Annotated in this window: 55 protein-coding genes and 2 tRNA genes; 27 read left to right on the top strand and 30 right to left on the bottom strand. The window is 64.3% G+C overall.

What is annotated here, in order from left to right; translation table 11 throughout:
* On the bottom strand, nt 1-344 hold a 344-nt coding region (locus tag AB7U46_RS11450), incomplete at its 3' end, for a glycine--tRNA ligase subunit alpha (protein WP_428337104.1).
* 191 nt (nt 345-535) lie between these two features.
* Here AB7U46_RS11450 and AB7U46_RS11445 point away from each other — a divergent pair.
* The 6 genes from AB7U46_RS11445 to AB7U46_RS11420 all read left to right on the top strand — a co-directional run bounded on the left by AB7U46_RS11445 (nt 536) and on the right by AB7U46_RS11420 (nt 7,295).
* On the top strand, nt 536-2,365 hold the full coding sequence (locus AB7U46_RS11445; protein ID WP_428337103.1) for a trypsin-like peptidase domain-containing protein: 1,830 nt from the start codon (nt 536-538) through the stop codon (nt 2,363-2,365).
* 125 nt (nt 2,366-2,490) lie between these two features.
* The gene (locus AB7U46_RS11440) at nt 2,491-5,925 is read left to right on the top strand and encodes a pyruvate carboxylase (RefSeq protein WP_428337102.1); all 3,435 of its coding nucleotides are present in this window, start codon (nt 2,491-2,493) and stop codon (nt 5,923-5,925) included.
* 68 nt (nt 5,926-5,993) lie between these two features.
* Entirely contained in the window at nt 5,994-6,509 is a 516-nt protein-coding gene (locus AB7U46_RS11435) for a DUF2314 domain-containing protein (protein ID WP_428337101.1), read from the top strand.
* Nucleotides 6,510-6,601: 92 nt separating this feature from the next.
* Entirely contained in the window at nt 6,602-6,979 is a 378-nt protein-coding gene (locus AB7U46_RS11430) for an MAPEG family protein (protein ID WP_428337100.1), read from the top strand.
* Between the two features lie 114 nt (nt 6,980-7,093).
* A tRNA-Gly gene (locus AB7U46_RS11425) sits at nt 7,094-7,168 on the top strand.
* Nucleotides 7,169-7,220: 52 nt separating this feature from the next.
* Nucleotides 7,221-7,295 (top strand) — tRNA-Gly (locus tag AB7U46_RS11420).
* 48 nt (nt 7,296-7,343) lie between these two features.
* Here AB7U46_RS11420 and AB7U46_RS11415 read toward each other — a convergent pair.
* Nucleotides 7,344-7,829, bottom strand: a complete 486-nt coding sequence (locus AB7U46_RS11415; protein WP_428337099.1) for a hypothetical protein — start codon at nt 7,827-7,829, stop codon at nt 7,344-7,346.
* Nucleotides 7,830-8,031: 202 nt separating this feature from the next.
* On the opposite strand from AB7U46_RS11415, the gene hisB reads away from it, so the two are divergent.
* Both hisB and hisH read left to right on the top strand, forming a co-directional pair.
* A complete protein-coding gene (gene hisB / locus AB7U46_RS11410; RefSeq protein WP_428337098.1) occupies nt 8,032-8,619 on the top strand; it encodes an imidazoleglycerol-phosphate dehydratase HisB in 588 nt (195 codons plus the stop codon).
* Nucleotides 8,619-9,260 carry an imidazole glycerol phosphate synthase subunit HisH gene (gene hisH / locus AB7U46_RS11405; protein WP_428337097.1) on the top strand — a complete coding sequence of 214 codons (642 nt, stop codon included), beginning with the start codon at nt 8,619-8,621 and terminating at the stop codon, nt 9,258-9,260. The genes hisB and hisH overlap by 1 nt, the downstream gene beginning before the upstream one ends.
* Before the next feature lie 37 nt (nt 9,261-9,297).
* On the opposite strand, the gene AB7U46_RS11400 is transcribed toward hisH, so the two are convergent.
* Complete coding sequence (locus tag AB7U46_RS11400) at nt 9,298-9,681, bottom strand: DUF2147 domain-containing protein (RefSeq protein WP_428337096.1); 384 nt, start codon at nt 9,679-9,681, stop codon at nt 9,298-9,300.
* Between the two features lie 132 nt (nt 9,682-9,813).
* Here AB7U46_RS11400 and hisA point away from each other — a divergent pair, with 132 nt between their 5' ends.
* From hisA to AB7U46_RS11345, 11 genes are all read left to right on the top strand, one after another.
* On the top strand, nt 9,814-10,533 hold the full coding sequence (gene hisA / locus AB7U46_RS11395; RefSeq protein ID WP_428337095.1) for a 1-(5-phosphoribosyl)-5-[(5-phosphoribosylamino)methylideneamino]imidazole-4-carboxamide isomerase: 720 nt from the start codon (nt 9,814-9,816) through the stop codon (nt 10,531-10,533).
* Nucleotides 10,534-10,702: 169 nt separating this feature from the next.
* The gene (hisF, locus tag AB7U46_RS11390) at nt 10,703-11,464 is read left to right on the top strand and encodes an imidazole glycerol phosphate synthase subunit HisF (protein ID WP_428337094.1); all 762 of its coding nucleotides are present in this window, start codon (nt 10,703-10,705) and stop codon (nt 11,462-11,464) included.
* Complete coding sequence (locus tag AB7U46_RS11385) at nt 11,461-11,772, top strand: phosphoribosyl-ATP diphosphatase (protein WP_428337093.1); 312 nt, start codon at nt 11,461-11,463, stop codon at nt 11,770-11,772. Before hisF ends, AB7U46_RS11385 begins: the two co-directional genes overlap by 4 nt.
* A 55-nt stretch (nt 11,773-11,827) precedes the next feature.
* Nucleotides 11,828-12,130: a DUF1330 domain-containing protein gene (locus AB7U46_RS11380; RefSeq protein WP_428337092.1), complete on the top strand. Its 303-nt coding sequence runs from the start codon at nt 11,828-11,830 to the stop codon at nt 12,128-12,130.
* A complete protein-coding gene (locus AB7U46_RS11375; protein ID WP_428337091.1) occupies nt 12,127-12,423 on the top strand; it encodes a DUF1330 domain-containing protein in 297 nt (98 codons plus the stop codon). The genes AB7U46_RS11380 and AB7U46_RS11375 overlap by 4 nt, the downstream gene beginning before the upstream one ends.
* A 42-nt stretch (nt 12,424-12,465) precedes the next feature.
* Complete coding sequence (locus AB7U46_RS11370; RefSeq protein ID WP_428337090.1) at nt 12,466-12,912, top strand: TerB family tellurite resistance protein; 447 nt, start codon at nt 12,466-12,468, stop codon at nt 12,910-12,912.
* 153 nt (nt 12,913-13,065) lie between these two features.
* Nucleotides 13,066-13,842, top strand: coding sequence for an ABC transporter ATP-binding protein (locus AB7U46_RS11365; protein ID WP_428337089.1), 777 nt, complete (start codon nt 13,066-13,068; stop codon nt 13,840-13,842).
* Between the two features lie 46 nt (nt 13,843-13,888).
* Nucleotides 13,889-14,608 (top strand): transporter substrate-binding domain-containing protein, encoded by a 720-nt coding sequence (locus AB7U46_RS11360; RefSeq protein WP_428337088.1) that lies wholly within the window; start codon nt 13,889-13,891, stop codon nt 14,606-14,608.
* Nucleotides 14,609-14,658: 50 nt separating this feature from the next.
* On the top strand, nt 14,659-15,540 hold the full coding sequence (locus AB7U46_RS11355; protein WP_428337087.1) for an ABC transporter permease: 882 nt from the start codon (nt 14,659-14,661) through the stop codon (nt 15,538-15,540).
* A 5-nt stretch (nt 15,541-15,545) separates the two neighbouring features.
* Nucleotides 15,546-16,373, top strand: coding sequence for an ABC transporter permease (locus tag AB7U46_RS11350; protein WP_428337105.1), 828 nt, complete (start codon nt 15,546-15,548; stop codon nt 16,371-16,373).
* A gap of 4 nt (nt 16,374-16,377) precedes the next feature.
* On the top strand, nt 16,378-17,709 hold the full coding sequence (locus tag AB7U46_RS11345) for a glutamine synthetase family protein (RefSeq protein WP_428337086.1): 1,332 nt from the start codon (nt 16,378-16,380) through the stop codon (nt 17,707-17,709).
* Between the two features lie 77 nt (nt 17,710-17,786).
* Here the strand turns inward: AB7U46_RS11345 and AB7U46_RS11340 are convergent, their stop codons facing one another.
* The 17 genes from AB7U46_RS11340 to AB7U46_RS11260 form a co-directional block, all read right to left on the bottom strand.
* On the bottom strand, nt 17,787-18,758 hold the full coding sequence (locus AB7U46_RS11340) for a contractile injection system protein, VgrG/Pvc8 family (protein ID WP_428337085.1): 972 nt from the start codon (nt 18,756-18,758) through the stop codon (nt 17,787-17,789).
* A gap of 3 nt (nt 18,759-18,761) precedes the next feature.
* Nucleotides 18,762-18,965, bottom strand: coding sequence for a tail protein X (locus tag AB7U46_RS11335; protein WP_428337084.1), 204 nt, complete (start codon nt 18,963-18,965; stop codon nt 18,762-18,764).
* Nucleotides 18,962-19,417, bottom strand: coding sequence for a phage tail protein (locus AB7U46_RS11330; RefSeq protein ID WP_428337083.1), 456 nt, complete (start codon nt 19,415-19,417; stop codon nt 18,962-18,964). Before AB7U46_RS11330 ends, AB7U46_RS11335 begins: the two co-directional genes overlap by 4 nt.
* Nucleotides 19,410-22,481, bottom strand: a complete 3,072-nt coding sequence (locus AB7U46_RS11325) for a phage tail tape measure protein (protein ID WP_428337082.1) — start codon at nt 22,479-22,481, stop codon at nt 19,410-19,412. The genes AB7U46_RS11330 and AB7U46_RS11325 overlap by 8 nt, the downstream gene beginning before the upstream one ends.
* Before the next feature lie 136 nt (nt 22,482-22,617).
* Nucleotides 22,618-22,875 carry a phage tail assembly protein gene (locus tag AB7U46_RS11320; RefSeq protein ID WP_428337081.1) on the bottom strand — a complete coding sequence of 86 codons (258 nt, stop codon included), beginning with the start codon at nt 22,873-22,875 and terminating at the stop codon, nt 22,618-22,620.
* 12 nt (nt 22,876-22,887) lie between these two features.
* The gene (locus AB7U46_RS11315; RefSeq protein WP_428337080.1) at nt 22,888-23,394 is read right to left on the bottom strand and encodes a phage major tail tube protein; all 507 of its coding nucleotides are present in this window, start codon (nt 23,392-23,394) and stop codon (nt 22,888-22,890) included.
* A gap of 13 nt (nt 23,395-23,407) precedes the next feature.
* The gene (locus AB7U46_RS11310) at nt 23,408-24,580 is read right to left on the bottom strand and encodes a phage tail sheath subtilisin-like domain-containing protein (RefSeq protein WP_428337079.1); all 1,173 of its coding nucleotides are present in this window, start codon (nt 24,578-24,580) and stop codon (nt 23,408-23,410) included.
* Between the two features lie 13 nt (nt 24,581-24,593).
* The gene (locus AB7U46_RS11305) at nt 24,594-25,157 is read right to left on the bottom strand and encodes a hypothetical protein (protein WP_428337078.1); all 564 of its coding nucleotides are present in this window, start codon (nt 25,155-25,157) and stop codon (nt 24,594-24,596) included.
* Between the two features lie 8 nt (nt 25,158-25,165).
* Nucleotides 25,166-26,200: a pyocin knob domain-containing protein gene (locus AB7U46_RS11300; protein ID WP_428337077.1), complete on the bottom strand. Its 1,035-nt coding sequence runs from the start codon at nt 26,198-26,200 to the stop codon at nt 25,166-25,168.
* On the bottom strand, nt 26,200-26,757 hold the full coding sequence (locus AB7U46_RS11295; protein ID WP_428337076.1) for a phage tail protein I: 558 nt from the start codon (nt 26,755-26,757) through the stop codon (nt 26,200-26,202). The genes AB7U46_RS11300 and AB7U46_RS11295 overlap by 1 nt, the downstream gene beginning before the upstream one ends.
* Nucleotides 26,754-27,641, bottom strand: coding sequence for a baseplate assembly protein (locus AB7U46_RS11290; RefSeq protein WP_428337075.1), 888 nt, complete (start codon nt 27,639-27,641; stop codon nt 26,754-26,756). The genes AB7U46_RS11295 and AB7U46_RS11290 overlap by 4 nt, the downstream gene beginning before the upstream one ends.
* Nucleotides 27,638-27,991 carry a GPW/gp25 family protein gene (locus tag AB7U46_RS11285; protein ID WP_428337074.1) on the bottom strand — a complete coding sequence of 118 codons (354 nt, stop codon included), beginning with the start codon at nt 27,989-27,991 and terminating at the stop codon, nt 27,638-27,640. The genes AB7U46_RS11290 and AB7U46_RS11285 overlap by 4 nt, the downstream gene beginning before the upstream one ends.
* On the bottom strand, nt 27,988-28,458 hold the full coding sequence (locus tag AB7U46_RS11280; RefSeq protein WP_428337073.1) for a phage baseplate assembly protein V: 471 nt from the start codon (nt 28,456-28,458) through the stop codon (nt 27,988-27,990). Before AB7U46_RS11280 ends, AB7U46_RS11285 begins: the two co-directional genes overlap by 4 nt.
* Nucleotides 28,455-28,976 (bottom strand): hypothetical protein, encoded by a 522-nt coding sequence (locus tag AB7U46_RS11275; protein ID WP_428337072.1) that lies wholly within the window; start codon nt 28,974-28,976, stop codon nt 28,455-28,457. The genes AB7U46_RS11280 and AB7U46_RS11275 overlap by 4 nt, the downstream gene beginning before the upstream one ends.
* Before the next feature lie 15 nt (nt 28,977-28,991).
* Complete coding sequence (locus tag AB7U46_RS11270; RefSeq protein WP_428337071.1) at nt 28,992-29,405, bottom strand: hypothetical protein; 414 nt, start codon at nt 29,403-29,405, stop codon at nt 28,992-28,994.
* Nucleotides 29,406-29,411: 6 nt separating this feature from the next.
* Nucleotides 29,412-30,362 (bottom strand): hypothetical protein, encoded by a 951-nt coding sequence (locus AB7U46_RS11265; RefSeq protein WP_428337070.1) that lies wholly within the window; start codon nt 30,360-30,362, stop codon nt 29,412-29,414.
* Nucleotides 30,359-31,204 (bottom strand): XkdF-like putative serine protease domain-containing protein, encoded by an 846-nt coding sequence (locus AB7U46_RS11260; RefSeq protein WP_428337069.1) that lies wholly within the window; start codon nt 31,202-31,204, stop codon nt 30,359-30,361. Before AB7U46_RS11260 ends, AB7U46_RS11265 begins: the two co-directional genes overlap by 4 nt.
* Nucleotides 31,205-31,355: 151 nt before the next feature.
* Between AB7U46_RS11260 and AB7U46_RS11255 the strand changes: the two genes are divergently transcribed.
* From AB7U46_RS11255 to AB7U46_RS11220, 8 genes are all read left to right on the top strand, one after another.
* Nucleotides 31,356-32,594 carry a phage portal protein gene (locus AB7U46_RS11255; RefSeq protein ID WP_428337068.1) on the top strand — a complete coding sequence of 413 codons (1,239 nt, stop codon included), beginning with the start codon at nt 31,356-31,358 and terminating at the stop codon, nt 32,592-32,594.
* 102 nt (nt 32,595-32,696) lie between these two features.
* Entirely contained in the window at nt 32,697-34,337 is a 1,641-nt protein-coding gene (locus AB7U46_RS11250; RefSeq protein ID WP_428337067.1) for a terminase large subunit domain-containing protein, read from the top strand.
* Complete coding sequence (locus AB7U46_RS11245) at nt 34,334-34,768, top strand: hypothetical protein (RefSeq protein WP_428337066.1); 435 nt, start codon at nt 34,334-34,336, stop codon at nt 34,766-34,768. The genes AB7U46_RS11250 and AB7U46_RS11245 overlap by 4 nt, the downstream gene beginning before the upstream one ends.
* 19 nt (nt 34,769-34,787) lie before the next feature.
* On the top strand, nt 34,788-35,360 hold the full coding sequence (locus AB7U46_RS11240) for a glycoside hydrolase family 108 protein (RefSeq protein ID WP_428337065.1): 573 nt from the start codon (nt 34,788-34,790) through the stop codon (nt 35,358-35,360).
* 2 nt (nt 35,361-35,362) lie between these two features.
* Complete coding sequence (locus AB7U46_RS11235) at nt 35,363-35,599, top strand: hypothetical protein (RefSeq protein WP_428337064.1); 237 nt, start codon at nt 35,363-35,365, stop codon at nt 35,597-35,599.
* Between the two features lie 83 nt (nt 35,600-35,682).
* Nucleotides 35,683-35,934: a hypothetical protein gene (locus tag AB7U46_RS11230; protein ID WP_428337063.1), complete on the top strand. Its 252-nt coding sequence runs from the start codon at nt 35,683-35,685 to the stop codon at nt 35,932-35,934.
* A gap of 10 nt (nt 35,935-35,944) precedes the next feature.
* On the top strand, nt 35,945-36,259 hold the full coding sequence (locus AB7U46_RS11225; protein ID WP_428337062.1) for a hypothetical protein: 315 nt from the start codon (nt 35,945-35,947) through the stop codon (nt 36,257-36,259).
* A complete protein-coding gene (locus AB7U46_RS11220; protein WP_428337061.1) occupies nt 36,247-36,846 on the top strand; it encodes a helix-turn-helix domain-containing protein in 600 nt (199 codons plus the stop codon). Before AB7U46_RS11225 ends, AB7U46_RS11220 begins: the two co-directional genes overlap by 13 nt.
* A gap of 122 nt (nt 36,847-36,968) precedes the next feature.
* Here AB7U46_RS11220 and AB7U46_RS11215 read toward each other — a convergent pair whose 3' ends face one another.
* The 10 genes from AB7U46_RS11215 to AB7U46_RS11170 all read right to left on the bottom strand — a co-directional run bounded on the left by AB7U46_RS11215 (nt 36,969) and on the right by AB7U46_RS11170 (nt 41,563).
* Complete coding sequence (locus AB7U46_RS11215) at nt 36,969-37,385, bottom strand: hypothetical protein (protein ID WP_428337060.1); 417 nt, start codon at nt 37,383-37,385, stop codon at nt 36,969-36,971.
* 32 nt (nt 37,386-37,417) lie between these two features.
* A complete protein-coding gene (locus AB7U46_RS11210) occupies nt 37,418-37,786 on the bottom strand; it encodes a hypothetical protein (protein ID WP_428337059.1) in 369 nt (122 codons plus the stop codon).
* Nucleotides 37,756-39,159: a hypothetical protein gene (locus AB7U46_RS11205; protein WP_428337058.1), complete on the bottom strand. Its 1,404-nt coding sequence runs from the start codon at nt 39,157-39,159 to the stop codon at nt 37,756-37,758. Before AB7U46_RS11205 ends, AB7U46_RS11210 begins: the two co-directional genes overlap by 31 nt.
* 14 nt (nt 39,160-39,173) lie before the next feature.
* Nucleotides 39,174-39,440 carry a hypothetical protein gene (locus tag AB7U46_RS11200; protein ID WP_428337057.1) on the bottom strand — a complete coding sequence of 89 codons (267 nt, stop codon included), beginning with the start codon at nt 39,438-39,440 and terminating at the stop codon, nt 39,174-39,176.
* On the bottom strand, nt 39,440-39,643 hold the full coding sequence (locus AB7U46_RS11195; RefSeq protein WP_428337056.1) for an ogr/Delta-like zinc finger family protein: 204 nt from the start codon (nt 39,641-39,643) through the stop codon (nt 39,440-39,442). The genes AB7U46_RS11200 and AB7U46_RS11195 overlap by 1 nt, the downstream gene beginning before the upstream one ends.
* The gene (locus tag AB7U46_RS11190; RefSeq protein WP_428337055.1) at nt 39,630-40,097 is read right to left on the bottom strand and encodes a phage protein GemA/Gp16 family protein; all 468 of its coding nucleotides are present in this window, start codon (nt 40,095-40,097) and stop codon (nt 39,630-39,632) included. Before AB7U46_RS11190 ends, AB7U46_RS11195 begins: the two co-directional genes overlap by 14 nt.
* A gap of 160 nt (nt 40,098-40,257) precedes the next feature.
* The gene (locus tag AB7U46_RS11185; protein ID WP_428337054.1) at nt 40,258-40,407 is read right to left on the bottom strand and encodes a hypothetical protein; all 150 of its coding nucleotides are present in this window, start codon (nt 40,405-40,407) and stop codon (nt 40,258-40,260) included.
* 101 nt (nt 40,408-40,508) lie between these two features.
* Nucleotides 40,509-40,796: an HU family DNA-binding protein gene (locus tag AB7U46_RS11180; RefSeq protein ID WP_428337053.1), complete on the bottom strand. Its 288-nt coding sequence runs from the start codon at nt 40,794-40,796 to the stop codon at nt 40,509-40,511.
* 3 nt (nt 40,797-40,799) lie between these two features.
* Nucleotides 40,800-41,036 (bottom strand): hypothetical protein, encoded by a 237-nt coding sequence (locus tag AB7U46_RS11175; protein ID WP_428337052.1) that lies wholly within the window; start codon nt 41,034-41,036, stop codon nt 40,800-40,802.
* Entirely contained in the window at nt 41,036-41,563 is a 528-nt protein-coding gene (locus tag AB7U46_RS11170) for a host-nuclease inhibitor Gam family protein (protein ID WP_428337051.1), read from the bottom strand. Before AB7U46_RS11170 ends, AB7U46_RS11175 begins: the two co-directional genes overlap by 1 nt.
* Nucleotides 41,564-41,750: the final 187 nt, after the last annotated feature.

Here is a 41,750-nt window from a genome sequence, read left to right as displayed (position 1 = left end):
TCGAGGCCGAGCCCGATCGCGGCGCGCGAGCCGAGATACAGCTCCTGCAGGTTCGCAGGCGAGGGTTTGATCAGCACCTGATATTGAGAGTCGTGCTGCAGCCGGTTCGGGTTCTCGCCGTAGCGGCCATCCGTCGGGCGGCGCGAGGGCTGCACATAGGCCGCGGCCCAGGGGGTCGAGCCAAGCGAGCGCAGCGTGGTCGCCGGGTGGAAGGTGCCGGCGCCCACTTCCATATCGTAGGGCTGCAGCACGGCGCAGCCCTTCGAGGCCCAGTAGGTCATCAGCCGCAGGATGATTTCCTGGAACGAACGCGGGGCGGTCTGGGGCGCGGTCTGGGTCGACATCTTTCCCTCTCGATGAAAGCGTCCCCTCTCTAGGCAAGCCCCGGCGCAGGGTCAACGGGGCTTGCGCGCGCGCCGGCCCCCTGCCCCGCCCGGGCGGCGAAAAACCGGGCCCGGGGGCTGCGGTTTTGGGGTGACGTCGCCGCTCAGGCTGCTAACGTGCCGCGAGTTTGCAAGCCGAAGGTGGGGTAAGGATGAAGCGGTTTTCGCGCGCGATCAGCATCACGGTGGGCGCGGTGCTCACCGGCATGGTCTGGACCGGGGCGGGCTGGGCGGAGCCGAGCTGGGTGCAGATCGAGGCGCAGCCCTCGCTGGCAAAGGCGCAGGAACGCGCGCGCGACTGGGGCACGACTTTCCCCGATCTGGCCGGTTTCGCGATGAATTCGGGCTGGTATGCGATCGCGATCGGCCCCTTCGACGACATCGCCACCGCCACGACCGAGCTGCGCCGGCTGCGCCGCGAGGGGCTGATCCCCGCCGACAGCTACGTCTCCGACGGCAACCGCTTCCGCGGCCAGTTCTGGCCGGTGGGCGCGGCGCTGACCGCCCCCGCAGATCCGGCCACGCCCGCCGCCCCGGAGGAAACGGTCGCCCCGGCCGAACCGCAGACCGCCCTGCCCAGCCCCGCGGCGCCCGAAACCATCGCGCCCGAAACCCCCGCACCCGAGACCACTGTGGCCGAGCCCGCGCCCGAACCGGTCGAGACGCTCGCCGACTCGCGCCGGCTCGAGGCGGCGCTGCCGCGCGAGACCCGGATCGAGATCCAGTCGGCGCTGCAATGGCAGGGCTTCTACGCTTCCGCGCTTGACGGCGCCTTCGGCCGCGGCACCCGCGCCTCGATCGCCGCCTGGCAGGCGGCGCAGGGCCATGAGCCGACCGGCGTCCTGTCCTCCGCTCAGCAGGGGGAACTGCTGAATGCCGTGGCGGCCGAACGCGCCGCGCTCGGCCTCACCCCGGTGACCGAGACCGAGGCGGGGATCGCGATCGACCTGCCGATGGGGCTGGTCGAATTCGACCATTACGACCCGCCCTTTGTTCATTATCGCGCGAAGGACGGCTCGGGCGTCTCGGTTCTGCTCATTTCCGAACCGGGCGACCAGAACACGCTCTTCGGTCTTTACGATGCGATGCAGACGCTCGAGATCGTGCCGATGCAGGGCGAACGGCATCGCGAGAAGACCTCCTTCACGCTGACCGGGCAGAACGACCGGATCCATTCGCAGACCGAGGTGCGGCTCAGCGCCGGGCTGATCAAGGGCTTCACCCTCGTCTGGCCCGCGGGCGAGGACGCGCGCATGAGCCGCGTTCTGGCCGCGATGCAGACCTCGTTCAAGCCGGTGGGCGACACCGCGCTCGACCCGACGCTCGGCAAGCCGATGGAGGTGCCGCGCGCCGATCTGATCTCGGGCCTCGACGTGCGCCACCCCGAATTCGCGCGCTCGGGCTTTTACATCACCGAAAAGGGCGCGGTGCTGACCGCCGCCGCGGGCCTTGACCAATGCGGCCGGATCACCGTCGAGGACGAACCGGCCGAGCTGAGCCTGATCGACGCGGGCCTCGGCATCGCCGTGCTCACGCCGAAGACGCCCGTCGCCCCCGCCGCCGTCGCCCCCTTCGAGATCGCGCAGATCGGGCCAGGCGCCGACATCACCGTCGCGGGCTTTTCCTATCCCGAGGCGCTTTCCGCCCCGGTGCTGAGCTTCGGCACGCTTTCCGATCTCACCGGCCTTGCGGGCGAGGCAAGCCACGCGCGCCTTGCCGTGCACACGCTGCCGGGCGATGCCGGCGGGCCGGTGCTCGACGGTGGCGGCGCGGTGATCGGCGTCGTGCTGCCGCGCGCGGCGGATGCGGCGAAGCTGCTGCCCGAGGATCTGACCGAGGCGGTGCAGGCCACGGCGATCGCGCCGGTGCTGGCGGAAAAGGGCTTTGCCCCCGCCGCGGCCGAGGGCACCGGCACGCTCGCCGCCGAGGATATCTCCGCGCTCGCGCAGAAATTCACGGTGCAGATCGCCTGCTGGAAATAGCGGCAGCGAACTTTGCAAACTCGGCGAAATTGGTCAGTTAATTTGCTCAGTTTCGCAGAATTGCCTTGCGCTGCATTGCGGCAACGCTAGTTTCGACCCAACATTCGGGTGTTGGGAGTGATGCCATGTTCAACAAGATCCTTGTTGCGAACCGGGGCGAGATCGCGATCCGCGTGATGCGGGCGGCGAACGAGCTCGGCAAGAAGACGGTCGCCGTCTACGCCGAGGAGGACAAGCTCTCGCTGCACCGGTTCAAGGCGGACGAGGCCTATCGCATCGGCGAGGGGCTGAGCCCGGTCGGCGCCTATCTGAGCATCCCCGAGATCATCCGCGTGGCGAAGGAATGCGGCGCCGACGCGATCCACCCGGGCTACGGGCTGCTTTCGGAAAACCCCGATTTCGTCGAGGCCTGCGACGCCGCCGGCATCACCTTCATCGGGCCGAAGGCGGCGACGATGCGCGCGCTTGGCGACAAGGCCTCGGCGCGACATGTCGCAATCAAGGCCGGCGTGCCGGTCATCCCGGCGACCGAGGTGCTCGGCGACGACTGGGACGCGATCAAGAAGGAAGCGGCCGAGATCGGCTATCCCTTGATGCTCAAGGCGAGCTGGGGCGGCGGCGGGCGCGGCATGCGCCCGATCAACGGCCCCGACGAGGTGATCGAGAAGGTCCGCGAGGGCCGGCGCGAGGCCGAGGCCGCCTTCGGCAATGGCGAGGGTTACCTCGAAAAGATGATCCTGCGTGCGCGCCACGTCGAGGTGCAGCTGCTCGGCGACACCCACGGGCATCTTTACCACCTCTTCGAGCGCGACTGCACCGTGCAGCGCCGCAACCAGAAGGTCGTCGAGCGCGCCCCGGCCCCCTACCTCACCCCCGAGCAGCGCGCCGAGGTCTGCGGCCTCGCGCTAAAAATCGGCAATGCGGTGGGCTACGAATGCGCCGGCACCGTCGAATTCCTGATGGATATGGACAGCGAGCGGTTCTACTTCATCGAGGTGAACCCGCGCGTGCAGGTCGAACATACGGTCACCGAGGAAGTGACCGGCATCGACATCGTGCAAAGCCAGATCAAGATCGCCGAGGGCGCGACGCTGGCCGAGGCGACCGGCGTCGCCTCCCAGGCCGAGGTCACGCTTTCGGGCCACGCGCTGCAATGCCGCGTCACCACCGAAGACCCGCAGAACAACTTCATCCCCGATTACGGCCGGATCACCGCCTATCGCACCGCGACCGGCATGGGGATCCGCCTCGACGGCGGCACCGCCTATGCGGGCGGCGTGATCACGCGCTATTATGACAGCCTGCTCGTCAAGGTCACCGCCTGGGCGCAGAACCCCGATCAGGCGATCCACCGGATGGACCGCGCGCTGCGCGAATTCCGCATCCGCGGCGTGAGCACGAACATCGACTTCGTCATCAACCTGCTCAAGCATCCGACCTTCCTCGACATGAGCTACACGACGAAGTTCATCGACACGACGCCGGAGCTGTTCCAGTTCAAGAAGCGGCGCGACCGCGGCACGAAGATCCTCACCTATATCGCCGACATCACGGTGAACGGGCATCCGGAGACGACGGGCCGCGCGAAGCCCCATGCCGAGGCGAAGCCGCCGCGGCTGCCGCCGCTTGCCGGTCCGGTCAAGCCCGGCACGCGCGACCTGCTCGACGAGAAGGGGCCGAAGGCCGTCGCCGACTGGATGCTGGCGCAGAAGAAGCTGCTGATCACCGACACCACGATGCGCGACGGCCATCAGTCGCTGCTGGCGACGCGCATGCGCTCGATCGACATGATCAAGGCGGCGCCGGCCTATGCGGCGAACCTCTCGGGGCTGTTCTCGGTCGAATGCTGGGGCGGCGCTACCTTCGACGTCGCCTATCGTTTCCTGCAGGAATGCCCCTGGCAGCGGCTGCGCGACATCCGCGCGCATATGCCGAACATCCTGACGCAGATGCTGCTGCGCGCCTCGAACGGCGTCGGCTACACCAACTACCCCGACAATGTCGTGCAGTTCTTCGTCGGTCAGGCGGCGAAGTCGGGCGTCGACGTGTTCCGCGTCTTCGACAGTCTGAACTGGGTCGAGAACATGCGCGTCGCGATGGATGCGGTGGTCGAGGCCGGGAAGATCTGCGAGGGCACGATCTGCTACACCGGTGACATCCTGAACCCCGATCGCGCGAAATACGACCTCAAGTATTACGTCGCAATGGCGAAGGAGCTGGAGGCCGCGGGCGCCCATGTGCTCGGCCTGAAGGACATGGCGGGCCTCTTGAAACCCGCCGCGGCGCGGGTGCTGGTGAGCGCGCTGAAGGAAGAGGTCGGCCTGCCGATCCATTTCCACACCCATGACACCTCCGGCATCGCCGGCGCCACCGTGCTTGCCGCGGCCGATGCCGGCGTCGATGCGGTCGATGCGGCGATGGACGCCTTCTCGGGCGGCACCTCGCAGCCCTGCCTCGGCTCGATCGTCGAGGCGATGCACCACACCGAGCGCGACACCGGCCTCGACATCGGCACGATCCGGCGGATGTCGAACTACTGGGAGGCGGTGCGCCACCAGTATCGCGCCTTCGAGAGCGGGCTCGAGGCGCCGGCCTCGGAGGTCTATCTGCACGAGATGCCCGGTGGCCAGTTCACCAACCTCAAGGCGCAGGCGCGCAGCCTCGGCCTCGAGGAACGCTGGCACGAGGTCGCGCAGGCCTATGCCGACGCGAACCAGATCTTCGGCGACATCGTGAAGGTCACCCCCTCGTCGAAGGTGGTGGGCGACATGGCGCTGATGATGGTGGCGCAGAACCTGACCAAGGCCGACGTGCTCGACCCGGAGAAGGACATGGCCTTCCCCGATTCGGTCGTCGACATGATGCGCGGCAATCTCGGCCAGCCCCCGGGCGGCTGGCCCGAGGGGATCGCGAAGAAGGTGCTCAAGGGCGAAACCGCCTCGACCGAGCGGCCGGGCAAGCATCTGCCCGCCGTCGACATCGAGGCGACGCGCGCGAAGCTTTCGGCCGAACTCAACGGCTATGTCGTCGATGACGAGGATCTCGCGGGCTATCTGATGTATCCGAAGGTCTTCCTCGACTACATGGGCCGCCATCGCCAATACGGGCCGGTGCGCACCCTGCCGACGCCCTGCTTCTTCTACGGGCTCGAACCGCAGACCGAGATTTCGGTCGAGATCGACCCCGGCAAGACGCTGGAAATCCGCTACGTCACCTCGGGCGAGACCGATGAGATGGGCGAGGTGAAGGTCTATTTCGAGCTGAACGGCCAGCCGCGCGCGGTGCGCGTGCCGAACCGTGCGGTGAAGGCGACGACCGCGGCCAAGCCGAAGGCCGATGCCGCGAACCCGAACCATGTCGGCGCGCCGATGCCGGGGGCGATCGCCTCGGTCGCGGTCTCGGTCGGGCAGAAGGTGCATCCGGGCGATCTGCTGCTCACCATCGAGGCGATGAAGATGGAGACCGGCCTGCACGCCGATCGCGACGCGGTGGTGAAGGCGCTGCACGTCACCGCCGGCAGCCAGATCGACGCGAAGGATCTGCTGATCGAATTCGAGTGAGCCTTTCGGCTTGATCTCGCGGAGGGGCGCGTCACACTGGGCGCGCCCTTTTCCATTGAGGTCTTTCGATGAAGTTTATGCCCGCTGCCGCGCTTTGCGCGCTTCTGCTTTCCCCTGCGCTCCCCGTCCGGGCCGAGGACAGCACGATCACCATCGCCCCGGAGGACCGCGCAATGGCCGCGGCGGTCGCGGCCGCGCGCGAAAGCCTGCCGCAGATGCTTGCCGCGCAGGTGCCGGAGACCGGCGAATCCTCCCCCTCCTTCTCGCTCAAGGTCTCCTTCCCGGTCAGCGGTCACGCCGCCGAGGCGGCCCAGGTGACCAGCGAAGCGATCTGGGTCGGCGGCATCGCCCGCGACGGCGGCGCCTTTGCCGCGCGGCTCGACAACGATCCCGAATTCATGCCCGGCTTGTCGCTGGGCAGCCCGGTTCGTTTCCGGGAGGAGCAGATCATCGACTGGTCGCTGACCGGGGATGACGACCGTATCTACGGCCATTACACCACGCGCGCCCTGCTGCCGCATATGGACCCGGCCGAGGCCGCCTGGATCTCGGGGCTGCTGGCCGAGGAGCCGATGCCACGCTGACGTGACGCCGCACCGCGGCAAAGATCGCCCCGCCCCCCTTTTGCCTGTCCGGAGGCGGCGCTAGGTTGCCCCGTCCGGCAAAGGAGACCCCGATGATCACCGCCCTCTATGCGCTGCCGCTTGCGGCGCTCTATCTCTTCCTGTCGATCTGGGTCGTCACCGGCCGGGTGAAGACCCGGGTCTCGCTGGGCGACGGCGGGGACGACGGCTTGCAGACCCGCATCCGCACCCATGCGAATTTCGCCGAATACACGCCTTTCGCGCTCGTGCTGATGCTGATCGCCGAACAGGGCGGCGCCGGTGCGCCCTGGCTGCATGCCGCGGGCGCGACGCTCGTGCTCGCGCGCTTCGCCCATGCCTGGGGGCTCGGCCTCGGCGGGCCGCAGGTGGCGCGCGGCATCGGCTATCTGCTCTCGCTCATCGCGATCGCGATCGCCGCGCTCGCCGTCGGGCTTACCCTGCGCGGCTGAGACGCGCGCCCGGGGGCACCGCGCCGGGTCGCGCAAGGAATTTCGCTCAGGCTGATTTTTCCTCTTGCGGCCCCGCGCGGTATCTCCTAAATCCCCCTCCACCGAACCGGTAGCGCGGGCGTAGCTCAGGGGTAGAGCATAACCTTGCCAAGGTTAGGGTCGTGAGTTCGAATCTCATCGCCCGCTCCAGTTCGGCAGGCCGCAAGGCCGAAAACCCGGGTCGCAAGACCAAAGCTCAGGTGCGGGCGTAGCTCAGGGGTAGAGCATAACCTTGCCAAGGTTAGGGTCGTGAGTTCGAATCTCATCGCCCGCTCCAAACAAAGACCCTCCCTTCGGGGAGGGTTTTGTTTTTTCAGCCGCCGCCTCAGGCGCAAAGCCGCTGCTGGCGCACCTCTTCGGCATGGGCGCAGACATCGGTCAGAAGGCAATGGTTGCAGACCGCCGCATTTTCCGAATCCCCCACGCAATCGACCGGGCCGGAATCGAGGAAATGCGTCGCGATCTGCAGCAGATCCTCGACCGGCGCCGGGCGCGGCAGCACGCAGCGCAGCGAGAACAGCATCTCGAACAGCTCGCCGCCCGAAAACAGCGCGCTATCCGAAAGCAGGATCGTCACCAGGTCCGGGTTGCGAAACTGCGCCGCGAGCGCGAGGTTCACCCCGTTCTCCTCCCCCGAGCCGGCGCCGCCCGGAAACAGCGTCGCAATCACCATGTCGACAGTGCCCAGGCGCACCAGCTGCAGCGCCTGAGCCGTCCGCGCGGTGTGCAGCACCTCGTGCCCCGCGGCGGACAATCGGTTCACCACATGCAACGCCCAGGGGCTGCGCTCCTCCAGAAAAATGATCCTCATACCCGGCTCCGCAATAACTTCCGCCGAAATGGCGCCTAAATGGTTAACGAAAGGTTAACGAAAGGTTAACGAATCCGGCATTTCGTTCACGTTTTGGTTCAGCCTCGCGGCGATGCAGCATCCCTGCCCGGCGTCGTGCCGAAACGCTTAACAACCGGGCGGTGCCGGCCTATAACACCCCCGAGCCAAAGAAGGAGCGCCCATGCGGACCGCCAAGATCTCCCGCAAGACCGCCGAGACCGAAATCACCGTCGAGATCAATCTCGACGGCACCGGTGCCTATGACAATGCGACCGGCGTCGGCTTCTTCGACCACATGCTCGACCAGCTCGCGCGGCATTCGCTGATCGACCTGACGATCCGGGCCAAGGGCGATCTGCACATCGACGACCACCACACCGTCGAGGACACCGGCATCGCGCTCGGCCAGGCGCTCACCGCCGCGCTCGGCGACAAGCGGGGCATCCGCCGCTACGGCCATTTCGCGCTTGCGATGGACGACACGCAGGTGGCTTGCGCCCTCGATCTTTCGGCGCGCCCCTTCCTTGTCTGGAACGTCGACTTCCCGACGGCGAAGATCGGCAGCTTCGACACCGAGCTCGTCCGCGAGTTCTTCCAGGCGCTTTCGACCAACGGCGGCATCACGCTGCATGTCGACAAGGTGCACGGCATCAACAGCCACCACATCGCCGAGGCGGCGTTCAAATCGGTCGCCCGCGCCCTGCGCATGGCGGTGGAGACCGACCCGCGCATGGTGGGCGTGCTGCCCTCGACCAAGGGGGCGCTCTGATGTCGCTGACGGTTCTCGTCGATTACGACTCGGGCAACCTGCATTCGGCGCAGAAGGCCTTCGAGCGGATGGCGCGCGAGACGGGCGGCGGCACGGTGGTGGTGACCTCTGAGCCCGATGTGGTGGCGCGCGCCGACCGGATCGTGCTTCCGGGCGACGGCGCCTTCCCGGCCTGCGGCGCGGCGCTGCACCGTTTCACCGGCCTCTTCGAGGCGATCGAGGAGGCGGTGATCCGCCGCGGCACGCCCTTCCTCGGCATCTGCATCGGCATGCAGATGCTGGCGACGCGCGGCCTCGAGTTCGAGCCCACCCCGGGCTTTGGCTGGATCCCGGGCGAGGTGGTGCGGATCGAGCCCGCCGATGCGACGCTGAAAGTGCCGCATATGGGCTGGAACGATCTCGTCATCGACCGGCCGCATGCGCTGCTCGAGGGGATTTCCACCGGAGATCACGCCTATTTCGTGCACAGCTACCATTTCAAGGTGGCCAAGCCCGAACATCTGCTCGCCCATGTCGATTACGCCGGGCCGATCACCGCGATCGTCGGGCGCGACAATATCGTCGGCACCCAGTTCCACCCGGAGAAATCGCAGCGCACCGGCTTGCGGCTGATCTCGAATTTCCTCGCCTGGAAGCCCTGAGAAAACGCCCCCGCGAGGGGGCGTTTCGTTTCGCGCCTTAGTCGAGCTTCGACCAGTTCTGCGCCTTGCACAGAAGCCCGCCCGCGACACAGCCCGAAAGCTTCATCGCCTTGCCCGAAAGCGCGATCTTGCCGATGTAGATCTTGTCGTTCGAGGGCCGCCAGACCTTGCCCTCATAGGCGCCCTCCCCCTTCGGCGCCATGTCGATCACGATCTCTCGGCCCAGGTTCTCGGACTTGTATTCGCCCTCCGCCTTGAAGGTGCGCGCGATCGTGCCGCAGAAATTCGCCCCGCAGGGCGCAATCTTCACATAGGCATAGGCGCCGTCGTCGGGCTGCGTCTTCCACATCCCCTCGATCGGATCGGCCATGGCGGCGGTGGCGGCCAGCCCGAACACGGCGGCCATCAGAATGGATTTCATCTTTTCCTCCCGGTTTCCCTGAACGTCAGAACGCCACAGCCCCCGATTCCCGGCAAGCCTGACGTGACGTTGCCGCAAGGCTTGGCAAGCGCGCGCGCGCGTGGCAAGACGCGCAAAACCAAGGAGAGACCGATGATCCTCTATCCCGCGATCGACCTCAAGGATGGCCAATGCGTCCGCCTGCTGCATGGCGAGATGGAAAAGGCCACGGTCTTCGGCGACGACCCGGCGGCGCAGGCGGCGAAATTCGAGGCGGCGGGCTGCGAATGGGTGCATCTCGTCGATCTGAACGGCGCCTTTGCCGGCCAGCCGGTGAATGCCGCGGCGGTCGAGGCGATCCTCGCGCGGATCACCGTGCCCGCGCAGCTCGGCGGCGGCATCCGCGACATGGCGACGATCGAAGGCTGGATTTCCAAGGGCCTCGCGCGCGTGATCCTCGGCACGGTGGCGGTGGAGAACCCGGCGCTGGTGCGCGAGGCGGCGAAGGAATTCCCGGGCAAGGTCGCCGTCGGCATCGACGCCCGCGGCGGGCGCGTGGCGACGAAGGGCTGGGCGGAGGAGACCGACGTGATGGTCACCGACCTCGCGAAAAGCTTCGAAGACGCCGGCGTTTCGGCGATCATCTACACCGACATCATGCGCGACGGCGCGATGACCGGCCCGAATATCGCCGCGACCGAGGCGCTGGCCCGCGCCGTCACGATCCCGGTGATCGCCTCCGGCGGCGTCTCCTCGCTACCCGACCTGATCGCGCTGCGCGACACCGGCGTGATCGCGGGCGCGATCTCGGGCCGGGCGATCTATGACGGCGCGCTTGATCTGACCGCGGCGCTCGCGGCGCTGAAGGCGTAAGGGGGCGCTGCCCCCGTCGCCTTGCGGCGACTCCCCCGAGGTATTTCGGGCAAGATGAAAGCCTCCTTCTTCTTGGTCCAAATACTCCGGGGGTGCGGGGGCGGCGCCCCCGCCCTTTCGCTTCCCATCCCGCGCCCGCGGCGTTATCAAGGCGCCAAAGGAGAGGCCCATGCTGAAGACGCGCATCATCCCCTGCCTCGACGTGGCCGAAGGCCGCGTGGTGAAGGGCGTCAATTTCGTCAATCTGATCGACGCGGGCGACCCGGTCGCCGCCGCCAAGGCCTATGACGCGGCGGGCGCCGACGAGCTTTGCTTTCTCGACATCAAGGCGACGCATGAGAACCGCGGCACGATGTATGACCTCGTGACCCGCACCGCCGAGCAATGTTTCATGCCGCTCACCGTGGGCGGCGGCGTGCGCAGCCATGAGGACGTGCGCAAGCTGCTTCTGGCCGGCGCCGACAAGGTCTCCTTCAACTCCGCCGCCGTCGCCAATCCCGATGTCGTGGCCGAGGCCGCCGATCGGTTTGGCAGCCAGTGCATCGTCGTCGCGATCGACGCGAAGACGGTCGCGCCCGGCCGCTGGGAGATCTTCACCCATGGCGGGCGGAAATCGACCGGCATCGACGCGGTGGAATTCGCGCGCACCGTCGAGGCAAAGGGCGCGGGGGAGATCCTGCTCACCTCGATGGACCGCGACGGCACGCGCGCGGGCTTCAACCTGCCGCTCACCCGCACCATCGCCGATGCGGTGAACATCCCGGTGATCGCCTCCGGTGGCGTCGGCACGCTCGACCACCTCGTCGAGGGCATCACCGAGGGCCACGCCTCGGCGGTGCTCGCCGCCTCGATCTTCCATTTCGGCGAATTCACCATCCGCGAGGCCAAGGAACACATGGCCGCCGCGGGCATCCCCGTGAGGCTTGCATGACCACGCTCGAGCGGCTCGCCGCCACCATCGAGGCGCGCAAGAGCGCCGATCCCGACAGTTCCTGGACGGCGAAGCTGCTGTCGAAGGGGGCGCAGAAATGCGCGCAGAAATTCGGCGAGGAGGCGATCGAGGCCTGCATGGCGGTCGCGAAGGGCGACCGCGAGAACCTCGTCTACGAGAGCGCCGACGTGCTTTACCACCTGCTCGTGATGCTCGCGGCCGAGGGTGTCGCGCTCGGCGAGGTGCTGGCCGAGCTCGAACGCCGCGAGGGCACCTCGGGGATTGCCGAAAAGGCCGCGCGGCGCTGAGTCCTCTTGAAAAATCCGTGTCTTGCCCTGACCTTGAGGTCAAGGAGGAGCGGACATGGACAAAAAACCGAAAGGATACTGGATCGGCCACGTCACCGTCGACGATCCGCAGGCCTATCAGGCCTATCGCGAGGCCAATGCGGTGGCCTTCGCGAAATACGAGGGGCGCTTTCTCGTGCGCGGCGGCGCGCAGGAGGTGGTCGAGGGCGATCTGCGCCCGCGCGCGGTGGTGATCGAATTCCCCACGATCGAGGCCGCCCGCGCCTGCTATCTCAGCCCCGAATACCAGCACGCGATGGCGCTGCGAACGCCGATCTCGGTGGCCGATCTCTGCATCGTCGAGGGCTGGGCGGAATGACGGTGCCCGCCTATTGGGTCGCCCATGTCAGCGTGAGCGACCCGGAGGGCTATGCCGCCTATCGCGCCGCCGCGGCCGGGCCGATCGCGGCGGGCGGCGGGCGCATCCTCGCGCTTGGCGGCGCGCAGGAGGTGGTCGCCGGCGCGATCCGCCCACATACCGTGATCGTCGCCTTCCCCTCGCTTGCCGCGGCGCATGCCTGCTATTTCGGCGAGGGCTATCAGGCGACGCTCGCCCGGCGCGACGCGGCGGCGCAGGTCGACCTCGCGATCGTGACCGGCCTGCCCGGCTGAGCGCATCTTGCCCTCCCGCGGGACGGCGCTAGACTGATCCCCATGTTCAAAGCGCTTCTCGACCTGCTCGCCGAACCCCGCCAACCCGCGCCGCTCACCGCGGATGACGCGGAGCTTGCGCTTGCCGCGCTGCTCGTGCGGCTCGCGCGCGCCGACAACAATTACGACGACAGCGAGCGGATCCGCATCGAGCGGGTGCTGGCCAATCGCCGCGGGCTCAGCCCCTGGGAGGCCGCCGATCTCCGCAGCCGTGCCGAGGTGGTCGAGGAAGGCGCGCCCGATACCGTGCGCTTCACCCGCGCGCTGAAGGAAAAGATCGCCTATGAGGACCGCGCCGGCGTGATCGAGGCGCTTTGGGACGTGGCGCTTGCCGACGAGGCGCGCAGCCCGGAGGAGGACGCGCTGATCCGGCTCGCCGCCTCGCTCCTTGGCGTGAACGACCGCGATTCGGCGCTCGCGCGGCAGCGGGTAGAGGCGCGCCGCCTCTGACTCGCCTTCCGCGCGAAGAGCCCCGCGCCAGCGCCCATTCGCACGGCATCTGCCTGTCATTTTGGCGGCTCCCCTGCGTCAGGCGTCACTCGCCCGTTGCATTCCCCCCCGAAATCGCGCCAACTTGACCGGATGGACAAAGAGAAGCCCCAAGTGACCGAAGCTGCGCCAGTCATCGAAATCCGCGATCTCCACAAGAGCTACGGCTCGCTCGAAGTGCTCAAGGGCGTGTCGATTCGCGCCGACCGGGGCAAGGTGATCTCGCTCATCGGCTCCTCCGGCTCGGGGAAGTCGACGCTCCTTCGCTGCTGCAACCTGCTCGAGGACAGCCAGCGCGGCGAGGTGCTGTTCTCCGGCGAGGCGGTGAAATGGGCGGGCGAGGGCCTGCGCCGCCACCCCTCCGACCGCGCGCAGGTGACGCGCTTTCGCACCAACCTGTCGATGGTGTTCCAGCAGTTCAATCTCTGGGCGCATATGAGCATCCTGCAAAACGTGATGGAGGCGCCGGTCACCGTGCTTGGCCGGTCGCGCGCCGAGGTCGAACCGCTCGCGCGCGAATATCTCGCCAAGGTCGGCATCGGCGACAAGGCCGACAACTGGCCCGCGCAGCTTTCGGGCGGGCAGCAGCAGCGCGCCGCGATCGCCCGTGCGCTCTGCATGCAGCCGCAGGCGCTTTTGTTCGACGAACCGACCTCCGCGCTCGATCCCGAGCTGCAGCAGGAGGTGGTGAAGGTGATCAAGGATCTCGCGAACGAACATCGCACGATGATCCTCGTCACCCATGACATGCGGCTCGCGGCCGATGTCTCCGATCACGTCGTCTTCCTGCATCAGGGCAAGATCGAGGAGGAGGGCCCGCCCGAGACCCTCTTCGGTGCGCCGAAATCGGAACGGCTACAGCAATTCCTGTCGGCGACGGCGCCGGCGTAAAACCAAGAAAAGTCAACATCAAGCAAGCTCAACAGTGGAGACTTCGATGAACAAGCTGATCCTCACCGCCGCGGCGCTGGCCCTTTCGGCCGGCACGGCATTTGCGCAGGACGTGGTGCGCATGGGCACCGAGGGCGCCTACCCTCCCTACAACTTCATCAACGACAAGGGTGAGGTCGACGGGTTCGAGCGCGAGCTGGGCGACATCCTGTGCGAGAAGGCCGAGGTGAAATGCACCTGGGTCACCAACGAATGGGACAGCATCATCCCGAACCTCGTTTCCGGCAACTATGACACGATCATGGCCGGCATGAGCATCACCGACGAGCGCAAGCAGGTGATCGACTTCACCGAAGCCTATTACCCGCCGGCGCCCTCCTCCTATGCCGCGCTGAAGCCCGACGCCGACCTCAAGGGCGTGGTCGCGGCGCAGGTCGGCACGATCCAGGCCGATTACGTCGCCAAATCGGGCGCGACGCTGCTCGAATTCGCCACGCTCGACGACACCGTCGCCGCGGTGAAGAACGGGGAGGCCGATGCGGTCTTCGCCGACAAGGATCCGCTCAAGGCCTTCGTCACCGAAGACAGCGGCCTGCAGTGGGTCGGCGCGGATGTCGCGCTGGGCGGCGGCGTCGGCATGGGCCTGCGCAAGTCGGACACCGAGCTGAAGGCGAAGTTCGACAAGGTGATCGAGGCGATGAAGGCCGATGGCTCGCTCAACGCGCTGATCCACAAGTGGTTCGGCGACGAAACCGCCGGTTTCTGATCTGAAAGGGAGCGGGCGGAGCGGGTTTCCCCCTCCGCCCGTGCCATGCCATGTTCGCATCCTGCGCCGATCCCTCACAACTCGACGGCCTAGCCTGGCTGCTGTGCTACCTGACCACGGGCAAGCAGTTCCTGTTCTATGGCTCCTTCCTGACCGTGATTGCGCTGATGGTGATCGTGGCGCCGGTGGCGCTCGCCTTCGGCTTTGCCGGAGCCATCGCGGCGCGGGCGCATTTCGCGCCGCTGCGCTGGCTCGGCAAGGGTTACACCGCGATGGTGCGCGGCGTGCCCGACATCATCTTCTTCCTCTTCGTGCCGGTCGCGATGGACCAGGGGCTCGAATATCTGCGCTCGAAGGTGCTCTGCCCCTCGACCGGCCAGTCGCCCTGGCATGACGGCGAGTTCACCGTCTGCGCCGCGGCGAAGCTGCCGCTCTCGACCACGCCGCAGATCTGGCATGAGGTCTATGGTTTCGTGCTCGCCGTCGTCGCCTTCGCGATCGTCTTCGGCGCCTTTGCCGCGAACGTGCTTTACGGCGCGATGAACGCGGTGCCGCGCGCCCAGCTCGAGACCGCCGAGGCCTATGGCATGACCCCCGCGCAGGTGCGCCGGCGCATCCTGATCCCGCAGATGTGGAGCTATGCGCTGCCCGGGCTGTCAAACCTCTGGCTGATCCTGGTGAAGGCGACGCCGCTCCTCTTCCTGCTCGGCATCGAGGATATCGTCTATTGGGCGCGCGAGCTTGGCGCTACGAAGTCGGGCTTCTATGCCTATCCGCACCCCGACTGGCGGGTGTGGTATTTCCTCGTGCTGCTGCTCTATTACCTCGGGATGACGAAGATTTCGGAATATTTCCTGGGCAAGCTCACCACGCGGCTCGCCCGCGGCCAGGCCACGATGGCCGGCGAAGCGATGCGGAAGGCCGGCGCATGACCGAGATGACCTGCCCCGAGATCGTCTCCGCCTATGCGTTCCGCTCGCTCGGCTTCGGCGAGCGGCTGCTGCCGCGCGGCGAGATCACGCTCTGCCACGAGTTCACGCTGATCGGCTCCGGTCTGATCTGGAACCTCTATTTCGGCGTGCTCGCGCTCGCCTTCGGCTTCTTCTTCGCCAATGCCCTCGCGCTGGCGAAGGCCGCGCCCAGCGCGCTGATCCGCAAGCCCGCGGAATGGTTCATCTTCGTGTTCCGCGGCTCGCCGCTCTTCATCCAGTTCTTCCTCGCCTATGAGGCGCTGGTGCTGCTGCCCAAAACCGGCTTCGACCTCTGGGGCCTGATCGTGCCGACCGACTGGACGACCTCGGCCTGGGCCGGCGCGCTCTTCGTGCTTTTCCTCAATACCTCGGCCTATGCCGCCGAGATCTTCTACGGCGCGCTGATGTCGGTGCCGAAGGGCGATATCGAGGCGGCCGACGCCTATGGCATGACCGGCTGGACGAAGTTCCGCCGGGTGCTCTGGCCCACCACGCTGCGCCTTGCCTGGCCCGCCTATACGAACGAGGCGATCTTCCTCGTGCATGCCACGACGCTCGTCTTCTTCTCGGGCTTCCCGGCGTTCCAGCAACGCGGCGACGCGCTTTATTACGCGAAATATTTCGCGGACAAGACCTTCAACCCATTCATCCCCTACCCGATCGCGGCCTTCTACTTCATCTGCCTGACGGTCACGCTCATCACGGTATTCGGGGTGATCAACCGCCGCCTGAACCGGCATCTTCCGGGCGCGATGCGCCCCAAACTCAAGGTCAGGCCGCAAATCATCAGGTGAGGAAATGGACTGGCTGAAGGAGCACCCCGAGGTGCGCACCATTCGCGTGGCTGCGGCGGACCTCAACGGGGTGGCACGGGGTAAGCGCATACCCGCAAGGTTCACGAGCAAGGTGTTCACCGACGGAACGCGATTCCCGTTCTCGGTGCTCAACCTCGACATCTGGGGCGAGGACATCGAGGACAGCCCCCTCGTCTTCGAGACCGGCGATTGCGACGGTCTCCTGATGCCCACCGAGCGCGGCTTCATGCCGATGCCCTGGCTTTCGGCGCCGACCGCGCTTTTGCCGATCTGGATGTTCCACATGGACGGCCGCCCCTATGCCGGCGATCCGCGCCAGGCGCTCGCGCGCGTCGTCGACCGCTACAAGGCGCGGGGGCTGACCGCGGTGGTCGCGACCGAGCTCGAATTCTTCCTGATCGACGACAGCGGCACCAAGCTGCGCGTGCCGCCCTCCCCCCGCTCGGGCAAGCGGCGCACCGGCGGCGAAACGCTGAGCCTGCGCGCGCTCGACGCGTTCGACGCCTTCTTCACCGCGCTCTACGAGGCCTGCGAGGAGATGGACATCCCCGCCGACACCGCGATTTCCGAGGCGGGGCCGGGCCAGTTCGAGATCAACATGATGCACCAGGCCGACCCGCTGAAGGCGGCGGACGACGCCTGGCTTTTCAAGATGCTGGTGAAGGGGCTGGCGCGCAGCCACGGTTTCGCCGCGTCGTTCATGGCGAAGCCCTATGACATCTGGTCGGGCAACGGGATGCACACGCATTTCTCGATCCTCGATGCGGCGGGGAAGAACATCTTCAACGACGGCTCGGAGAAGGGCTCGCCGGCGCTGCGCTCGGCGGTCGCCGGCTGTCTCGCCGCGCTGCCCGGCTCGACGCTGATCTTCGCGCCGCACGAGAACAGCTATGACCGGCTGGTGCCCAATGCCCATGCGCCCACCGGCATCGGCTGGGCCTATGAGAACCGCACCGCGGCGCTGCGCATCCCGGCCTCGGGCCCGGCGGCGCGGCGGATCGAGCATCGCGTGGCCGGGGGCGACGTGAACCCCTATCTGATGATCGCCGCGATCCTCGGCGCCGCGCTGATCGGGATCGAGGACGGCATGACCCCCGACGACCCGATCAAGGGCAACGCCTATGCGCAAAGCCTGCCGCAGCTGCCCGCGACCTGGAACCTCGCGATCAACCGCTTCGCCGAATGCCCGCTGGTGCGGCGCATCTTCGAGGCGGAGCTGGTCGAGAACTTCCTGATGACGAAGCGGCAGGAGATCCACTACATGGCCGAGCTCTCCGATCAGGAGCAGACCGAGCTTTATCTCGACACCGTCTGAGGGGGCGCCGCCCCCGCTGCTGGACGGGACCAAAATATTCTGGAACGCGGAACGCGCTTCGCTGGAATGGACGTTTCTCACGCCTTCGGCTTTTCAGCTTCAATACTGGTCACGAAACCGCCTGCGTCGATCTGGTGGCGGACGGACTTGATCGACCAGAGGCCAGAGACGCCCGGTCTGAACCCTACAGCCATGACGCGGCCTTCGGCGGCGATGAGAGGGTTCCCGACCAAGCTCACACTGAAGCTGTCGTTCCCGCGAGCGCAACGGCCAAGCTCTGCCTCTGCCGCGCGCTTCGCCTCAGCTTCGGTGCAGTATGGGTGGCGCAGCTTGCGCACTGGGCTTCCCTTACCGGCGACAACCTTCTCGCGCTTTCCGGTCTGCGCGTTGTGCCAATGAGCTTCGGCTGAGCTGTAGGCGCCCCGCGTCGCCAATGTAGCGGACCATCGCAAACTGCCACTCAGCGTGACCACCTGCGGAACCATGTCGATACCGCTTGCCGTTTTCCCCTCTCCTTTACCGATGAACAGGAGCGTCTGCCCTTTCACCGTCGCGAGCGCGTCGTGCTCCTCCCCAAGCCGCAGCAGGAAATTCATGTCACTCTCTTCGGTCTGGTCGATGTGCTCTATCAATATCGACTTGAAGGCATCGCTCACCTTGGCTTGCAGCTTGTGCTCTCCGGCGATCGTCGCGACGATCTGCCCGATCGTCTTCTTGTCCCAAGCCCGCGTTTTCTGATCCTTCAGGTCTCCACCAAGTGCGGCGGCCTTGCCGCGGATCACAATCTGATCCGGAGGGCCGCTCATCGTTACCTCGTCGGCAGTGAACGCGCCCATCGGAAACAGGAATGTCTCCTTGTAGCCCATCGCAACCACGAGCAGCGCACCGGGAACTGGCAGCTCTACAGCCCCACCACGATCGTCGAGCGTGATCTCGACCTGATCCGACTTCGTTCCGGCCTCGTCGCTCACTGAAAGAGAAAGCAGACGGCCCTTGATCTGAGAGGTGATGTTCACCCCGGCGGCGACGATCTTGAAATCCGGCGTCATCGATCAATCCCAGAGCCGCACGGTCGCGACGACATCGGTTGCGTCCTCGACGGCCGGAAGCTCGATGACGATGCCGGAAGGCATGACCGCCCCGAGCGCCGCCAATCCCCGGTTCGCCTCCAGAACGGCCGGGACATGAGCATTCGAGCCATAGTGCGCAAGGCAGATTGCGTCGAGGACGTCGCCATCCTTGGTTCGATACTTCATACCAGCCTCGCAAGCGCGGAGAGCGCGGCGAGCCCGGTCGAAAGCGCACCGAGCCCTCCATTGTCCGCGCCGTATTCCTTGAGTGTCACAGAGAAATTGATGAGCCGCGGGGCACCATCGGCCAGGAGCTCTGACTTCGTCTCGTCGATCTTTGTGATGACATACTGACCAAGCACCACGCCACCATAGCCTTCGAGCAGAATGAGCGGCTTGCCGATCGCACCTTGGGCACGCATCAGGGCAACCTGACTATAGCCACCCTTCCAGTGCGGTAGGATCTCGCCTTCAAGCGTGATTTCGTCAGATCCGGCCCCGACATATTGCTGAGCCGGCTTGCGCCCGATGCGCGCCTGCTCAGCCCACCTGTAGCTCGTCGAGCGGCGCAGCTGCTGATAGGCGGCCGTGTCCAGCATGAACGGATAAGGCCCGAGCATCATCATCACCTTAGTCATGCATCTGCCTCCTCAGATCAGACATGGCACGATCTTGCGCCGCCTGCAGCTCGCGCTGAACGAGGGCGCGGATCTTCTCCGCGTCGCTCCCAGAGCTGCCGTTGATCGTCATGCTCATGGAATATTGCGGTGCGAAACTGATCTGCCGCCCTGCATGCCCTGCCGAGGCTGTTGCCACGGTCGCGATGGACGGCACCTGGGCGCTGCTTGCCGGCGTAGGGGAGGAGATCGAGCGCACGACTGCGCGAGCACGCATTGCCAGATCAAGCATGCCCCTCAAGGCGCCATTGTGCGCGATGTAGCCGCCTTCTGTTGCGTATCGCAATTCCGGACCATTCTCACCGGTCAGAAGCCACCCCGGATTGAACGCACCACCAGAGGCGCGTGCCTGCACCTTCGCGGGTGCACTGGTCGCCGCTGCGCCGGCACCTGACACGGCGACATTGACCTTCGCGTTTCCGGGCAACGCCCCCCGGATCGTTGAGGCCACGGCCTCCGCAGCGGCCTTCACAACACCGAGCTGAGCGCGCATTCCGGCGGCGATCGAGGTGACAAGACGCGCGCCTTCAGCGGTAAAGTCCATGCCGGATAGTGATGCCGACATTTGGCCGAACACGCCCTGAACGGCCTTCAGAACTTCGTTCGCCGCTGTCGTGATCCGCGGGAATTCCGCCAGAAGCTGCTCGGCCGCCTTCGACGCCGCGAGCAGGGTTTCCGGGTTGTCGATCACTTGCGGGGCGGCCGCCTCTGTGCCCTTGATCTGATGAAGCAGATCCAACATCTCCCGGGCCTTGTCGACATCGCCGCCCGGGAAGAGCTGTCCCTCTCCGCTGGCGACCTCGGCCTCAAGCTCGGCCTGCACATCGGCGAGGCCGATTATCCCGGCGCGGTATTGCTCGACCAGCTCCACGCCGCGATCCCACTGCCCGAACATGCTCTTGGCGCGGTTTTCCAGACGCTGATCAAGCGCGTCGCCAGCATCGCCGAACAAGCCTCCCAGATCCGGCATATCCGGGATGATGTCTGACCAGTTCCAGCTCGGAAGGACATCCGACCACTTGAAATTGAACCAACGGCTGATGTCGAGCAGACCGATGACATCATGCCAACTGAAGCCGGGGATGAACTCCATCCAGCGCAGGGGAGAAAGGTAACTTGCCCAGTTGAGCACCTTCAGGACGTTCGCCCAGGTGAAGGCATGGATCACGCCGGACCAGCTGAAGCCGGGGATGAATTCCAGCCAGCGCAAGGGCGAAAGGTAGCTGACCCAGTTGAGCACCTTCAGGACGTTGTCCCAGGTGAACGCATGGATGACGACGGACCAGTCAAGCACAGGGATATCGGCGAACCATCCGATGACCCCCTGCACGAAGTTCACCACGGACGAGAGCGCGCCTCCGACGAAAGCCCCGACAGATGCCCCCCAGGAAACCCATTGCGCGGCGCTTGCGTCCAAGGGGCCGATCAGCCGCTTCACCCAGCCAAAGAGGCCGGAAATTGCCGTTCCGACCCCCTCCACAATGGGCCGTGCGGGGCCAAGCGCAGCCATGAAGGCCTGACCGAAGGCGCGGAAGAACGACGTGAGGCCAGCCCAGTTGTTGTAGATCCAGACACCGGCGAGAGCGATGCCCGCGATTGCCGCCCCAATACCTGTTGCCAACAGGGCGACACGCAGCAGGGTCAGCGCCCCCCGAACCAAGCCGATCGGATTGACAATCTGCACCATGGCGAGGCCAAATTTCAGAGCGCCAAAGCTCAGCGCGGACCATGTGCTCACCAGGGCGGAAAGGCCGAAGAGGATTGGCGCCGAAACTGCCGCGATTGCGCCCAGACCGGCAACCACAGCGCCGATGGCGGTGACAAGCCCAGGATTTGCGTCGATCCAGCGGAAGACCCGATCGAGAAAGGCGTCGATCACCGGTGCAATCCGCTCGACGACCGGTAGCAGGCGTTCACCGATTTTCTGGCGCAGGACATCCACCTTCTGCGCCATCAGCATCATCGCCGCATCCCAGTTGCTGTCGGCGGCCCGGGCCATCGTTTCAGTAAAGGCGTTCCCTTTGGCCGCAGCGTCTCCAAGCGCCTCCGCATTGGCGCGCACGGCCTCCTCCTGACCATACAGCGCCTTGATCAGCTTCATCGCCTCTTCGGTTCCGAACGCCTTCTGGATTTCCGCGCTTTCGAATGCGTTAAGCGTATCGCCATAGCGCGCCTTGAGATCAGAAAGGATGGCGGGCATCTCCCGCAGCTGGCCATTTTCGTCGAGGATACGCACCCTGACGGGGTGGTCCAACGTCACCTTCATCTTGCCGAATTCTTCGTGAGCCTTGGCCGCGTTCGTCGCGAATGCTCTCAAAGCGGTGCCCGCCTCGCCCGCCTGCATCTGCTGCTGCATCATCCCAAGCAGAGCCATTTCCTCGGTCATCTTCATGCCAAGCTGGACCGCACCGGCACCGGCGCTCTCGATCGCCTGCTGCATCTTGCCGCCGTCGGTCTTGAACTGCTGCACCGATGCGGCAAGGGACGCGCCGAACTGTTCACCGAATTGCGCGTCGGTCAGGTCGGACATCTGCTTCTTGAAGATCCCGTAAGACGTCGCAAACAGGCTCGTCATCTGTTCGGCCTGCCCCTTGGTGGCCTTGGCGACGATCATCGCCGAGGCGGTCATCTCTGCAACGCCCTCGTCGGTGAGCGACGCGATGCCGGACTTGATGTCGTAGGAGGCGCGCACGAAGGCGCCGGCGGTGATACCGGCCAACCTGGTCTGCATCTCCCGCCCCTTGCTCACGACTGCGTCGAGATCCTTGACGCCGAGTGTCGCGAGCTCGCCTTTTGCGCGCTCCACCTCCCTGATGCTGTCGGTAAACCCGGTGACGAGACGCTGCGCACCCCAGGCAATGCCCGAGGCTGCCGCACCTCCACCTGCGAGTTTCATCGAAAGCTGAAGGCGCTTGTTCATCCGCTCCGAAGCCGCCGCCACCGCCTTTTCGGCGTCGCGCAACGGCGCTGTGATCTTGTTGGCCAGCGAGATCAGGACATCGACGCCAACGGAAGTAGTGCTCATTGCGCGCGCGCCTCCAGCTCAAGATAATGCGTCGCTCTCTCGAAGGCTTCGAGCAGCTCCTCCACCGGCATGTCGTCGATTTCCGACGGCTGCCAGTGGAAGTGGCGCCCCATGAACAGGGCGATCGGCAGGAACCTTACGGGGTCTGATCCGCCGATGCGCCCATATACTCCCCCACCTTGTCGGAGAGCACCTTGAAGTCGTCGGGATCGAGTTCGCCGACGAATTTCGGATCCACCTCGGCGAGGTCGGCGATCAGCGTCATCGCCTTTTCCATCTCGTCCTTGATGCCCTGCATCTTCTTCAGATCGCGCATCTTCGGCCGCCGGATCGTGAGCGAAGTCACCTCTTCGCCTTGAAATTTCACGGGGTATTTCAGGGTAACCGTGTCCATGTCCGTTTCTCCTTAGCGGGAAATGTTGGCGCGGTGTTCTGCGAGCAGGTCTTTGCCCTTGACCTTGAACACCATGTTTTCCTGGTCGATCTCGTAGAGCTCGACGCCGTCGCGCTCGCGCTTGTAGTAGCGCAGGCTGATCTCGAGCTTGAGCGGCACGCCCTCGCCCTCTTTCCACTCGCCCTCGTCGATCACCTTCGCGAAGCCGCGCATGGTGATCTTGTGGGCATGCGTGGCGCCGTCGGCATCTTCCGCAGACCCCTTGACGGTGAGCGGGATCGACGCGCCTTCGCCGATGCTGAGGGTTTCATAGAGGTGCGGGTCGAAGCCCTCGAACGTCAGCTCGCAGCTCAAGACGTTGGCGAGCCGCGCCATGCGCACCTCGATCGGGCCGGACATGCCGGCCGCCTTGTATTCGCGCACGGCGATCTCGATCTTCGGCACCTTCGCCGAGGTTGCCAGCCCGGCATAGCCGTAGCCGTCGACGAAGACGCCGATGTATTTCAGGATGTCACGCATCTCTCAGCCCTCCTCAGGCGACGTTCGGCAGCACCTCGGTGAGGTAGCCGTTGTTGATCATGGAACGGAAAGTGATGTGCTCGGCGGTCGGCGTCTCCACCCAGTCATAGTCGAAGTAGACGCGCCCGGCTTCGAGCTCCTCTGCGGTGTTCAGATCCTGGTTGGCCCAGCACTTGAAATCCACCAGCGCCCCCACGGCGACGAGGTGCCGACCATAGGCGTTCACGCCTTCGACGACGTCTTCGAAATAGGTGCGGTCTGCGTTGCGGTCGACGGCCCAGAAGTGCGCCTGCATGATGCTCTCGTTGATCATGTCGGCGACGCGGCGGCGCTTGATGAAGGCCCATTTGGCATCGCTCGAACAGCTGCGGTTGCCCCACAGCCGATAGCCATCACGGTTGATGATCGTGGCCACTTCCTGCTCATTGAGCAGATTGGCGCGCGCGGTGGCATCTCCGAGCGAGAAGTCGATGGCGCGCGCGGTGCCGACGATACCGGTGATCTCGCGGTTCGACGGCGAGTGCCAGAAGCCGCGCTCGGCGTCCGACTTGGCGATCAGACCAGCGACCCTCCCCGACGCCGGGCGCACGATCTCTGCATCGGTAACGGTGTCCCATACCTTCACCCAGGGATCGACCAGATACACGCGATCCGACCCGAACTGGGTGCGATAGGTGATCGCGGCCGCGTCGGTCGTATTGGGGCCGTCCGCGATGATCACCGCGCGCAGCTTGGTGGCGATCGCGATCATCTCCGAAACCACCGCCTGCACCTGCGTGAATTCCGGCGCAATCAGAATGCGGGGCGTGACGCCCAGAACGCTTTCGGCAGCGACAAACGCCTGCACGCCCTCGGGCTGCCCGGTCAGGTCATCGATACCGCCGATGATGTTGCTGATCGTTTCGGCTTCGTCGGCCCCCTCGGCCACACGGACCAGGACGATCACCGCACCGGCCTGATCGAAGATGTCATCGATCGCCGCGGCCAGCGTGCCCGCCGTCCCGAGGCCACTCGCATCAGCCCGTTTGCCGGCGACCAGAACCGGCGTATTCAGCGGGAATTTGCTCGCATCGGCATCCGGCGCAGTGCCGATCAGCCCGATGACGGACGATCGCACCGTGGTGATGGGGCGCGTGCCGGTGTCGATTTCGACGACCTCCACGCCATGCAGAAACTGTTCGGCCATGATTGCTCTCCTTTCAGGTGTTCGGCGGGGCAAGCGCGGAGATCGCGCTCATCGCATTGGTGATTGCTGCCTCGATTTCGGCAGGTGTGGACGCCTGCGCGATTGCATCGCGGGTGGCTCGACGCAGGCCAGTGGCCGTGGAGATCACCGCAAGATACTGCTCCGCCATCTCGACGATCAGCGATGCGAGCGCCATGTCATCCTCTCCGGTCTGTGCCGCTTCGGCGAGGATCACCGCCTGCGTCTCCCCGCCGAGATGCGCCCTCGCGGCCGCAGCCTTCGTGCCCCAGCCGGCGATCTCCTCCGCCAGAACGCCTGACGTGTAACCCCGCAGCAGGTTGTCGAGTGCCCCGCGCAGCTCTGCCTGCGCCGCAGATCGCAGTTGATCGAGCTGCAACGCGGGGTCGATCGCCGCAAGAACCGGAACACCGTCGACCACCTCTATCACCCGACCGCAGTTGACGCCGGCGAGCAGGGCCGCATGGGTTTCGCTATCAATCTCGATCGCGTCATCCGGGATGGTGATGTGCACATCGGCCGAAAAAAAGCCTTTCGCGCTATGTGAATAGAACATCATCGATCTCCTCAGCATCCGGTTGCGAAGTAGAAGAAGTTCGTCGTCACGAATTCCCCCATATGGTTGAGCGCTGACGCCTTGAAGCTCGTCGGCGTCCAATCCGCGACGCTCGTGCCGATGATCGCGTGGGTGGCAGCCGTGTAGTTGGCCGCATTCGCGGTGGCGATGATCCTGTTGACGCGTGTCGGAAATGCGACCGGAAAGGTGATCGTTGCAGGTGTTCCGGTGTCCGATGTCTGCCCTAGCCCCCATTGAATAATCAGACCGCTCGGGAGCATCTGATATCCGTAGGTATTGAGCACAGCGCCGAACTGTGCCGCCGAGGTCATCTGATCCCAGGATCCCCACACATCATTCGTCTTTCGCCGCCGCCAGGACCGCACACCGTCGATCTCAATCATGGTCTGCACCGCACTCGCACTGTGCTGACCTGCCCAGTGCTCCACGAGCATGCGCCCGGCGACCCCGGCGGGCGCCCCAGCGGGATCTGTGATCCGATAGACGCCGGAGATATTGATATCCGTCAGCGCGTTGACGAGCGGGGCAGACGCTGTCGCAAGGCCAATCGAGCTCAGCGCTGCACGAGTGCTTTTCGGCGTCATGGCCACGCCGGTGGCAATGCCATCAGCGCCTTCTGCATCCGTCGCGGCGGTCACCGTGATGGTGCGGTTTCCGGACAGGTTTCCGCCACCGGTTGCGAGCCCTCCCGCGGTGATCGTCGTCGTCTTCAGCGCTCTGGTCTCGGCGTTGTCATTGGCAGCCTTGACTGCACTCGGCGTCGCGGCTGTCGTGGTGCTCGTCGAGTTGGTCGCGGTGTTCAGTTTGACGAGGCCCGCCACGGCGGTGGAGGCGGCAACGACAGTGTTGAGCAACGCATCGACGCGGTTCCGCAGCCAACGGGTTCTCTTCGCCAGTTGCTGGGCCGGGATATTCGCGAGGCCCGCGCCGGTATCCTCGTTGGGGGCGCCGCCCACGACGGGATCGGTGGTTTCGATCTGATAGATGCCTTCGGGAAAAACGTCTGTTTCAGGCAGATTGGACATCAAGCGACCCCATAGCTGAAGGTTCCATCGTAGAAGATCGAGCCGTCGTAGATGTTGATAGCGCGCGTGAAATCGAGCGCCTTCAGATGGCAGCGCGCGGGCGCCACGGTTTCGAGAATGCGACGCAGCTTCTCGGCGCGCGCAATCGTGATCGGCTGATCCAACACCAGCCGGTATTCGGCCCAGTGATCCTCGGGTGCGAAGATCTCAGACCCATCGTATGTCACTGATCCGTCGAACAGATTTGCGCCGTAGTGCTCGACCAGTTGCGCCGATCCGAAGCCAAGCACGGCCAGGGTGCGTTTGATGGCCCAAGGTGTGCCCTTGTGCCGCTGGATCTCGATCGCCGCAGCGATGACCGCGCGCTTGCGCCCATCCGTCCAATCCGAATTCCAGTCGTCGACCGAAAGCGCCCAGGCTAGATACGGCAGAAGATCAGCCGGGCATTCGGATGGCGACCAGAGCGCGGCCAAGGGAGTTTCGAGGTCAAGCAGCGACGTGATCAAGGTTTCAAGTGCACGTTCGAGCGGCGTGGCGTTGGGAGGCAGGAGCGTCATGCGGCCTCCGTGGCGCTGATCGTGGAGCCACTGCAAAGCGGTGCGGCGGTCACATCGGTTTCGATATCCGCGATCGGGGAGGTCAGCACGACACGGGTCACTCCGGCCTGGTGCAACGCCGCCATGATGCCGGAGACGGCCACAGTTCCGCCAAGCATATGCACGCTATCGAGGTAGGCGGTGAGCTTGCGGCGCGCGCGCGCGAGCACGAGATCTCTGTCCGGGCCGCTTGCGATTTCCAGCGTCGCGGCGACCGCATAGGTGACGATCATCGGTGCGCTAACGATGACGTCGTCGCAGAGCGGCCGCACCTCCTCTGCATTCAGCGCGCCATGCACCGTTTCCAGAAGGGCATCTGTCGGCATCCCGGCCTCATCGGTCGAGAGTATCGTGACGAGCACACTGCCGGGTTGCGGCGAGGTGACCGACACGTCCCGCACCAAGGGCGACGCGCTGCGGGCGTGGTATTCATAGGCTCCGACGCTGCCTGCGGTGGTGTAGGCCTCGGGCGCAAGCTGAGTGCGCGCACGCAGAGCATCATCGTCTTCGTAAATCGCGGCGGCGTCCTCAGTCGCCTCCGCGATAAGGAGCCGCGAGGTGCCAAACAGCGCAGCAAGGTTTTCGAGGTCTGCACCGGTTGCAGTTGCCAGCATCGCACCACGAGCGGCATCGTTGATCCGAGCACGCAGGAGCAGCACCACATAGCTGAGCAGCTCGAGAAGTTTTCGCAGCGGTTCGCTTTCAAGCGCGAGCGCTTCCTCGACCTCAGGCATGAGCTCGACGAGGCGTGTGATCGCATCGTTGAGAACAACATCGTAATCGAGCGTCTCGATCACGTCGGGAGCGGGCAGCTCGGAGAGATTGATCTTCGCAAACCGGCTCATAGCACAATCCCGTCGAGCATGATTTCCTGCCCGTCAGGGAGGTATTCGCCGTAAATGGTCAGGCTGATCTGTCCGCCTTCGAGGTCTTCATTCGTCGCGGTGGCGAGCACTTTCGTGACGCGCAAGCGCGGCTCCCAATCGCGCAGAGCCTCGACCGTCGCCGCATAGATCTGCGCGATCGTCAGTTGCGTCAGGTTCTGGTCGATCAGGTCGAACAGCTGCGACCCGTAATCGCGCTTCATCACCCGCGACCCGATCGGGGTGGTGAGGATGTCGATAACGGACTGCCGCAGGTGACCAATGCCATCGAGCGCGCTGCCGTCGGATTTGCTCATCCCGGCCCAGCTCATTTCGGTTCTCCGGTGTCCGCAGGGCCCGGGACGATGCCCCCATGAACGTGGGTCTTCAGGCTGATGCCATCGGCGATCACGTCACCGTTGACCACGACATTGCCGGGCGCCGTGATATTCACGGATCCGCCGGCGATCTCGATGATGACGCCGCCAGGATAGACGGCCCGGTAGGTTTCGGCGGCGGCTTGCGCGGCATTCGTGCCATTCGAAATCGCGCAGACGATCACACCTTGGGCGAGATCTCCGGAAGTGGCGACGACGAGCACCTCCTCGCCGACGCTGTAACCCCACGACTGGTGCGCATCACCCGCCCTGGATGTCCCCATGCGCACCCACCCGGTGAGCAGTTCACCAATGCGAACGCGAGCACGCGGCGGGTTGCTGTAGTCAACCTGCTCGATCACCCCCGCCTGCGCAATGTTGGAGATCCGCCGGTCATTTTCGGCTTCGGCGAAGCGGCTCATTTCAATGCCCCTTCGCTGCTGAGGGCAGCGTAATCCTGGGCATGATCAACCCCCACATTCGGCGCGCGCGAGATCATGATCTCCGGGCGTTGCACAGCTTCGGCTCGCCGAGCGATGACGCCATCGACCGCGAAACGCATCGAGCTGACGACCTGCGTATCGCGCACGGTGTCGCGCAGCTCAGCGAGGGTAAAACGGGCGCGCTCAGTCAATGCACCGCTCCCCACCATCTCGAACGGGAGAAGCACGGTGTCGCCGACGAGGTTCGCGATCAGGAGCTCGACGGGCAGCGCATCGATCGCATCCGCCCTCAGTTCGAGGCGCAGATAGCCCGTCAGATTGGAGACCAACTCCCAATCCGCGTCGCGTTCCTGGAGGATCCCGCCGGTCGATTTGAACGAAAGCGCCTCGATCGCGGCCGTCGGATGCACGTCCCCCCATGCGCTGACCATCGCCTCAGGCAGCGTCGCGCTCATTCGGAGCGCCACTTCTGAAATAAATCTGGTGCGCAGATGCATGGATACCCCCGCGCCTCAGACGACCATCATTCCGATGGCCCCGAGGTCTGCAGCCTCAGAAGGCGTTTCGGTCGGCGGCTTGATCACCGCACAGAGATCAGAAAAACGGGCGTTGAGGGCCGCGACGCGGCCATCAACATCTTCAGTGTCAAGGAAGCGGTATTCGATCGCCCCATCAAGGCGCCCAACCTTGGCCGCACCGTCGAGCGCGAATGTGTTGAGCCAGGGGAAAGCGCTCGCCAGGGCGCGCACTGTAAGCGCCTCGGTCCATTCGCTCACCCTCTCGGCTGGCGCATCCTCGCATCCGGTCGCCTCCACCAAGTCTCGACGCGCCGCGCCGATGTGGGTGGAGAGCAGCACGTCAGGAACTTCACCCGGAAGGTTCGCGTAGGCCCGAACGTCGGCCGGAGTGATGGATGCGCCAGCCATGATCTATCACTCGCCGAGGACGGCGAACTGCTTCACGGCAACCTCGTAGTCGAAGGCCATGTCGAAGACGTAGGCAAGCGACCGCCTCAGTTCGAGATAGCTCCGGTCGCGCTGGATCGTGGTGTGGAGACCATAGACCAGGTTCTTCGTCGGCGTGAACATGACCGATCCGCGCGGCATGAGCGGGTGAGCTTCGATCGGACGGCCCTGGTAACGGCGCGCCGGAGCACTGCTCTGAACTTCCGTGCCGGTCACCGGCGCATTGATCTCCTGGGAATATGCATCGGCGTCGGCAGTGTTCATGATGAACGACGAGGTCTCACGAACGCGCTCATCGGAGGCTTCGAGGATTGCCTTCAGCGATCCGATCCAGCCGTCCGTCGCCGGATCGATATTGACCTTCGGCGTGTTTGCAGCCTCGCGCATGACCTGCAGCCAGCCCTTGTTGAGCCGGATGAACTTCGCCACGCGATCCGCGCCTTCCCCGTCATCCGCAACACCGTTGAAGCCCAGGTCGACGATGTCATTCGTGAGGCGCGTGTCGAAACCAGCCTCGACCTCTTTCTGAAGATTGGGGTTGCTGGCGTTTTCACGCAGGAAGTCGAGCTTCAGCATCGCGAAGAGCTGCGCGTCGAGTGCCGTCAGCTTGCATCCGAACTCGCCGGCGCCAGTCAGATCAGCGGCCAAGGGCTCATCGCCCTGCGGCACCCGCACGAGCTGACGGCTCAGGATATCCATGACATCGACGTCACGCGTGAGGCGCGACATGCGGATCGTCGTGACCTTGTCCAGGAAGGGATCCTTGAAGATCATCGAGATCAGCTTGTTGGCCTCTTCCGATCGCAGTTCACCGCCATTCGCGAGGTCACGCGGGCCGATCAGCCCTTTCGCGAGCGCCACGAAGTCATGCATTTTCTGGCCGGCATATTCACCGGACTTGATGACGATAACGGTCATGCGAAGCTCTCCTCGATCGAGCCGTGGCCGGGGTCGGCTTCGGATGCGCCCTTGGCCAGCGCCACGGTGATCTTGTCGTCGATCTTGCCCTCGATCGCGGCGAAGGCCTTGGCGATCGCCTTTTCGATCTCCGTGCCATCGCCGCCGCTCGGCGGCGGATCATCGGGCACTTTCGCGGGCGCGACACCCGCCGATTTCATGGCTTCCGCAACCGCCGCGCCAAGCTCACTCTTGAGCGTGTCGCGCACGATCTTCTCGACGTCATCTTTCTGCATGTCCGTTTCCTCGTCGGCTTTGTTGTGACTGTTGAACAGGCGCTTGAACCACCCGGGAACAGCATCCTTCTCGGTGTAGCTGGGGTGACCGGGTGCGGGCGGGGGATCGACCCGTGCTACCCCTGCCAGCGAAATCCCGGTGAGATCGCCGGACTTCAGTTCCTTCCAGAGATCGGGGTCGCCAATCTGGATGCCCACCGCCCAGGCGCCCTCGGGCTCATCGGCGAAAAGCGCATCCCCCTTCCGCACCAGCCAGCTTTCGGCGACGAAGGCCATTTCGGGCGTGAAGGAATGCTCCGTATCGATGTTCTTGAGGCGCCCCTCGCGCATGAACTCGGCCTGGGCACGACGAATGGTCACAGCGTCGGCACTGTCGCCATGGGCGTCGGTCTGATCCGGCGCATAGACGATCCCGTAGGCCCGCATCAGCTCGTCGCTTTTCACCGTGAGCTCGAAGGGGTTGACCCTGGAATTCGGCGTTTCGGACTTGAGCGTCAGGCCCTTGCCGGTCGCCGGAGAGCGCACAAGCGAGAGGAATTCAACGGAGAGGTCTTTGAGCTGTGCCACGAGTTTGCTCCGGTCGTGTGGATCGCCTTCAATCCCTCTTGCCAGAGAGCCGAAGAACGCAAAAGATGAGCGCGGTGCATCAGGTTTATATCTAAACTTTCAATGTGTTACGGCCATTTCTCCGCGGCATTTGCGGCTGTATCAGATGGCTATGAGCACGGATCAAAACCAGCCCGAAGATAGCCACCTTCTGACGATTTCCGTCGAGAAGTCCGACGTCATGGGCTTGGTTTCCATGCTTCCGGAGGCTGGCATCGACGGCGAATATCTGTGGCCTATCCACCCCCTGGCGCTTGCAAATCTCTACCGCGCAAGCGCCGAGCACTGCCGCGCGATCCATATCAAGGCCGAGGGCGCGTTTGGTGGCGGGCTGATCGGGCGCACCGAGCCGATCGATGAGCTGTGTGAGACCGGCGCGGCTGAGCTGTTCGTTCTGCTCGGGCTCGACATCGAGACCTTCGGCAACGCATTTCTCCAGGTGATCAGATCGAATGATGGCTCAAGGGTCATCGGATTGCGCCGGCTGCCGGCGGTAACGATGAGCCGCTTCCGTGACGGTTTTCTTCAGCGCATTCCGCAGATCACGGGTGGCGACAAGAAAGTGATCTTCTCGGCTGGGGAGATCATTCATCTCCGCGTCCCTTGCCCGATGGGGCGGCGCTATTCTGAGCCCGCATGGATCGGTGTGCGAGAAATGCTTGAGCTCGCACGGGCCGCGATCCGGTTCAACTCGAAGTTCTTCGATAATGGCGCGGTGCCGGAATTCGCCATCATCTTCAAAGGCACAACGCCGAGCGATGCTCAAAAGAAGACGATCCGGGAGTTCTTTCGTCGCGAGTTCCAGGGGGTCGAGAACGCGCATCGCACCATGCTTCTCTCGCTATCCGAGGATGACAGCGTGACCTTCGAGAAGCTGACTGCAGACGTGAAGGATGGCGACTTCCTCAAGATGATCGACGCAGTGCGGGATCGTATTCCGGTGGCCCATGGTGTGCCGCCGCGCATGCTTGGCATCATGTCGGCCGGCCAGCTCGGAGGGGGCGGAGAGGTCGCGGGCCAGATGCACGTTTTCGAGCATCTCACGCTGCGCCCAATGCGGCGCAGGATGCTTGATCAGCTTCGCCCCATTTTCAAGGAATTTGGCCTGAGGCCCGGAAACCCGGATGAGCCTCTTGCCGACGACCAGATTGCTTTCCGTCCACTCGACCTTACGCCGCCCGGCGACGTGACCGACAATCTGGCCGATCTCGTCACCGCCGGCGTCCTCACGGACAGCGAAGCGAAGGCGATCTACTACGGCGACACGACGGGCCTCAAAGAGGTCACGAGCAAGAGCAGCTCCACGGGAGCGGATCTCTCGCACCTGGTCCGCATCCTGGCGAAATCCTGAGGGTGCGACATGACACGACCCGCGAAAACATCGAACCTAACGCACAGGCGCGCTGATGGCCAATCATCCACGTCTGCGCATGGTGACGCCGGAAAAAATCTCTTGACGCATCAGCGGTCAGATCACGGGCCTCACGCCGCACATTCACGGCGCGGTCGGCCGCCGAAGTTTGGCGACGCTCAGAAAGAGCAGGCGTATCTCGAATATCTCGCCGGAGACAGTTCTACCGAGATCGCGTCGCGGATCGGGTGCAGTCCGCGCACCGTTCGCCACTGGATCGAGGCGGGAGGCTGGGGGGCCGAGCTTCGCAAAAGGCGAGAAACGACGCAGGGGCTCGAAGAGCAGATCCTGCGGCTGAGCCGCATCAAGAGCCCTACCACCTCGCAGGCACATCGTCTGGCCATGCTGACCCGCTCCCTGGAGCGAATGCACAAGATCGCCCCCAAACCGAAGCCTCGGCCGACGGTTGCAAACGCGGTCTCCAAGGACGCGTTGTCCAGAGTGCTCGCGCCAGACTATGGGCTTTATGCCTATCAGGTCGAGTTCCTCGAAAGCGAGCATCGATTTCGCATCGTGCTCAAGGCGAGACAGATCGGGTTCTCCTACGTCGTCGGCCTCGCCGTGCTCCTGGGGGCTTTGGCCGGGCGCCCTCAGATCGTGGTGTCCGCGTCCGAGAGGCAGGCTCAGATTATCCTGAACTACGTCCGCCATCACGCGGGGCGGCTCGGCGTTGCCCTCGATGAGGACAAGGCGAACAAGATCGTGGTCATGGGCTCCGATATCGTCGCGGTCTCGACCAACTTTCGCACCGCACAAGGCTGGCCTGGCGATGTGTGGCTCGACGAGTTCGCCTGGGTGCGCAATCAGCGCATGCTTTGGGCGGCAGTAATCCCGTCGATCACAGCGATCGGCGGGCGGGTGACGGTGTTCTCTACGCCGTTCCTGCCCGGCTCCCTCTTCTGGGAGATCGCCACCAACCACAAGAACAAGCACGATCACTGGTGGCGCAAGACGATTACGATCGAAGACGCCATTGCGCAGGGCATGCCGCTTCCCGGTGGTCTCGATGAGCTGCGCATGCTGTTCGACAGCGAGAGCTGGGCGATGTTCTACGAGTGCCAATGGGCCGAGAACGGTTCGGCCTTGCTCAGCTGGGAGCTGCTGCATTCGCTCACATCCGAGCCGATCTTCCCGGACCGGTTCGGAAGGCTGCGCGGCGGTGTAGACGTCGGCCGCATCAACGATCGGACGGCCATTGCACTGGCCGGCCAGGAGTTCGAGCGCGCGAAGTGGCTCGATCGCTACGCACTCATTCACCACGAGATGCACAAGGGGCTGCCCTTCGACGCGCAAAAGGCGCGCATCCACGAGGTCGACGGGCGTTATGACGTTGAGCGCTGGAAGGTGGACAAAACCGGTCTCGGCATGCAGCTCGCCGAAGAGTTGCAGCAGGCGGCGCCGGAGCGCTTTGAGGGGGTGTGGTTTTCGGCGCAACGCAAGGCCCGACTTGCCCTCAACATGCTCAAACTGGCCGAAGATAAACGGCTCCTCCTGCCTAACGATCCCGACGTCCTGGCTCAGCTGCACTCGATACAGAAGCTCGTGTCCGGAAATGCGATCAAATATGACGCCGAGCGCAGCGACGACGGCCACGGCGACCTGTTCTGGGCCGTTGCCCTGGCCACAGAGGGGTGTGCGGCTTCGGGAGGCAGCGGCGGCCTCGGCGTAGAGGTGCTGTCATGATGGATCTCCAGCGCCTCAGCCTCAAGGTTGCAGAGAAGCTTCGCGAAATTGCGACGCGCCAGGGCAACGTGCCATTCGACAAGGGCGACCTGCGCAAGGCGCATGTCGTGGAGCCCGCCGGAGCCACGGATGCGGTCCTCAACGTGAATACCCCATATGCGCGCGCCGTCCATGATGGGCGACCGGCCATCACGATCCGGCCGAAGCGCCGAAAGGCGCTCGTGTGGACAGGTGCGGACGGAAAGATGCTTGGAGCGAAATCCGTCCACCAACCGGCTCGCAAGGGTGACCCGTGGCTTGCCCGTGCCGTCGAAGAGCTGGAGCGCGAAGGCCTTGATTTTCTCGCTCCAGACATCGGCCAGGAAGTGGCTGAAGAACTCTCCGCAGCTTTGCGCAGAAGAGGCCTGAAAGTGCGCCGCGATGGGCGCTGAAACCACGAAAGGAAACACCATGGCACAAACCAAGGCAAAGGCTGACGACACGCCCAACATGGGGGAACCCGTGCAGATCAGCTCGCCCCCCACGGTCTTCGATCAGGCGGTCAACTTCGTGCTCGCCGACCGGATCGAGGGGGGCTATGTCAACGATCCCCGCGACCCCGGCGGCGAAACGAAATTCGGGATCTCGAAGCGGTCGTATCCGAAGGTCAACATCAAGGCCCTGACCCGCGACGATGCGATCGCGATCTACAAGCGCGACTACTGGGATGCGATGCGCTGCGACGATCTCCCGCCCAAGATCGCCGTCGTCATGTTCGACTGCGCGATCAATCAGGGGGCCGGCGCCGCGCCGCGCCTGCTGCAGAACGCGCTCGGCAACGGCATCGTCGTCGATGGCATCATCGGCCCGAAGACCATCTCCGCGGCGCATGCTGCGAAGGAAGATGATCTGGTCATCCAGTTCATCGGCTGGCGGTTGCGCCGTTACGCGTTCACCGCCAACTCGGCGACCTACATGCGCGACTGGGCCAATCGCGTGCTTGCGCTGCAGCACTTCCTTCTCACGCAGCTTCAGGAGGCCTGACCATGCTCAAGGGCACCATCGCTCTCATCATCCGCTATGTCCTGCTGATCGGCGGCGGCGCACTCGCCTCGGCCGGGGTGATCACCGCCACGGGAGACCTCGGCTATTACTGCTTCGATGCCAAGGTCGTGGCCGATGCCACCAGCACCGCCATCGCTCTCGCCCTTGGCGGCAGCACCTCGATCTGCGTCGGGATCCTCTGGCGCGCCGTGGCCAAGCGGCTCGGCGGTATCACCTGAGATCGACGCCATGATCGGCACCAGCCCGGGTAACTTTGCCCGGGCTGGCGGAATGACAACAGACGGCGATGGGACGCCCGCAAATGACCGATATCTTGAAGGAATTCTGGAGCGTTATCATGGGCGCCGTCGGCGCGCTCGTGTGGATGCTGCGCCTTGAGGCCCGCGCCGCGCTGAACGCTGCAGCTATCTCTGAGCTCAAGCGCCAGCGCCACGAGGATCTGCAAGCCGCCCGCGAGGCGCGTGATGCAACCAACCGTCGCCTTGATGAAATCCGCGGCGATCTGGGCGAGGTCCGCGACGACATCAAGACGCTGATCCGCGCCATGAAGTGAGGGACAAAGCATGCTGATTACCGTTAATCGCGAATGGGTTGGGCCGATCTCCTTCGAAGGGGGGGGATTTTTCGTCCAGGCTTGGCGCGGCAATCTCCGCCTCTGGTGGGGCATCGACGACGCGCAGCCGAACATGATGACGATCTCGCGCGGCAGTGATCCAGCTGAAACCTACGATCTCAACACCTGCAACTCCCTTCTCGACGGCATGGTGTTGAGCAAGGGGGAGGTGAAGAATTTCCCCTATGTTCCCAATCAGGTGATCTTTTTGCGCGCAGCCGACGGCACGCGGGCGATCGCCAACATCGGGCAATGGTTCAGCTGATGCATGCGCTGCTTGAGCTCTACGCAAAAGGCTATCTCACCGACGAGCACATCTCGGCCGCCAAATCTTGGCGCGACAACCCGGTGAAGATGTTTCTCGCACCGAGCATGTTCAGGATCATGCACGACGCCATTTTCAAGGATCTCGGAGTGCAGGCGATTGAGCATCGCCATGGGTTGCCTGACAGATCCGCAAAGGCCATCCTGCGCTTGATCCTGCAGGCGCTTTACGAGTGCGAAAGCATCTTCATTCGGCGGCCGGAAGATGCTTCAGACGCCCACCGCGCGGAGATCGAGCTGCTCCGCGGTGAGAATGTCGATGACCTTTCCGATCTGATGACGCGCTTCTCGATCAGTCCGATGCAAGCCAGGATTTTTCTCGTACTACAGAACGCGGGTGGCCGCACGATCACATACGACACCCTCGCACAACGCACCTGGCGCTTTAGCCGCGATGGAAATCCACCGAACATAAATACGCTCAAAGTGCATATTTGTAATCTGAAAAAGGCCATTCATGGCAGCGAGTTTACGATCAACACCGTCCATGGCATTGGGTATCGCCTGATCGAACACGCCAAAGCGTGATAGATCAGGCGACGTGGCCCACATCGGGGCCGCGTCCTGTCACTCTGCCGGGTCTTTGATCTTGGCATACACGCAGCGCAGCGGCGCGCAACACAGTGCCATCCCGTGGTTCGGGGACTATCTTATTCGGCAAGGCGCAACACATAGCTGCGCCCCTTCTTCTCCTTGATGATCCTGCCTTGCTCTGCAAGCTCGGCGCTTGCTGCGTAAAACAGCATCCGATCCTCGTCATCGCCTTGAGCGATCTCTTTGATCAACTGCGACTGGATCTGGGGCCCACCTTTCTGGATAGCCATAATGATCTGCCCCTTGAACTCCGCCGCCCGATTGCCCGCATGTTGCGCCATCATCGACGCGATCTCGCGCTCTGACATTTCTTTCGCCGGACGGGAGCGCATCTCAGTTTCTTCTTTTTCGATTCGCTCTCGGAAGTCACGGTTCATTCGATCTGCCATTTCCTGCGCACTTCTGGCCCCACGTTTCCGCCTCCAACGCCACAAAAGGAATACGGCGAGACCGGCAACAGCAATAAATTCCATGGAAATACTCCTTCAACTTGTTCCTTTTCCCCTTAGTCTGCACGATCCTCGATCGGCTTCCACCACCAATGATCGGCGGGCACCGCGGGCACATTGCCGCGCGCGTCCATCACAAAGCCGCGCAGGGCGGTCTTGCGGTCATGCTGGTGGTGTTCAGTGCCAAAGGCACGGTTGAACGCGGCTGCATTGGCGCGCCAATGCGCATCGACTGTATCCAGCTCGGCGCGCTGAGCATCGCTCAGGCCTGCGCGCACCAGCTCGAGCGCGGATCGGTTGCGCAACAACTCGTCTCGGTCCCAGGCGAAATCGTCATCGTCGAGCGTGTCATAGCAGGCCAGCCAAATCTCGATGAGAGAATGATCCTGCGCAATCACCGCATTCCCAGCAAGGCGGTAAGCCATTTGATTGCTCCTTTCGTGATTTTGGTGGCGGGCGTCACATCGTTATCGCTGGACTGCCCTGCGCGCCAGTGGTGCGAGATGATGCGGCCGCTTGGACCGTCTTCCATGTCCAACACGGTCACCAACTGCCCATCCTTTCCGGCTCGGTTCTTCATCGGCTTGGCAAAGACCGCATGCAGTGCCACGTCTCCGGGCTTGGATTTGCTGTTGCGCAACGGAACACGGGTCGAGAGCAGCATCGTGGCGCCCGGGTCCGCAATGAGCGCGCGCGCATCGCGCTCGAAATTGGCCAGCTTCTTCGTCGGTATATTCGCGCGGTGCTTCTGGAACTTGGCCCGGGCCTGCTTTTCGCTCAGGAACTCCGCCTTCTGCGCCCGCTCCACAACCTCCGCGCGCGCCTCGCGACCGATGTCCTCACGGTCAATGAGCTTCTGCCGAACGTCATCAAGCCCTCCGACGCCGCCGAAATAGGCCACGGTGATCGTGCGGCAGCGGAAATGATATGGCGGCCCTGCCGTTCCAGAGCCGAGCTTCGAGGTCGGCACTTCTCCAAGGTCCGCGCTTGCACCATGCATCTCCCAGGCGGCGCGCGCAGCGGGTTCATTACGCCGGCTCACCGCGGCGAGATAGCTGTCGACCTGGGCGCGCATCTTGCTCACCTCAATGATACGCCCATGCATGTGACGACAGATCGCGGTGGTCTTCGCGTCAAGATGCGCGCGGACCTGGACGCGATCGACGCCGGCGCGCTCGTATCCGGTAACACGCCCCATTTCCCGGGTCTTTGTCGCGGTATGATCCGCCAGGATCTCCCAGTAAACCCGCCCGCGGGAGGTCACACCGGCGAAGTCTTCTGCCATCCTTGCAGCCAACCCCTCGCGCGTCATCCCGGTCGTGAAATACTCCTCGATGGTGGCGGCCAGAAGGTTCTGACTGTTGACGTTCCAGCTGTTTCCAACCCAGTAGAGGTTACCGGACTTGAGCACTTCGAGCGCGTCTAGGTCTGGGCGCATGAAGCCGATAGAGACACCAGTCGCCTTGCCGACCTCTTCCGCCCCAAGGCGGAACAAGGCATCGCTGAGGTTCACGACAGGATCGCGCATCGCTGCGCGGATCGCATCCTCCCCCACCGATCCCTCAAGCACTTTCAGGATCGAGGCCCCATCTTCCGCTGTGAACTTTCCAGGGCCAAGATCGCGCAGCCGGTCGAGTGCCGAGGCGATCCCTTCGCGCATCGCGTCATCCCAGGCATTCGTCATTGCCTGTTGCAACTGTCCGTAGAGCGCTTCCCAAGCCTTGGCGTCCTTGATGATCGCCGAGCGCAGGACGCGCCGCTTGATCGCGCGGGCGATGGCATCTTCTGCAATCGTCATGCCGGCATCTCCTCCTAGTTCTTTCCGTCAGCCCGGCGCATCCGTCGGATACAGCGGTTCATGATGCGTTGGCGCTCGGTCACGAGCATGGCAATGCTGAGCCGCCGCCGTTCGATGCGCAGGTGGATCTTCGCCAGCGTGCGCAGCTCGATCTCCGTGGCAAAGCGCAGCCAGGCGGCACGCAGACCGAAGGGATCAACCACCGGCCCGCCGTTGTGACCAATCCCCGGCGCATGATGTGCAGCGCGGTCTGCTACACGGCGTTTTTCCACACCTTCCACTAATCACCTGCCTTTCCTTCGTTTTCTTCAAACAGGCCACGGGGTGCGGTTTTTTTGAATGAGCGGATCTCGCGATCCTCGACCTCTTCCCATGTCACGAACCGGTGGCCGCAAATCCTGCACTGCCGATAACGCTGCTTCACCTGTCCATTCGGCTTCGTCGCATAGACGTAGCCGCGGCCTCCGCATTTAGGGCATTGCATCGCCGCCCTCGCTACGTTGCCGAACCCACTCCTCCAGCCCGAGGATGACCTTGCTCGCCTGCTCGCGGCTCATGAACCTCGGCGAGTCCACCTTCGCGGTGCGCAAAACGAAGCTGCGCAGCTTCTGATCTTCCAGACCGTTCCACCCCATGGAGCGCGAAAGGCCGCCGATCTTCGCCCACTGCGCCGGCGTCGGACGTTCTGCGCTACCGACCGTTGCGCCGATGCCGCCGCGGGCGCGCTCTGGGATCAGCCCGTCACGACGCAACTGTTTGATGAAGCGAATGCGCTCGTCCGGGTTCAGATCACCAGCCGAGCGCCGCCCTGTGCGACTTTCGAGCCAGTCCTCATAGGCGGCGCGGTCATCGTCGAAGAGCCGCTTCGCAGCAATGTGGATCATCGCCAGATCGCTGCGGCGACGGTCATCGGTCGGTTTTTTGGCGGGCATATGCATGACCTCTCACTGCAGATAGGCGTTCCAATTTATCGTGTTCCGCCCCCCCTCCGTCAGGGCACAGCGGAAGTTCGAGCTGATCGAGCATCACGAAGGCTTCGCGAATATGGGGCGGGAGCGACGCCAGACCGACTTTCAGGCCGGCCGCGGTGCGGAGCACTTACATCCGGCACCCGAACCAGAGCGGGCTTACCCAGGGGCCACACCCTTCGGCGCGACGGATCATGCGGCGCACATGCTTTTCGGTGAGCTTGCAGACTTCGGCAATCTCCGCGGGGGAAACACTCGTCGTGATCTCGTCCGTGGCCATGTCAGGCCTCCTGATCGATGGCGCCGCCGCGCCGGTGGAATGGGAGCAATGGCGCGGCGGCTGGCGGTCGGGAGCGGGCAGCTTTCCCGCCGCCTGTCTCGTTATGCGATTTGGTCGGACAGGGCCTTCACCGGCTTTGCCAGGACCACGGTTTTCGCGGGAACATTGACCGCTGCACCCGTCGCCGGGTTGCGCCCGATGTGGGCCTCACGCCGTTTCGTGCTGATCTTCACGATGCCGGGAATGGTCACATCATCACCCTCGGCCAGGGCTTTCGAGACGGCGCCGGCAAGCCCGTTCAGAGCCACTTCGATTTCGCGCTGCCCCATCGGATAGCCGGCATCCACGCAGTTCATGCTGATCGTGCGGATAAGATCTTTCTGTTTCATGGGTTACTCCTCGGTTTTCAGAAAATCGCGCGCCTTGCGCGCCCAGGCGACAACTGCCGACACGCCATCGACGGTGCAGGTGGCCGTGATGCTGCAGCACTTGGCGCGGTAGGTTCCGGCGGTGGAATTCACCGGTCCACAATACTGCTCGAACACCTGCAGCTTGCGCTCGCGCGGCGCGGCCTCGACCGACGCGAGGATCGAGCGCATCGCTCCGTTCTTGTCACGTTGGATCTGCATCAGACCGCTTCCTTGAGCTCTGTCTCGAACGGCTCGACCACGAAATCTTCGCCATCAGAACCGATCGTCACCCCCTTGATCGCCATCGCGGAGCTGCGGTCTTCGAGCATCGCCTCCTTGTTGATCTCGGTTTTCGTGCGCAGAAACCGATGCAACCCGGCAGCTTCGAGCGCTTCGATCACCGCATCCGTGCCACGGATCGACACCTTGGCCGGGCGCAGGCGCCAGCTGATCTTCCCTGTCGCGAACTGGAAGTATTTCACCTTGCCGCCATTCGTCAGGCGCGCACGGTTCGCTTCGGCAAACATGCGCAACCCCTCGATCTTCGCGGTCGTGGCCTCTTGCAGCGGCGCGACAAGCTCGCCGTAGCGCTGTTGCAGCGCGGCGATCTGATCGTTCATCTCCGCCTGCAGACGCAGCACATCGCGATTGAGATCACCGATCTCACGCAGCGCCTCTCGTGCCTCGCTGTCGTCTTGCGGCACGGGGGCATTCGCCCCCTGCATCTTCACCTTCTTGGCAGCCATGCTTCCTCTCCTTTCAAAGCTCGGAAATCACGTTCGGGGGCGGCGAGGAGGGCGCCGCCTCGGGCAGCGCGCCATCCTCCAGAAACAGATCCGCCAGCCAGGCCAGCGCGATGATCTCGCGCTGGCTCAACATCGACCAACCGCGTGCGCTGGCCTTCACCTTGGCCTTCGCGGTGGCGGCGAGTTC

This window comes from Paenirhodobacter sp. (genome assembly GCF_050177655.1).
GTDB lineage: Bacteria > Pseudomonadota > Alphaproteobacteria > Rhodobacterales > Rhodobacteraceae > Rhodobacter.
The sequence above is the reverse complement of the archived record's forward strand: the minus strand, read 5'-3'. Positions and strand labels throughout refer to the sequence as shown.

What these genes read in the sequence shown, in the direction of transcription:
- AB7U46_RS11335 (WP_428337084.1), bottom strand. Translation starts at nt 18,965, where the DNA reads ATGAAGTATCGAACCAAGGATGGCGACGTCCTCGACGCAATCTGCCTT.
- AB7U46_RS11170 (WP_428337051.1), bottom strand. Translation starts at nt 41,563, where the DNA reads ATGGCTGCCAAGAAGGTGAAGATGCAGGGGGCGAATGCCCCCGTGCCG.
- AB7U46_RS11190 (WP_428337055.1), bottom strand. Translation starts at nt 40,097, where the DNA reads ATGCATATGCCCGCCAAAAAACCGACCGATGACCGTCGCCGCAGCGAT.
- AB7U46_RS11370 (WP_428337090.1), top strand. Translation starts at nt 12,466, where the DNA reads ATGTTCAAAGCGCTTCTCGACCTGCTCGCCGAACCCCGCCAACCCGCG.
- AB7U46_RS11280 (WP_428337073.1), bottom strand. Translation starts at nt 28,458, where the DNA reads ATGAGCCGCTTCGCCGAAGCCGAAAATGACCGGCGGATCTCCAACATT.
- AB7U46_RS11255 (WP_428337068.1), top strand. Translation starts at nt 31,356, where the DNA reads ATGAGCACGGATCAAAACCAGCCCGAAGATAGCCACCTTCTGACGATT.
- AB7U46_RS11185 (WP_428337054.1), bottom strand. Translation starts at nt 40,407, where the DNA reads ATGGCCACGGACGAGATCACGACGAGTGTTTCCCCCGCGGAGATTGCC.
- AB7U46_RS11400 (WP_428337096.1), bottom strand. Translation starts at nt 9,681, where the DNA reads ATGAAATCCATTCTGATGGCCGCCGTGTTCGGGCTGGCCGCCACCGCC.
- AB7U46_RS11225 (WP_428337062.1), top strand. Translation starts at nt 35,945, where the DNA reads ATGCTGATTACCGTTAATCGCGAATGGGTTGGGCCGATCTCCTTCGAA.
- AB7U46_RS11215 (WP_428337060.1), bottom strand. Translation starts at nt 37,385, where the DNA reads ATGGAATTTATTGCTGTTGCCGGTCTCGCCGTATTCCTTTTGTGGCGT.
- AB7U46_RS11265 (WP_428337070.1), bottom strand. Translation starts at nt 30,362, where the DNA reads ATGACCGTTATCGTCATCAAGTCCGGTGAATATGCCGGCCAGAAAATG.
- hisF (WP_428337094.1), top strand. Translation starts at nt 10,703, where the DNA reads ATGCTGAAGACGCGCATCATCCCCTGCCTCGACGTGGCCGAAGGCCGC.
- AB7U46_RS11270 (WP_428337071.1), bottom strand. Translation starts at nt 29,405, where the DNA reads ATGGCTGGCGCATCCATCACTCCGGCCGACGTTCGGGCCTACGCGAAC.
- AB7U46_RS11315 (WP_428337080.1), bottom strand. Translation starts at nt 23,394, where the DNA reads ATGCGTGACATCCTGAAATACATCGGCGTCTTCGTCGACGGCTACGGC.
- AB7U46_RS11180 (WP_428337053.1), bottom strand. Translation starts at nt 40,796, where the DNA reads ATGAAACAGAAAGATCTTATCCGCACGATCAGCATGAACTGCGTGGAT.
- AB7U46_RS11325 (WP_428337082.1), bottom strand. Translation starts at nt 22,481, where the DNA reads ATGAGCACTACTTCCGTTGGCGTCGATGTCCTGATCTCGCTGGCCAAC.
- AB7U46_RS11195 (WP_428337056.1), bottom strand. Translation starts at nt 39,643, where the DNA reads ATGCAATGCCCTAAATGCGGAGGCCGCGGCTACGTCTATGCGACGAAG.
- hisA (WP_428337095.1), top strand. Translation starts at nt 9,814, where the DNA reads ATGATCCTCTATCCCGCGATCGACCTCAAGGATGGCCAATGCGTCCGC.
- hisH (WP_428337097.1), top strand. Translation starts at nt 8,619, where the DNA reads ATGTCGCTGACGGTTCTCGTCGATTACGACTCGGGCAACCTGCATTCG.
- AB7U46_RS11310 (WP_428337079.1), bottom strand. Translation starts at nt 24,580, where the DNA reads ATGGCCGAACAGTTTCTGCATGGCGTGGAGGTCGTCGAAATCGACACC.
- AB7U46_RS11295 (WP_428337076.1), bottom strand. Translation starts at nt 26,757, where the DNA reads ATGACGCTCCTGCCTCCCAACGCCACGCCGCTCGAACGTGCACTTGAA.
- AB7U46_RS11175 (WP_428337052.1), bottom strand. Translation starts at nt 41,036, where the DNA reads ATGCAGATCCAACGTGACAAGAACGGAGCGATGCGCTCGATCCTCGCG.
- AB7U46_RS11385 (WP_428337093.1), top strand. Translation starts at nt 11,461, where the DNA reads ATGACCACGCTCGAGCGGCTCGCCGCCACCATCGAGGCGCGCAAGAGC.
- AB7U46_RS11445 (WP_428337103.1), top strand. Translation starts at nt 536, where the DNA reads ATGAAGCGGTTTTCGCGCGCGATCAGCATCACGGTGGGCGCGGTGCTC.
- AB7U46_RS11275 (WP_428337072.1), bottom strand. Translation starts at nt 28,976, where the DNA reads ATGCATCTGCGCACCAGATTTATTTCAGAAGTGGCGCTCCGAATGAGC.
- hisB (WP_428337098.1), top strand. Translation starts at nt 8,032, where the DNA reads ATGCGGACCGCCAAGATCTCCCGCAAGACCGCCGAGACCGAAATCACC.
- AB7U46_RS11205 (WP_428337058.1), bottom strand. Translation starts at nt 39,159, where the DNA reads ATGACGATTGCAGAAGATGCCATCGCCCGCGCGATCAAGCGGCGCGTC.
- AB7U46_RS11435 (WP_428337101.1), top strand. Translation starts at nt 5,994, where the DNA reads ATGAAGTTTATGCCCGCTGCCGCGCTTTGCGCGCTTCTGCTTTCCCCT.
- AB7U46_RS11330 (WP_428337083.1), bottom strand. Translation starts at nt 19,417, where the DNA reads ATGACTAAGGTGATGATGATGCTCGGGCCTTATCCGTTCATGCTGGAC.
- AB7U46_RS11320 (WP_428337081.1), bottom strand. Translation starts at nt 22,875, where the DNA reads ATGGACACGGTTACCCTGAAATACCCCGTGAAATTTCAAGGCGAAGAG.
- AB7U46_RS11240 (WP_428337065.1), top strand. Translation starts at nt 34,788, where the DNA reads ATGGCACAAACCAAGGCAAAGGCTGACGACACGCCCAACATGGGGGAA.
- AB7U46_RS11245 (WP_428337066.1), top strand. Translation starts at nt 34,334, where the DNA reads ATGATGGATCTCCAGCGCCTCAGCCTCAAGGTTGCAGAGAAGCTTCGC.
- AB7U46_RS11440 (WP_428337102.1), top strand. Translation starts at nt 2,491, where the DNA reads ATGTTCAACAAGATCCTTGTTGCGAACCGGGGCGAGATCGCGATCCGC.
- AB7U46_RS11345 (WP_428337086.1), top strand. Translation starts at nt 16,378, where the DNA reads ATGGACTGGCTGAAGGAGCACCCCGAGGTGCGCACCATTCGCGTGGCT.
- AB7U46_RS11340 (WP_428337085.1), bottom strand. Translation starts at nt 18,758, where the DNA reads ATGACGCCGGATTTCAAGATCGTCGCCGCCGGGGTGAACATCACCTCT.
- AB7U46_RS11415 (WP_428337099.1), bottom strand. Translation starts at nt 7,829, where the DNA reads ATGAGGATCATTTTTCTGGAGGAGCGCAGCCCCTGGGCGTTGCATGTG.
- AB7U46_RS11360 (WP_428337088.1), top strand. Translation starts at nt 13,889, where the DNA reads ATGAACAAGCTGATCCTCACCGCCGCGGCGCTGGCCCTTTCGGCCGGC.
- AB7U46_RS11380 (WP_428337092.1), top strand. Translation starts at nt 11,828, where the DNA reads ATGGACAAAAAACCGAAAGGATACTGGATCGGCCACGTCACCGTCGAC.
- AB7U46_RS11305 (WP_428337078.1), bottom strand. Translation starts at nt 25,157, where the DNA reads ATGATGTTCTATTCACATAGCGCGAAAGGCTTTTTTTCGGCCGATGTG.
- AB7U46_RS11355 (WP_428337087.1), top strand. Translation starts at nt 14,659, where the DNA reads ATGTTCGCATCCTGCGCCGATCCCTCACAACTCGACGGCCTAGCCTGG.
- AB7U46_RS11235 (WP_428337064.1), top strand. Translation starts at nt 35,363, where the DNA reads ATGCTCAAGGGCACCATCGCTCTCATCATCCGCTATGTCCTGCTGATC.
- AB7U46_RS11230 (WP_428337063.1), top strand. Translation starts at nt 35,683, where the DNA reads ATGACCGATATCTTGAAGGAATTCTGGAGCGTTATCATGGGCGCCGTC.
- AB7U46_RS11375 (WP_428337091.1), top strand. Translation starts at nt 12,127, where the DNA reads ATGACGGTGCCCGCCTATTGGGTCGCCCATGTCAGCGTGAGCGACCCG.
- AB7U46_RS11290 (WP_428337075.1), bottom strand. Translation starts at nt 27,641, where the DNA reads ATGAGCCGGTTTGCGAAGATCAATCTCTCCGAGCTGCCCGCTCCCGAC.
- AB7U46_RS11430 (WP_428337100.1), top strand. Translation starts at nt 6,602, where the DNA reads ATGATCACCGCCCTCTATGCGCTGCCGCTTGCGGCGCTCTATCTCTTC.
- AB7U46_RS11285 (WP_428337074.1), bottom strand. Translation starts at nt 27,991, where the DNA reads ATGAGCTGGGCCGGGATGAGCAAATCCGACGGCAGCGCGCTCGATGGC.
- AB7U46_RS11300 (WP_428337077.1), bottom strand. Translation starts at nt 26,200, where the DNA reads ATGTCCAATCTGCCTGAAACAGACGTTTTTCCCGAAGGCATCTATCAG.
- AB7U46_RS11210 (WP_428337059.1), bottom strand. Translation starts at nt 37,786, where the DNA reads ATGGCTTACCGCCTTGCTGGGAATGCGGTGATTGCGCAGGATCATTCT.
- AB7U46_RS11350 (WP_428337105.1), top strand. Translation starts at nt 15,546, where the DNA reads ATGACCTGCCCCGAGATCGTCTCCGCCTATGCGTTCCGCTCGCTCGGC.
- AB7U46_RS11220 (WP_428337061.1), top strand. Translation starts at nt 36,247, where the DNA reads ATGGTTCAGCTGATGCATGCGCTGCTTGAGCTCTACGCAAAAGGCTAT.